Here is a 57671-nt window from a genome sequence, read left to right as displayed (position 1 = left end):
CCAATGACCGAAAAATTTTAAACTCTATTCGGCGCGAGCGAATGATTGCTTATGGATTAAATCCTGAAACAGCTTACTCAAGAATCGACCGGATTGACGAAGAACTGGCTTTCGCTAAAGAATTGTATGAAAAATTGGGTTGTCTGGTAATCAACGTTGCTACTAAATCTATTGAGGAAACAGCTGCTATTATCGTTAACACCTTAGAGATTAATCACAACAAACAGGATTTCTGATCCTTAATGCTATGCTAAAAAAAGACACCAACCCTCGTTATGAGAGCTGGTGTCTTTTGATGTTTAGTCATTGTTTCTGATATTTAAAGTTAGTATTAGAATCCTCGGCTTGAGCCGCCTCCGCCGGATCTACCTCCGCCGCCGAAGCCGCCGCCTCCTCCAAAGCCGCCACCGCCACCGAAACCACCGCGGTTGCTTCCTCCAGCGGACATGCCGATAAGGAAAGGCAAGATGCTGCTAGAACGTCGTCCACCGGGACCGCCTTTGCCGCCACCGCCACCAAAAAAACTACTTGCAAAAAAGAAAACGATTAAAATGATAATAACAGGAGAAAAACTTGTTCCGCCATCATCGTATTGTGACTCATCAACTTGATGTCCCGAAAAAATCACATCATTGTCGAATTGGTATTCTTTATTTACTTTGATAGCTGTTTCAGTAAATATATTTTTTAAAGCTGTATCGAACTGATTGTTTTTTAAGTCTTCAATATTTCGATCTAAGATAGCTCCTGTGCCACTGTCTGTTAGTGCCCCTTCTAAGCCATATCCAACTTCAAACCGAATTTCACGTTCTTGAGCAGACATTAAAACCAATACGCCATTATCTAATTTCTTTCCACCTATACCCCATTTTTCGAATAACTCTACCGCATACTCATCAATTGATACGCCTTCTAGACTATCGACTGTCGCTACTACGACTTGAGGTTGTTCAGTAGTATCCTCATAATGTTTGTTCACATCTATAATCAACTTTTCGGTCTCAGGAGAAAGAAGATCAGCTTCATCATACACATAGAATTCAGTAGAAGGATCTGGGTAATTAGGAGCTGCGTGGACGTTAAGCGGAGTGAAGTAAAGAAACATTAGGCCGCACGCAATCACAAAGCGAAAAATCAGGCTGCTTTTCCAGATTCTTTTCACACATGTTCCTCCTTTAATAAAAATATTCGTTGATTAATCAAAGTTTACTTCAGGAGCTGTCTCAGCGCCCTCTACAGCTTTAAAATAAGGTTTCTTTTCAAATCCGGTCATACTTGCGATGATTGAACCCGGGAAGCGTCTAACACGATTATTGTATCCTTGAACGGCTTCATTGTAGCGTTGTCTTTCAACGGCAACTCGGTTTTCAGTTCCAGCTAGTTCGTCCATCAAAGCTGTAACATTTTCATTAGACTTTAGTTCAGGATAATTCTCTACGACAACTAACAATCTTGATAAAGCTGAACTCATTTCGTTGTTAGCATCGATTTTTTCTTCTACAGTATCAGCCCCGCCTAACTGAGCACGTGCATCAGCAATATCTCCAAAAACAGCTTGTTCTTGATTCATTGCGCCTTTAACGGAGTTAACCAAGTTAGGAATCAAGTCGTTCCGACGCTGCAACTGAGATTCCACTTGTGACCAAGCTACGTCTACATTACTTTCTTCTTGTATCAAACCGTTATACGAACTGACAAACGGAACGACTAAAATAAGTAACGCGATGACAACACCTATGATTATTTTAACACTTTTTTTCATCTTCTATTCCTTCTTTCTGTTGACTATTTATGAGTGTATTAGCGAATAAATATCATTTTACTCTACCTCATCATAACTTAAGTTTACCTCAAAACAAATAAAAAGGTATGAGACTTAAGTAGGAAAAAAATTATTTTACTGTTTCATCGGTTTAGAAAGCTCCGCCGCCGGAACCTCCGCCGCCGCCGCCCGATGATCCGCTACTGAATCCTCCGCCAGATCCGCTGCCGCTGCTTGCATTGTTGATCGCATGACCCACAGCATGATTAAAACTACTTTCAAAACTAGTCTGAAATGCAGAGGAAGAAAAAGTTGAGCCGTAAAGATAATAATGGCCAACATTCATTGTACCGATATCTTCTTTAGGAAATTGAATTTTTAAAGCTTTGATAACTTTTTTGGAAACTCCTAAAGAAATAGCATAAACCAGAAAATGGTCCCATAAAACCAGGGAAGCTACTTCTGCCATATTCAAATTACTGACATCTTGCAACATTTTCTTAAAGGCTTTCCACTCTTTATCCGCTCGTTTTCCTGCTGTTGTTCTGAGTGGCAAGACACCAATCCATTGAAAAAGACTGATGATAAAACAACCTACGGTAATAATTAGTGGCCCACCATAAAAAGCATCAGACACGCCCATGACGATCAAGGCAGCCAGGCTTGTTGCAAACAATAATACACTTGTTAAGACGGTGATTCCTAGAGCACGTGCATTGTAAGTAGAAAGATAACCTAATTCATCTGCTTTATTTTTGACCATACCTTGCCATTTTTGATAAGCTTCGTTAAATTTCTTAGCTTTTGCAGGATTTTTTTTGCCATAGTCTTCAATTGTTTGCAAACTAACTTCTTTTCCATTTCCAATAACTTTTAAAAGCCACTTCATTGCATATCTCTCATGTGGCAGCAAAGAAAGTGTGTCGGAGTGCGGAAGACGGGTAATCAGGAAAGTTGATTCTTTTATTTCTTTTCCCTTTTTATCTTTTTTATTCATTTCTGTCAAATAAATTTGTTTTTTTCGAACCAAATCCATAATTGTTGCCGTTAAATCCACTGGACGTGGTTTCTGGTTGTTAGTTGCACTGTACATGACAGCCGGTGTGATATCTGCCGGCAATTCATAAAGATGAGTGGGCAAAAAGATGTCTTCTTGCTTTTCTTTTCTTGCTAAAATCCTTATCCAAACCATTCCACCAATCAAACTTACAACGGATAAAACACTCAAGATAATAACTACCCAAAAAATACGCATTCTTTTAGCGTTGGCTTCATTTGCCAATTGTTGTTCCTGCGCCATAATGGATGCTAAAGCTTTTTGGTCTTTTGTATTGGGGTTAAGCGGTGTTACATATGTCGGAAAGACAAGATGTGCTTCGATAAACTGATGACTTGGATTGGAGGCAACCGTTAAATGTACAGTCTGATTATTTTTAATGTCTAAAGACCCAGTCAATGTCCCATGAGCCCAAGCCTTCAGTTCTTTATCTGCTACTGCTTGCGGCAAATGGATAACGATTTCCACATTTTCCAATGTGTCGTCCCAACCTCCACCGATTACTTTATGATTAAACTCTGCTGTATCAAGATAGTTGACAATCATTTCAGGAACTTTATATTTATAATGAACTGTTTTTTCTCTATTTTTACCTGGTTGATAAACTGTGAAATTCAAGAAATCTATTCCTTCACTCAATGTAAACGTTCCAGGTGATTGGGAAGAATTCAGTTTAAATGGCTGAGATTCTCTTCCATTTTCATCTGCTACAGTCACTTCAATATCTGTGGGTTGCTGATAGCCAGCATAGTCTAGAGTGTACAAGAAACCATTAAAAGCTCCATCAAAATCGTACGTTATTGCATGGTCAAAGACTGCAGTACCATTTTCTAAAATCGAAACGTCTACTTTATAGGCTTCAATAGAATAATCTGCCGCTGCTGCTTTGACTGGCCAACAGAAAAATAACAGTAATAGAAATAGGCTGCTGCCTATCTTTCTCTTCATTTTTTTCCTCCTCCTTTCCTTTTTTTCTCTTTTTTTAAGTATGCCATAAACTTTTCTGTTTAGAAAATAAAGTGAAAAGAGTTTTTAAAAAAAGAAGACTCAAGAGAAGTTTTTTCTCTCGGGTCTTCTTTTAGAACTTTAATAACCGGTTTGATTAGCAATATCTTCTAATAAATGCGGATTAAAGGTTTGTTTTTTCAACATATTGATTTCATACCCATAAGGGGCTTTTTTATCTTTCTTATCTTCTCCTACATAAGGCGTTTCTAAAATTTTAGGGAGATTTTCTAGTTTAGAATGATGAACGACCGCATTTAATGCATCAAAGCCGATCGTCCCGAAACCGATATTGGCATGCCGGTCTTTGTGGCTTCCTTGACTGTTTTTTGAATCATTGACATGAACTACTTTTAACCGGTCTAATCCAATGATGCGATCGAATTCTTCCAAGACGCCATCAAAATCTTCTTTTACATTATATCCAGCATCATTAATGTGACAAGTATCCATCGTAATAGACAACTTTTCATTTAAAGTTACACCATCAATAATTTTTGCTAACTCATCAAATGTACGCCCTATTTCGGTTCCTTTTCCTGACATAGTTTCTAAAGCAATTTGTGCAAGTTGGTCCTTGTGGAGCACTTCGTTTAGTCCTTTGATGATTTGAGCGATAGCTGCATCTGCACCTTGCCCTACATGTGCTCCAGGATGCATTGTGATTTGTCTGGCTCCTAAAGCTTCTGCCCGAACGATCTCTGCTCTCAAAAATTCAACACCAAAAGCAAAGTTCTCAGGTTTTAAAGTATTCCCTAAATTAATAATGTAAGGAGCATGAACAACGATATTAGATAAATCTTTTTCTTTCATAAAAGCTGTTCCTGCTTCAATATTCATGTCTTCGATGGCTTTTCTTCTCGTATTTTGCGGCGCACCAGTATAAATCATAAAAGTACTGGCGTTGTAACTTGCGGCTTCTTCAGCAGAACCTAAAAGCATTTTCTTTCCATTCATTGATACATGTGATCCTAGCAATAGCATAATAAATTATCCCCAATCCTTTTACTCGTTCTTCTTTTCCATTGTAAGGTAGTTTATTAAAAAGAACAAACGGAAAAATCATTAGCTCGGCCTCTTTATGAACTAAAAGAGGTTAGCGAGGGATGAGACGAGCTAGATTGACCCCATTGTTTCGCTTGCAAAAGGTTTTCAGAGACAACAGAAGTATCGCTTAATAAATCAGCTACTTGCTGTTTTCGTTCTGTAAAAAGCACGACTAAGTACAAAATACTCATGGATTTTAAAATGTAACGTCCGAACCCTTCACGTATCAATACAGTTTGCCAGCTAAGTTTTTCTTCTTTAAAACAAACAACACGTAAACCGAAAATCATTTTCCCAATAGTTTGTCCATTGGTTAGTTTTGTCATTAAAATAAAATACAGCAAGAAAACGAAGAGTTTACTCAATGAGAAAGCTGAAAAAGCTTCAGTATAAACAGGTAAACGTGCACTTGTGAAAACAGGGTGCACTATCAAACGATTAAGACTGCCAATCACAAGTAGATCAATACTATAGGCGAATAAACGCAACCAAAAACCGGTATAAAATAAGATTGGATAATGATGGTACGGTGTTTTTTCTAACTGTTCTTGTTTTTGTTTCTCTTTCCAGTATCTTCGCCGTGCTTCCCGTAGTTCTTCAGGCGTTCGAGGCTTGCCTTCTGGAGACTCTACAGCAGCTTGAGTCGTTTTATCTGAATGAGTACTTGTATTGAATAACAGTAGGGAATCATCCTCTCTATCGATAGGAGCTGATGCTGCTTTTTCTTGCTCATTCAGCTTTCTTTCTTGTTCAAGCTGCTTTAATCGTTTGGTGCGTTTAAGCTCAGCTTCTTCTTTTGCTAGAGCTTTTTTTAATGCTGTTAAATCCAGTTCTTTAGTATCGCCTTTTTCGTTCTCAGTCGATTTAGCCATTATTACTCACCTCCGTATAAATACATCATTTTAGGCGATGCAGAGGTTCCGAATTGTGTAGCTATTTGTTCCAGAGCAGCCATTGACGTTTTTTCAGGTGCTAGCAATTGACTGGCTTTTGAATACAACAATGAACTGAACGGCATACTTCCTGCAGCATACTGAATGATTTCTGCATCTGTAAGCTGAAAGTCTTTTTGTAAAGCTGTTAAAGCATCTTCTTGGTAACCCAATTGGTCGACTAATCCCACAGCCAAAGCTTGAGCACCGTCATAAATTCGTCCGTCAGCTAATTCGCGAACTTGATTTTTTTCCATACCGCGCCCATCTGCAACAACTGTCACAAACCGCTCATAAGAGTCGTCAACCATTTTTTGTAAAATATCTTGATCTGCTTCTGTCATTGGCCGAACTGAGGAACCAATATCTTTAAATTGTCCGCTTTTGATCGTTGTATCTTCAATCCCTACTTTTTCATAAAGATCGCTTAAATTGGTACTAGACATAATAACGCCTATTGACCCGGTCAACGTTTCTTCGGAAGCAAAAATTTTGTCTGCTGGTGCAGCAATATAGTACCCGCCGCTTGCAGCAAGATTTCCCATCGAAACATATAGCGGTTTATCGGTACTCTCTTTTAATTCGAGCAGCTTATCTTTTATTTGAGCGCTTTCGTAAGTTCCGCCACCTGGAGAATTAACAGATAATAAAATAGCTTTGATCGAATCGTCTTGTTTGACCGCTTCCAATTGTTCCATAAAGAACTCATGGTTGTAACCGGCTGAATTAAATAAACTTTCTGTCTGGCCAGCTAAAATCGTGCCATCCACTGATAAAAGTGCGATCCGTTTTGTTTCATCGCCACTAGAGACGATCGTTTCCGTTAATCCAGAATCGCCAAACAACATGGTTGTTGCGTCTCCTATCAGGTTTTGTGTCTCATCGGATTGGTTCACTTTAGTCACTAATCCATCAATTAAAAAAGATAATACAAAAAGCCCTACCGCTAGCCCGATGGCTGTCCATCTTTTAGTTGTCATTGCTCTTCCTCCTCCTATCGGTTCTCTATTATTTTGGCAAAGTTTGAGTTACATTACAAGCGAAATTTTATATTTACTGATTATAAAGGCTGCATAGACAAAAAAACGTGAGAAAACTCTCACGTTTTTGGTTGTATCATTTATTTCTCAGTAGCTGTCGTATGAATAGACAACTCAGCTAGCTGAGCATCGCTGACTAAGCTAGGAGCTTTTGTCAATGGATCACTTGCTCGTCCATTTTTAGGAAAGGCAATAACCTCGCGAATATTTTCTTCACCCGCTAATAACATAGCAAAGCGGTCTAAACCTAAAGCAATTCCACCGTGTGGCGGGAAACCATATTCCAATGCATCCAATAGGAAACCAAATTGGGCTTCGGCCTCTTCTTTTGAAAAACCTAATGCAGCAAACATTTTTTCTTGTATTTCGCGATTATGGATTCGAATAGAACCGCCGCCCAACTCATACCCGTTCAAAACAATGTCATAAGCTTGTGCATAAACGTTTTGTGGTTCAGTTTCCAATAAATCAAGATCCGATTCTTTCGGCATAGTGAAAGGATGATGCGCAGCTGTAAAGCGTTCAGATTCATCATCATACTCTAGTAAAGGCCAGTCGACGATCCACAAGAAAGCATAAGAACTTTCGTCGATCAATTCTAATTCTTTTCCTAACTTAGAACGAAGCGCACCTAATGCATCAGCCACAACCGATTTTTTATCGGCTACAAATAATAACAAGTCCCCTGCTTCAGCTTCCATACGCTCAATCACAGATTCAGCATCTTCATTGAAAAACTTAGCAATTGGCCCTTTTAAGCCCTCTTCTTCAACTTTCAGCCAAGCTAGCCCCTTGGCTCCATAGATAGCTGCAAATTCGCCTAGCGCATCAATATTTTTCCGTGAATAACGGCTAGCAGCTCCTTTAACATTGATCGCTTTAACTTCACCGCCATTGGCAACAGCATCGCTAAATACTTTGAAAGAAGAATCTTTAACCAAATCGCTCATTTGAACCAATTCCAATCCAAAACGGATGTCCGGTTTGTCACTGCCAAAACGATTCATTGCTTCATCGTATCCCATTCGCGGAAATGGTCGTTTTAATTCAACGCCTTTGGTATCTTTCAGAACTTTCGCTAACAATTCTTCTGTAAAGTCCTGAATTTCTTCAGGTTCTAAGAAGCTGGTTTCAATATCGATTTGGGTGAATTCCGGCTGACGGTCGCCACGCAGATCTTCGTCTCTGAAACAACGGACAATTTGATAATAACGGTCAAACCCAGCTCCCATCAGTAATTGTTTAAATAACTGAGGCGATTGAGGCAACGCGTAGAAGTGTCCAGGTTGTACACGGGAAGGGACTAAGTAGTCACGTGCACCTTCAGGAGTAGATTTCGTTAAATAAGGCGTTTCGGTGTCAATAAATCCATTGTTATCTAAATAATGACGAATCGATTGGGTCATTTTGTGACGCAAAATAAGATTTTGTGTCATTTCTGGACGACGCAGATCTAAATAGCGGTATTCTAATCTTTTTTCATCCGCAACGGCAACTCCATCTTCAATGTAAAAAGGAGTTGTCTTAGATTTATTTAGAACTTTTATTTCAGCCACTTCTACTTCTATATCCCCCGTTGAAATATTTTTATTGATTACTTTCTGATCACGTTCAACAACGGTTCCTTTAACTTCAATGACGTATTCATTCCGGATAGTTTCAGCTATCGCTAAAGCTTCTTTTGAAAAAGTCGGATTAAAAACGATTTGGACGATGCCTTCGCGGTCGCGTAAATCAACAAAAATCAAATCACCTAAATCACGTCTTTTTTGGACCCAACCCTTTAGAGTTACTTCAAGACCTAATAAATCTTTTGACACTTTCCCGCAATATTCTGTACGTTTAGCCATTCACTACCACTCCCTATTTTATCATTCTGTTAGTCTTCTTTACTGAAAAAATCATTATACGCTGTCATATCAGCAGTTTTTAAATTGAATAATTTTTCGAAATCTTTGTAAGCTTCTTTCAAACTTACTTTAGATTCTTTTCCATTTTTCATAACTTTAAAGTTCAATTCGCCTTTTTCAAGTTCGTCTTCGCCTAACGTAATCACAACTTTAGCTTTTAATTTAGCTGCTGTTTTAAATTGAGCTTTTGCTTTGCGATTGGAATAATCGCGTTCAGCAGATAAACCAGCTGAGCGAATGGCTTGAACCAATTTTAACGTTTCGATATTTGTTGTTTCTCCTAAACCGACAACGTAAACATCAACTTCGTGCAAGTCAGGAATATCAATGTTTTCTGCTGCTAATGTCATCATCAAACGTTCCAATCCAAGAGCAAAACCAAACCCTGGAGTAGCTGGTCCTCCGATTTCTTCGACTAGACCATCGTAGCGGCCGCCAGCACAAATCGTAGTGATGGCTCCAAACCCCGGTGCATCACTCATGATTTCAAAAATGGTATGGTTGTAATAATCTAATCCCCTTACCATGTTGCTGTCAATTTTATAAGGAATATCAAGTACTTCTAACATTTCTTTAACCGATTCAAAGTGGCTCTTCGAATCATCGCTTAAATAGTCTAAAATCGAAGGAGCGTCCTTAACGATTTCTTGATCTTTTTTGTTTTTGCTGTCTAAGACACGCAGAGGGTTTTTGTGCAAACGTACTTGAGAATCTTCGCTTAAGTCAGCAAAATGAGGTTCAAGATAAGCTATCAGTGCTTCACGATAAGCAGTCCGGCTTTCTTTGTCTCCTAATGAATTAATCACTAATGTTAAATGTTCTAAACCAAATTCTTTAAATAAATCCATAGCTAAAGCCATCGACTCCACATCAATAGCAGGATTAGTACTTCCAAAAACTTCTACTCCTAGTTGATGGAATTGACGCATCCGTCCTCCTTGTGGACGTTCATAACGGAACATCGGTCCCATGTAATACACTTTATATGGTTTCGCATATTCCGGTCCAAATAATTTATTCTCAACGAAAGCGCGAACGACTGGTGCAGTTCCTTCTGGTCGAAGCGACATATGCCGATTGCCTTTGTCTTTAAAATCGTACATTTCTTTTGAAACAATATCACTGGTTTCCCCTACACCACGAGAAAACAAATCATAACTTTCAAAAATGGGTGTCCGAATTTCATGAAATTGGTAATCTCCTAAAATCATCTTTGCAGTTTCTTCTACATATTGCCATTTTGATGATTCATCTGGTAAGAGATCAGCGGTTCCTTTTGGTCTTTGAATTTGAATTGCCATTATATCAACACTCCTTCGTATCTAATTGCTTATATTTTGAATGAGGGCAAAAAAAAAGCGTCCTTATTCCATCATAGAATAAGGACGAGTTATTGTTTTCCTCGTGGTACCACCTTTATTTGAAAGCCATGGCTTTCCTCAACGATTAACGCTCGTAACGTAGCAGCTTTGCACTGCTATTCCTCCAGAGTGTCCTTCAGACTTCTTAACGGGAATCACTTTCAGCCAAGGCGATTCTTTCTTTCTGCTCGTTTATCAAAGCTTACTGTCTCTTTCAACGGATATCTTTTTTTGTTTGAATAGTATTAGATTACAAGAAAGGACTAGACTTGTCAAGCTTAGCCAAGGAAATCGTTAAAGCTGGTTTATAGATTTTTTATGTAATCGTTCACTAATTGATTGCATAACATGCCTATTCATTGCTATACTTAGAAAGTACATAAATGAACGTAATGAACTTATTTTTCAATGGGAAAGTAGTGAGTGAATCGATGGAAAAAATCCTCATGCCGAAACAACCAAAAACAATTATTTCTTTTTTGGCTGTCTTAATTTTTATAAGCTTAACAACTTTTGCAACGGTTGCATTGGCAAACCAAAGTACCATTAAAGTAGACGCTAGCGTCGTAAATATCCGAACAGGCCCTGGTTTATCGTATGATATTATGACCCAGGTCGTTGGCGGCGAAAAAGTAAATGTTATCGCTGAAGAAAATGAATGGTACAAGATCCGAATGAGCAATGACCAAATCGGCTGGGTAGCAAGTTGGCTAATCGGAAATACTGAAATAAGTGCCGCTTCAAACAAAATAGGTACAGTGACCGGAGAACCAGTGAATATCCGCAGCGAAGGCCATTCAAATGCTGAAATAATCGGAACAGTAGCGAAAGGAACGGAATTAACGGTACTCTTCCAACAAGGCGGCTGGACACAAATTCAATACAATGGACAAGTTGCTTGGATAAGTTCTGAATTGATTGAAGTAACGACGCCCACTAAAGAAACTGCTCCTAGCAGTGTGGCAACAAAAACAAATTCAGAAGCACCAATCGAGACCATCACTATCCGATCAGACGGAACCAATATCCGCAGCGGTCCTTCTGTTGATAAAAGTGTTGTAATAAAGGCTTCAAAAGGCGACAGTTTTACTTATCTGAGTACTGAAGGAGATTGGTATCAAATCCAAGCGGCTGATGGACAAACAGGTTATGTCGCCAACTGGGTAGTCGATTTATCAGCTGATAAAACTGCTGCTCCAACGGCTAATATCACCTCTTTAGCGGAAGCCACGATTGTGATCGATGCAGGTCATGGAGGAGAAGATCCCGGCGCTCCCGGCGGAACTTATAATGAAAAAGAAGCTACTTTAAAAACAGCTAAGTTACTGGCTGAACGCTTGAAAAGGGCTGGCGCGAACGTTGTCTTGACGAGAAGTTCAGATACATCAGTCAGTTTGAATCAAAGAGTCGTTACTAGCAATCAAGCAGCTGCTGATGTATTTATCAGTATTCATTATGATTCAACTGAAACGCCAAACGAGATCAGCGGGACGACGACCTATTACTATCATGAAAAAGACAAAGGTTTAGCGAATCAAATCAACGCTCAACTTGAACAAAACGGCCCATTGCCAAATAATGGTGTGCGTTTTGGCGATTATTATGTTACTCGTGAAAATACACGACCGGCTGTATTGTTAGAACTAGGCTATTTGAACCATTATATTGATCGATCAACAATCAATACCGACTCCTACCGGCAATCCGTTGTTGAGAGTATTTACCAAGCTTTGGATCATTATTTTGCTCCTTAAATTAAAAATAAACGCCTTCTCTATCCTATTAATTGATAGAGAAGGCGTTTATTTACTTATTTTTGCTGTCAATACTAATTGTGACCGGTCCGTCATTAACGAGAGAGACCTGCATATCGGCACCAAATTCTCCGGTCTCCACACGTAAACCATTAGCCGCAAGTCCTTTATTGAAAGAATCGTATAAAGGAATAGCTGCTTCCGGTTTTGCCGCTTGGGTAAAACTTGGTCGATTTCCTTTTTTTGTGTCCGCATGTAATGTGAATTGAGAAATAGATAAGATTTCTCCTCCGACATCTTGAACCGATAAATTCATTTTGTCTGCTTCATCTGAAAAAATACGCATATTGCATACTTTTCGGACTAAATAATCAACGTCTTCTTGTGTATCAGCTGCTTCAATTCCCACTAGTAAAACTAAACCGTGTGTTATTTCTCCGCTGATTTTATTATTGATGCTGACTTGAGCTTGTTTGCTTCTTTGAATAATAAGCCTCATTAGTATCCTCTTTTCAATAGGTATTAAAAAAACAGGAGATTTTAACGCATCCCCTGTTTTTATTCTTTAGTCCATTAGTTAAGATGTTATTCTACGGACGCTATAGACATCTGGAATCATTTTTATTTTATCGACAATTTTTTCTAAGTGGTTTAAATTGGGAATGCCAACGGTTAATGTGATCGTCGCCATACGGTTGTGGTCAACACGGCCATTAACGTTATTTAGATTACGTGTCATAGTATTGACGACCTGCAGGACTTCGTTGAGTAAACCAGAGCGATTGTACCCTTCAACTTGTAATTCAGCATCGTATTCTTGCCCTTGAGAAGAAGTATCTTCCCATTCAACATCAATCAAACGATTTTCTGCATCTTTAGCTGATTTTACATTCGGACAATCTGCCCGATGAATAGAAACGCCGCGCCCTTTAGTAATATACCCAACAATGGGATCTCCTGGAACAGGATTACAACAGCGGCTGATTCGCACTAACAAGTTATCGACACCCTGAATGACAATTCCACCTTCATGGCGAATTTTTATTTTTTCAGGCTCTTTTTTCGTTTTTAATTCAATTGTATCAATTTCTTGAGCACGTTTTTCATTTTCACGAGCTCGTCTTTCTTTTTCAGTTAGCCGATTTGCTACAACCAATGCGGTCACTTCGCCAAATCCAACAGCAGCATAAAGATCTTCTTCCGTAGTGAAATTAAAACGTTCTAAGAGCATTTTTATATTCTGCTTAGTCAGGAACTCTTTTGGAGGAAAATTCATTTCCTGCAGTTGTTTTTCGACCATATCTCGACCTTTAACAACATTGACTTCTCGGTCTTGTAATTTAAAGAAACGTTTGATCTTGTTCTTAGCTTTACTAGTTGAAACTAAATTGATCCAATCTCGACTAGGTCCGTATGAATTTGGCGAAGTCAATACCTCAATAATATCGCCTGTTTTGAGTTTATAATTTAAAGGAACAATTTTCCCATTAACTTTAGCGCCTATCGTCTTATTCCCGATTTCTGTATGGATATTATAGGCGAAGTCCAATGGACCGGCACCAGATGGTAATTCGCTAACGTCTCCTTTTGGTGTAAACACATAAACCTTATCCCTAAGAATATCTTCTTTTACGCTTTCCATGAAATCACTAGCATCGTTTGCTTCACTTTGTAATTCAAGGATGTCGCTAAACCACGACAGTTTTTCGCTTACGTCTGCATTTTCAAGTTTTTTAGTAATGCCTTCTTTGTAAGCCCAATGAGCAGCGACCCCGTACTCTGCTATTTGGTGCATTTCAGTTGTACGGATTTGAACTTCAACTGGACGACCGTTAGGACCAATCACTGTGGTGTGGATAGATTGATACATGTTGGCTTTTGGCATGGCAATGTAATCTTTAAACCTTCCAGGCATCGGTTTCCATCGAGTATGGACTGCACCCAGCACAGCATAGCAATCTTTGATTGAATCCACAATGACTCGAATAGCCAACAAATCGTAAATTTCGTTAAATCGTTTTTTTTGATCGCGCATTTTGCGATAAATAGAATAAATGTGTTTAGGCCGTCCGTAAATTTCTGCATCAATACTCAATTCATCAACAGACTCTTGGATTCTTGTAATGGTATTTGCAATATACGTTTCTCGTTCCTCCCGTTTGGAATTCATCAAGTGAACGATCCGATAATATTGTTGCGGGTTCAAATAACGCAAAGAAGTATCTTCAAGTTCCCATTTTACTTTATTGATTCCTAAACGATGAGCTAACGGAGCGTAAATTTCCAATGTTTCATTAGCAATGCGTCTCTGTTTATCAGGACGATGAAATTTTAATGTCCTCAGATTATGCAAACGGTCAGCTAATTTCACCATGATAACTCGGATGTCTTTAGCCATCGCTAATAACATCTTACGGTGATTTTCCGCTTGCTGTTCTTCATGAGATTTAAATTCGATTTTTCCTAATTTAGTCACGCCATCAACTAACATAGCAACCTCAGGTGTGAACTCTTTAGCAATGTCTTCAAATGTGATATCTGTATCTTCAACAACATCATGTAAAAAACCAGTTGCAACGGTAACAGGATCCATTTTTAATTCAGCTAAGATACCGGCCACTTGAATAGGGTGTATAATATAAGGCTCTCCAGATTTGCGAAGTTGGCCTTCGTGCGCCATCGTTGCAAAATCACACGCCTTTTTGACAAAAGCCACATGACTGCTGTTCATATAAGTAACTGTCAGAGCAATTACTTCTTGTGCAGTATAATTTTTATTTTTGGGCATCTTGTCACCTTCTCTTCCAAATTAATAGTGTATAGTATCGTTTTATTATTCTTCTGGTATCCCAATAGACAAACAGACTAAATGAGTACCCTTTCAAGAGCACATTCCTACTATACGCTTTCTCTACATTATACCTCTAAAACCCTATAATTTCAATGAAGACATGGAAAGCTTTTTTTGAACTAGTTATAAAAAAACTGTTTGTTTTAATTATTTTGCAGAAAAAAGACAGGCAAGAAAACAGAATAAAACCATCTGTTTTCTTGCCTGCTGATTTGCCGTTTAAATTACGTTTAACCCGCTACAATAGCAATTCCGTTTGAAGAACCTAAACGTGTTGCCCCGGCAGCAATAAAAGCTTCTGCATCTTCACGTGTTCTAACACCACCGCTAGCTTTTACGCCCATTTCTGGTCCCACTACGGTACGCATTAACGTAACGTCTTCTAATGTTGCACCGCCAGTTGAAAACCCTGTAGACGTTTTAACAAAATCGGCACCGGCTTTTTTAGCTATTTCACAAGCGCGTACTTTTTCATCATTCGTTAATAAGCTTGTTTCAATGATAACTTTAGTTAGAGCTTTGTCTTCAGCGGCTTCGACAACTCCTCTAATATCGCGTTCTACTAGCTCGTCGTCTCCCCCTTTTAATGCTCCGATATTTATCACCATATCTACTTCAGTTGCGCCATTTTGAATGGCATTTCTAGCTTCAAATGCTTTTAGTTCCGGTGTGTTTGCTCCCAACGGGAAACCAATCACAGTACAGACGCGTACGTCACTGCCAGTTAAAAAAGCCGCTGCTTTCTTGACCCATGTTGGATTGACACAAACGGACATAAAGTGATAGTCCATCGCTTCATCACATAGTGTTTTGATTTGGTTTTCGGTGGCTTCTGGTTTTAACAAAGTGTGATCAATATAGTGGTTTAATTTTTCTGCCATCTTCATTCCCTACTTTCTCTGTTTATAATGTTATTCTAAACTAGTATAGCTTATTTTTCGATAACTAACAAAAAGGCTCGATGGGTTCATTCAACTCAAAGTGGTAAGAGATAGCTGCTAAAGCATATAAAGGAGCCGTTTCTGTCCTTAAAATCCTCGGCCCCAGTGCGCAAGGTACCATTCCAACAGCCAATAAAGCTTCAATTTCTGTTGGGCTCAATCCTCCTTCAGGACCGAAAACAATTAAAAGAGAACTGCCAGGTCGAATAGACTTTAATGTTTTAGCAAAATTTTGATCTTCGCCAGCTTTGGCACTTTCTTCATATGCTACTAAACAGTAATCAAATTGAGGACTCTTTTCTAACAATTCTTTAAAAGAATACACGGATTCCACACTCGGTATTTTGGTTCGATGCGCTTGTTCTGCTGCTTCTTGAGCAATTTTTTTCAAACGATCAATTTTTTTAGCTGCTTTTTTTGTATCCCATTTTGTGATGGAATAGGTGGCTTGAAATGGAACGAAACCAGCAGCCCCTAGTTCTGTTCCTTTTTGAATCACATAGTCCAGTTTGTCCCCCTTAGGCAAACCACTGGCGATCGTAACGTGAACCGGCAGCTCTTTTTCAGCTGTTTCGTCTGCTATCCAATGCATCACAACACTTTCATTTTCGATGGCATTGATTTCAGCTATAAAAGCCTGTTGGTTAGGAAATACTAAATAAGCTTCATCGCCTATTTTCATCCGCATGACACGAATCATATGATGGTACTGTTCTCCAGTAAGTATCAGTTCAGCTGTTTGGTAGTCAGCAGTCGTTTCAGCAAGAAAATAACGTTGCATGGTTACTCCTCCTCGATAGGTCTTTGAGCAGTAACAGCAACCCAATCGCCCCTTTGAAGGATTTGAACGATTTCAAATCCTTGTTCCGTTAAATGCGTCAGAATAGATTCTTTTTTATCTTTAATAATTCCCGAAGTTAAGAACAATCCATCTGGCTTTAAAACGCGCCAAGCATCTGGAATCAATGGAACGATAACTTCTGCTAAAATATTAGCAACAACGATATCAGCCTCAATTTCAATGCCTTTTAGTAAATCATTAGCTGAAATATGGACATCTTTAGCATAGTCGTTTAACTGGATATTATCGTAAGCAGATTGAACAGCCACTTCGTCTAAATCGTAAGCATAAACTTTTCCAGCCCCTAAAGCCTTAGCTGCGATGCTCAAAACACCAGAACCAGTTCCCACATCCAAAATCGTTTCATTGCCACGAACAGAGTTTTCTAACGCTTGTAAAGATAAATGCGTTGTGGGATGAGCACCTGTACCAAACGCCAGCCCTAAATCTAAACGGATCACTCGTTCATCAAGATGTCTAGGCGTGTAGTCTTCCCACGCAGGTACAATAGTTAAGAAACGGGTTATTTTCAAAGCATGGTAATATTTTTTCCATGAAGTAGCCCAGTCTTCTTCAGCGACTTCATGGATAGTCAAGGTATTTGGTTCAATCGTTAGACCGTATGTTGTTAATTTTAAAATCCGTTCTTTAATCTCCGGCAAGATCTCTGGTAAGAAAAGTGTTTCTGGAAAATAAGCTTTGATGATCACTCCTTCTTTTGAAAAGTCTGCTTCATCTAATGCCCATATTTGCCCAAAACCATCATCTGGAACTTGTAAAAAATCCTGAATATCTTCAATTGAAACACCTTCTGAACCTGCTTCGACTAAAATGTTTGAAACGGCTTCAACGGCTTCATTTGCTGTTTGAACACTTACTTCAGTCCACTTCATTATTTAAAAATCCTCCAATAGCTTGCTTATTGTCTTTAAAATTTCGGATACTCAACGCGATCCATGTCATAACGGTTTGTATCTTTCGCTGTTTGAATAGTTGTTTCAAAGTTCAATTCGTTCCAATGCAATTCAAATGTTTCTATTTCTGGATCCGTTGCAAAATCAAGCAAATCTGATTGTCCTTCAGTTACAACTATCCGCAACATCTTAATAACTGCGTCAAGAAACCCTTTTTCGATTCCTTTTTTTAAATCAAAGGGAAGAGCTGCTAAATAGTTTTCTGGAATTATTTTTGATTTTGTTGGGTCAAAAAAACAGATAGCATCTTCAAATTGAATAATGTTTTCTTTGTTGACCGTTCCTTCTATATCTTGAATGACTAAATCAGGTTCCGTTTCAGCATAAATAGTAAAAAACACTTCAATAATGTGCTGTCTTTTATTCCATTGAGTTGACCAATCGAATTCTAAATGACTTTCTTCCATGATTGTTTCTAAATAATCAATGATATCTTTTTTTGCCATGTCGTTCGCTCCTCTGTTTTAATAATTGTTTTCAATTGTTGTTGTCCAGCCTAAATCGCTATCTTTTTTTCCTTTGGTTCTAGAAACATATGGATTTCCGATAACCGTGTACCGAAGCAAAGCATCTGTCCATTCTCCCTTATTTGGGATTCCAATTCTAGCCGAAACACCAATTTCTTTCGGGATTCTTCGGTGTGTTTTAGACAAATACAAAGGCGGCTCATCGATTGAAGCTCCATCATCGCTTTTATCAATTGCCAAGGCTTTTGTCAGTTTTCCAGGACCGTCTGTTAAAGTCACACCGTATTTCCCGCGGCGTTCCTCCATCAGTTCAATGCCTGTATAAGGTTCAATAGCCCGGATTAAAATAGCTTGCGGTATGCCTGCTTCCTGTACGACTAAATTCAGCATTTGATGAGTATGCATCGAATAAATGTAAATCGTTCCTGCTTTTTTGTACATAGAAGCCAGTCTGGGAGTTTTTTTCAAGCCATAGCTATGAGCTGCAGCATCTATTTCGCCTAAATAAGCTTCTGTTTCTACGATCCAGCCTGAGCAAATTCCTTCTTCAGTTTTTTTTATTATCAGACAACCCAACAGCTCTTGTGCGATCTCTTCGGTTGTTTTAGTTGGATCCAGCCAAAAAGTCATTAAATTACCTCACCTATCTTAAAAAATCTAAACGTTTATAAAAATGTCTTCGTTTATAAGTATACAACAAATTAGAACGTTTCGTATAGAAAAGCCCGTTTAACAAGCGATAAAATATGTTTTTGTTCCATATCATAATTTTAATTCTAGCAGAGATAAAAAAAGCGACCTTCCTCAAAAGGAAAAGGTCGCTTTTTACTATCTCTATAAACACAAAACCATTCGTTGGCTAAGCTTTCAACCACATAATGATTACAGATATATTTCCCTACTGTGTAATCGCCTTAGTTACTCGATTTTCACTGATATATTGAGTTAATTTCTCCATAGCTTCAATCAATGTTTCCATGCTGGCAGCATAGCTGATACGGACATATCCTTCGCCGCCTGGTCCAAATGAACCACCTGGAATCAATGCTAACTTATTTTTTTGAGCCAAATCTACACAAAATGCCATACTTTCTTGAATGTAGCCTTCAGGTATCTTTGCAAACAGATAAAATGCTCCGTTGGGTTTTGGACAGGTGAAGCCAAGTTCTTGTAAGATATTGTAAACGTAATCTCGGCGTTTCAAGTATTCTTTCTTCATGACTTGTGCATCGTTTTTACCATCTTTAAAAGCAGCTAAAGCAGCCTTTTGTGCCATTGTTGCAGTTGTGGTTACCATAAATTGATGGACTTTGTTGATTTCCTGAATCAATGCTGCTGGTCCGCAAAGCAAGCCGATTCTCCATCCAGTCATTGCATGAGACTTTGAGACACCATTGATTAATAGCGTTTGCTCAGGCAAGTATTTAGCGATGGAAACATGCGTTCCATTATAAGTGAGTTCACTATAAATTTCATCGCTTAAAACAAATAGATCATGTTTTTCTAGTTCCTCCGCTAAAGCTTGAACTTCAGCAGCAGTATAAGTCACACCTGTCGGATTATTAGGATAATTCAAGACGACGGCTTTTACGCTCGCCCCATGCTCTGCGATAGCTTCTTGGATCATTTTGGGTGAAAGGGCAAAATGATTACTAGACGTATCAATAAAAATAGGCGTACAGCGACTGAGAACTGTAACCGGTATATAGCCTGGGAAAATTGGCGTTGGGATCAATACTTTTTCTCCAGGATTTAAAATACCAAATAAAGCTGCATAGATAGCCTCAGAAGCGCCTGCTGTCACTAATATTTCAGATTCAGGATTATACTGAACACCATACTTTTCGTTTAGAAAAGAAGCTGCTGCTTCTCGTAAAGGCAGTTCTCCAGCGGTTGGAGCATAATGAGAATAATTTTCTTCAATGGCTTTAATACCTGCAGCCTTTACATGCTCAGGAGTATTGAAGTCTGGTTCGCCTAAAGTTAACTTCGTCATTCCTGGTATTTGAGAAACCTCTGCATCAAATTTTCGAATAGAAGAAGGCTGTAATAAAGACAGTTGTTCATTCATATGGTTAATAAGTTTATTCAAATTTACTCCTCCTTGATTCGTTCATTATAGTTAACGGTAAAAAAAGATACCCAAAATAGAAAAATAAAAATTCTATAGGTATCCATCTGCAAAAGCAATAAATAAAAAGAAAACCACATAGAATTTCTAATGTCTATGTGGTCCGCATATAACTGACGTCATAACAAAACGGATTAGCCTCATAGATACAAACGTTGTGAGTTTGCATCATGAAAAAATCCATGCTACAAACTCTCTCTAAAATAGCTAAACCAATATTGGCTATTATTTAATTGGGATATAGTTCGTTTTTGTCTGGTCATTTTGCTCACACACATTTCTTTTTATAGTCAGTTAAGGTATTCTTGTGCTAAGGATACCTTTTTTTATCATGGTTTGTCAATGAAATTCTAATCGTATGTTCATTAACTTTTTAAAGTAGTGTTTAATTTTCTTTTAATTGTTTGAAAATAGAGCCCAATGAATCTTGAATAATCAAATCAAACAGAGCCGGGTGTTGAACCGGTGTCCGATTCAACAGAATCGATGCTTCTCCTTTAAAGTAGTGGATCAAACTATTAGCAGGATAAACAGATAAAGATGTTCCAGCGACGATCAATAAGTCCGCTTTTTCAACGGCAGCCATACTCATTGATAAAGCCGTTTGATCTAGCATTTCACCATAAAGAACGACATCTGGACGAACGATGCCATTGTCGTGCGGGCATCTTGGTATCCCTTTATCATCTTGTCTTAAAGCACGTAAAGGATAGTTCTCTCCACAAGTTAAGCAAGTATTCCGCAATGTACTTCCATGGAGTTCTAAAACTTTTTCGCTCCCAGCGGCTTGATGCAAGCCATCAATATTTTGTGTGATGATCGTGATATCTTTCTCTTTTGCTTCAAGTTCAGCCAAATAAAGATGAGTCGCATTAGGAACCGCTTCTGGATAGACTAAATGCTCAAAATAGTAATTGAAAAACAATTCCGGCTGCTCTTTTAAAAACCAATCGCTAACAATATCCTCTGGTTGGTAAGTTTGACCTGAATCTTGATTAAATAAGCCGTCTGCAGATCGAAAATCCGGTATACCGCTTTCTGTTGATACGCCTGCACCTCCAAAAAAGACAATGCTGTTAGATTGTTCTATTAATTTTTTTAGTTTTATGATTTTATTTTGCACGCTATTCCTCTTTTCATATTTATTTGTTTGAAAACAGCTAAATAAGCAATAAAAGAACGGTATACCCAATAACCCCTGCCAGAAAACTGCTTAAGCTGCTTTTTTGTTCTTCAGGCAGTTCTTCTTTCATCACATTTAAAATAACTCCTCCCGCTATGAAAGCCTGCAAAATGGACAGGACGAATTCGTTTAGTTCAGTCAATATGCCTATTAGCCATCCTAAAACGGGTGCTGCTGTTAAAATAATTCGGCCATATTTATCATAAGCTCCTTTATGGTCTCTTCTAAGGCTCAATCGTTCGTTATAAAGTGTACTCCTAAAGCCAAAAAGTAAAAGAATATTCCTAAGGGACTTTTGTATTCTTCTCTAACTAAAAGATATCCTATAACGGTATTATAAATAAAAAACGAACCCATATGAATCCAAAATATAACTGAATCAGCTTGTTCCGGATTTTTTAACACCTTGCTTTTCCGAGATATTTTGACTAACCGTTCCATAGCATAAAACAAAACCAGTCCTGCTAAGGCTATGATATAAATGTGGTTTTCAATATGCCGCCAGCTGCTCTGTTGCAAATTTTTTACAACGACTTGTTGATAGGTATTTAATTGCGGCAATAAATGTACAAAGACGTAGGAAACAGCTACTCCAGCAGAAAGAGACAAAAACCTGCTGCGAGGCACTTTATTAGCAAATTGCATGTATTTAGAAGAAAAATGAATAAATGCAAATCCTAGCGCACAAATAAAGGTAATCACGATATACAATGAAACCATCCTCTCCGCTTTTTCAGTAAAGCTTTGTTCTTATGATAGAGCTCTTATCCAGGATAAGCTTTAATGCTGTCAAAATCAAAAAAAATACACGGAGTTTTATTAAAATCAGTAGTTGACCCTTTTTATACGATACTTTAGTTTTGTGATTGTTTACTCCTACCAGAAATAAACAGATGATCCTTGTTCCGTCTAAATATAAAAAATCGAGTAGGAGGAGCCTTACGGCTCCGACCTCTCACACCACCGTACGTACCGTTCGGTATACGGCGGTTCAATAACTTAAGTATCTCTGCTGGAAAAGTTGGTTTAGGTCTTTTAGACCCCAATTTACCAGCTTTTTCTTCGTAATCGCTCGGTGAAGTGTGTGGGTACGGGTCATACGCCAATACCCTTTTCTCGTATTAGCCACCTTCCATGCTTCTTCTTTCTCTATTCCATACTTTCTTAACATACGAAATTTAGTCGATACTTTGTTCCATCGTTTCCAACATATTTGTCTCAATCGATGATTTAGCCAATGAGCTACGCTCTTGATAAAGCTTTTCATATCTCCAATTCCATAATAATTAATCCAGCCTTGTGTATAGAGGTTAATTTCTTTTATAATTTGTTTGAATGTACCAGGACGTTTTCGGCTCGTTAGTTTTCTGAGTCGGTTACGGAACTTGAGTTTAGCCGCCTTAGATGGGCGGCTTCTGACTTTCCCTGTGTTTTCCAGATAGTGAAACCTAGAAACTTAGCTTTAGCTGGAGTAGTCACTTTACTTTTTTCCGTATTAATCTCCAACCGGAGGTTTCCCCCTATAAAGGTCGTCACGCTTTTTAAAACTCGTTCTCCTGCTCTAGGTGTTTTCACATAGATACAAAAGTCGTCCGCATAACGTACAAACCGGTGTCCTCGCTTCTCTAATTCTCTATCTAGTTGATTTAAATAGACATTAGCGAGTAGTGGAGAGATAACTCCACCTTGAGGGGTTCCTTTATAATTCTCAATAAAGACATTGCCGTCCATAATTCCAGCTTTAAGAAAATTCCATATTAACCGCAACACTATTTTATCTTGGATATAGTAGTTGAGGTAATTCATCAACTTCTGATGATGAACTGTATCAAAATAGTTACGCAAATCACAGTCGACAATCGTTTTGTATCCTTCGGATACATATTGTTCTGCCTGTTTAATCGCTTGATGAGCGTTCCTGCCTTTCCTAAAACCATAACTGTATGTCGAAAAGGAAGGGTCATTGATGGGTTCAATCACTTGTAGAATAGCTTGTTGCACCACTCGATCTCGCACCACAGGAATTCCCAAGTTTCTTATACCACCGTTATCCTTAGGGATAGAAACCAGCTTAACAGGTTGTGGTTGGTAAGTTCCTGCTCTCATCTTCTCTATCATTTGCTGACCATATTTTATTAAGTGAGCGTCCAATTCATGAACGGTCACTCCATCGATACCGGCAGCTCCTTTATTTTGATACACTTTCTTGCTGGCTGACTTTAAATTATCTGAATTAGCGATTTGATTGATTAATGAGATACTATCTTGTTTCATCATATCGTTACTGTAGCTCTCTACACTCTCTTGTACTCTTTCGTTTCCAACTTATCCCTCCAAGAGTAGCCATCTTTCGGTCTATACCACGATGTTTTCTGTAGTCGTGAGCTACATCCACCTCCTTGTTTATTCCAAGATTATTATTGTTCTGCCCTTCAGAGAACTGTGTTCTCCTACTATGGCGTCTGCTGACTTCTCACTATTCGTTGTTACTACGGTATTTACCGCTAGTGAGACCTCCCCGGGTAAGAGTTATAACCTTCCACTCATGTCACTGCCTCATTTACTGTAGGAGACTCGTGCAGTATCGGACTTCGCTTTGTTTGGCAAGCTTGTCCATCTCCATCCAGCCTTGTATGAGATTTCTGTTCGTCAGTGCGAGTGTTTGCGTCCAGCTTCTTTCGGATTCTTTCTCGCGAAAGACACCCTTGCTATTCGCTAACAGTTCCTACTGCCAAGCCTGTAGTGGACTTTCACCACCAAGTTATCACCCATGCCGGGCGCACCAAAAAAACCTGCCAAAGATTTTTGGCAGGCAAATACTGTTATTGAGTTATTTACTTTTTCTCGTCGTCCATCTTAAGAACGGACATAAACGCTTCTTGCGGTATCTCGACAGATCCTACTTGTTTCATCCGTTTTTTACCAGCTTTTTGCTTTTTCAATAATTTTTGACGACGTGTGACATCCCCGCCGTACAGCTTAGCTGTTACATCTTTACGCAATGCTTTGATTGTTGAACGAGAAAGAATCTTACTGCCAATGGCAGCTTGAATCGGAATCTCGAACTGTTGACGCGGAATAATGCTTCTTAATTTTTCAACAATCGCTTTCCCACGATCATAAGAAAAGTCGTTATGCACAATAAAGCTCAAAGCATCTACGGTTTCTCCATTCAAAAGAATATCCATCTTAGCTAAACGACTTACTTTATAACCAATCATCTCATAATCCAAAGAAGCATATCCTTTAGTACTGGATTTTAATTTATCAAAGAAGTCATACACGATTTCTGATAATGGAATTTCATACACAACGTTGACACGCTTGTCATCTAAATAGTCTAAAGCAATAAAATTGCCGCGTTTCCGTTGAGAAATTTCCATAACTGTACCAACATAATCATTTGGCACCATGATATTAGCTTTTACATAAGGCTCTTCAATTGATTCAATTACGCCAGGTTCCGGCATGTCAGCTGGGTTTGAAACAATGATTTGAGTCTGGTTTGTCAAGTTCACATGGTAAATAACCGATGGAGCAGTAGTGATCAATTCTAAATTAAATTCGCGTTCAAGTCGTTCTTGGATAACATCCATGTGTAGCAGTCCTAAGAAACCGCAACGGAATCCAAACCCTAAAGCTTGCGAGGTTTCCGCTTCAAATTGCAAAGCAGCATCATTTAACTCTAATTTCTCTAGCGCTTCACGTAAATCTGTAAAGCGAGAAGAGTCGATTGGATACATCCCGCAGTAAACCATTGGATTCATTTTACGATACCCTGGCAAAGCTTCTTTTGCTGGGTTATTCGCTAATGTGACAGTGTCTCCCACCCGTGCGTCTTGAACGGTCTTAATGTTTGCAGTAACATAACCAACGTCTCCAACCATCAAGAAATCACGTTTGATGGGCTTAGGTGAAAAGATACCTACTTCAGCTACTTCAAAGGTTTTTTCAGTGTTCATTAACTTCATTGTATCGCCAGGTTTGATCATTCCATCCATCACTCTAATATTTAAAACAACTCCACGATAAGAATCATAAGCGGAATCAAAAATAAGAGCTTTTAAAGGTGCATCTAAGTCTCCATCAGGCGCAGGAACTTTTTCAACAATTTGTTCTAAAATGTCTTCTACTCCTAATCCGATTTTAGCGCTCGCTAAGACTGCTTCGCTAGCATCGATTCCAATAACATCTTCTACTTCTGCACGAACCCGTTCAGGATCCGCTGCTGGTAAATCAATTTTATTGATGACTGGAAGGATTTCTAAATCATTGTCTAAAGCTAAATAAACGTTCGCTAACGTTTGTGCTTCAATTCCTTGAGCAGCATCGACTACTAAAATTGCCCCTTCGCAAGCTGCTAAGCTTCGTGAAACTTCATAAGTAAAATCGACGTGTCCAGGTGTATCAATTAAATGGAAGGTATAGTCTTCGCCATTTTTTGCCGTATAGTTCAGTTCTACCGTATTCAATTTGATAGTAATTCCACGCTCACGTTCTAAGTCCATGGAATCCAATAGTTGCTCGTGCATGTCTCGATCGGCAACTGTGCGGGTCATTTGTAAAATCCGGTCAGCTAAAGTCGATTTCCCATGATCGATATGGGCGATAATCGAAAAGTTCCGAATTCGTTTTTGACGTTCAATTAAATCATTTTTATTCATTCAATTAATGCCTACTTTCATGTTTTATTCCAAAAAGTGTCATTACAAATTATAACAGTGAAACCACTGAATTACAATGTTTTACAAAGGTTAGTCTTATTCCTAAAAGAAAAACCTAAGCATTTTGCCTAGGTTTTTCTTTAGTCGGTTTATTTTCTGTCTTTTTTAAAAGCATCTTTTACTTTTCCGAAAAGACTTTCCTCTTGTTCGGTTACCTCGATGCCGCTAGCTTTTGCAAATTCGCGCAGAATGTCGACTTGTTTGCTGGATAAATCTTTTGGAGTGATCAATTTAATTGTAACGTGTTGATCTCCATTGCCAGTTCCTCTAAGACGCGGTGCGCCTTTCCCTCTTAAACGGAAATTTGTTCCTGTTTGTGTTCCAGCTGGAACTTTCAGTTTAACTTTTCCGTGAACGGTCGGTACTTCTACTTCATCGCCTAAAGCTGCTTGGATGAAACTGATTGGTAATTCGTAATAAATTTCTGAACCTTCCCGATCGTATAAATCACTCGGTTTAACATGGAAAACGACATATAAATCTCCATAAGGACCGCCATTTACCCCAGCTTCACCTTGTCCATTCAAACGCATTTGATTTCCATCTTCTACACCTGCAGGTACGGTTACTTTAACAGAGTGTCTATCTTTTACATGTCCTGAACCATGACAAGTTGGGCATTTCTCTTTGATCTCTTTACCAGTACCGTGACACACATCACATGTTTGACGTGTCATTACACGGCCAAGCGGAGTATTCCGTTCCACATTAAGAGTTCCTGAACCATGACATTTCGAACAAGTAACAGGATGAGTTCCTGGTTTTGCACCGTCTCCATGACAAGTAGCACATTCAGATTCGCGATTGTATTGAATCGTTGTTTCTTTTCCAAAGATAGCTTCTTCAAATTCTAAATCCATTCGATATTGCAAATCTTCACCTTGACGTGGAGCATTCGGATTATACGAACGGCCGCCGCCACCGAAGAAAGATTCAAATATATCTTCGAAGCCGCCACCGCCGAAACCACCACCACCAAAGCCGCCTGATCCAGCACCAAAGTTAGGATCTGTACTTGCATGACCATATTGATCATAAGCTGCACGTTTATTTGCATCGCTTAACACTTCATAAGCTTCAGTGATTTCTTTAAACTTTTCATCCGCATCAGCTTCTTTGTTAATATCCGGATGGAATTGTTTTGAAAGTTTACGGTAGGCTTTTTTTATTTCAGCGTCCGTAGCGCTTTTTGAAACGCCTAATATTTCATAATAATCTCTTTTTGCCATGATTTCCCTCCATCGTTCCAATGATAACGTTTATCTCTAGACTGCCCTTCATTTTACCTTTACGAGCATAGCATATCTAGAAGAAAAAGCCAAAAGCATTTTGCCTTGGCTTTTTACTTCGTCACCTATTCACTGATTATTTGTTGTCGTCTACTTCTTCAAAATCAGCATCAACCACATTATCGTCTCCACCTTGATCAGCTTGTACGTCTTCAGGGTTCGCTTCTGCTTGAGCTTGTGCTGCTTGTTCATAGAGCTTAACAGTCAATGCTTGAACGATTTCATTCAATTCATCACGTTTTGTTTTCATTGTTTCTAAATCATCTGCTTCTACAGCAGCTTTCAACTCATCACGAGCATCTTCAGCTTTTTTAACTTCAGCTTCATCAACTTTACCTTCTAATTCTCCTAAAGTTTTGTCCACTTGGAACAATAGTTGTTCTACTTCGTTGCGTAATTCAACTTCTTCTTTACGAGTTTTGTCAGCTTCAGCATTGGCTTCAGCGTCTTTAACCATACGTTCGATTTCTTCGTCGGTTAAACCAGATGAAGATTTGATTGTGATCGTTTGTTCTTTTTGTGTTCCTAAGTCTTTTGCACGTACATTAACGATTCCGTTTTTATCAATATCAAACGATACTTCAATTTGCGGAATGCCACGAGGAGCTGCAGGAATATCTGTTAATTGGAAGCGGCCTAAAGTTTTGTTGTCCGCTGCCATTGGACGTTCACCTTGTAATACGTGTACATCTACAGCTGGTTGGTTGTCAGCAGCTGTTGAGAAGACTTGTGATTTACTTGTCGGAATAGTTGTGTTGCGGTCGATCAACTTAGTAAATACGCCACCCATTGTTTCGATTCCTAATGATAATGGAGTTACGTCTAATAGGACGATGTCTTTTACATCACCAGTAAGAACTCCTGCTTGAATAGCAGCTCCCATCGCTACAACTTCATCTGGGTTTACTGATTTGTTTGGTTCTTTGCCAGTTTCTTTACGAACAGCTTCTACAACTGCTGGGATACGTGTAGATCCACCAACTAAGATAATTTCGTCTACTTCAGAAGCGGATAAACCAGCATCTTTCAAAGCTTGACGAACAGGTTTTTTAGTACGTTCAACTAAATCATACGTTAACTCTTCAAATTTCGCGCGAGTTAAGTTGATTTCCAAGTGCAATGGTCCTGCTTCACCAGCAGTAATAAATGGTAAACTGATTTGAGTAGATGTTACACCAGATAAATCTTTTTTAGCTTTTTCTGCTGCATCTTTCAAACGTTGAACAGCCATTTTATCTTTAGATAAGTCAATGCCGTTTTCTTTTTTAAATTCTGCTACTAGGAATTCAATGATTTTTTCATCAAAATCATCTCCACCTAAATGATTGTCTCCAGCTGTAGAAAGAACATCAAAGACACCATCGCCTAATTCAAGAATAGAAACGTCAAATGTTCCGCCGCCAAGGTCAAATACTAAAACTTTTTCTTCTGTTTCTGTTTTGTCTAAACCATAAGCTAAAGCTGCAGCAGTTGGTTCGTTAATGATTCGTTCAACTTCTAGTCCAGCAATTTTACCTGCATCTTTTGTCGCTTGACGTTGTGCATCATTAAAGTAAGCTGGAACTGTAATAACAGCTTTGTCTACTTTTTCTCCTAAATAACTTTCAGCATATCCTTTTAGATATTGTAAAATCGTTGCTGAGATTTCTTGTGGCGTGTGTTTTTTGCCTTCAACATCAACTGTATATCCAGCTTCACCAATATGGCGTTTAATTGAACTGATTGTGTGAGGGTTTGTTACTGCTTGACGTTTAGCAACTTCCCCAACTTGCATTTCACCATTTTTAAAAGCAACAACAGATGGCGTCGTACGGTTTCCTTCAGGATTCGCAATGATTTTTGCTTCTCCGCCTTCTAAAACTGCTACTGCTGAGTTTGTTGTACCTAAGTCAATACCGATTATTTTACTCATAATTAATTACCTCTTTTACTTTTTTTTAGTTTATTTTTTAGAACACTTGCTTTATTGAGCAACGATAACCATTGCCGGACGTAAAATACGTTCATTTAAAGAATAACCTTTTTGGAAAACATTTACAACTGTATCAGCTTCTTGTCCCTCTTCCACTGGCGTTGTTTGTATTGCCTGATGGAAATTAGGATCAAAAGGTTGATGCAATGGATCAATGACTTTGATTCCTTCGTTGTCCAAAGCAACTTTAAATGAATCCATCACCATTTCTAAACCTTTTTTCAAGTTTTTCCCTTGTTCATCAGTCACGTCAATGGCCAATGCACGTTCCAGGTTATCGATCACTGGCAATAATTCTGTTGCTAATGATTGAGAGCGATATTTTGCAGCATCTTCTTTTTCTTTTTGATTGCGTTTGCGCATATTCGCTAGCTCAGCTTGTAAACGCAAATAACGGTCTTCCATCTCGCTCAAAGCCGTTTTAGCTTCTGTTAATTCGTCCACTTGAACCTCTTCTTCAACCGCTTCTTCCGTTTGTGGTTGTTCGTTGTTCTCATTTGTTTCATCAACCACTTCTTCAGTTAGCGGATCTTTTTGATTCTCAGTCATAAATACATAGCTCCTTCTTGATTAGTCTTCCATCGAACGATAGTAATCTACTATTTTTTTTGAAAGCTCATTTCTAAATACATCCACTAAACTAATCATTTTTGAATAAGGCATGCTGGTCGGTCCTAATAGGGCAATCAAGCCCGTCCCATAACCCATGACATTGTAGCTTGCCGTTATCAAACTGAATTCGTCAAATAACTCGTCATCCAATTCTTGTCCGATTCGTACTTCAATTCCGCTATGGTAAGGCGTCAATAAATGAGCCAAATCGTGCTGGTCTTCCATCAAAGAATAAATCGACTTAAATTTTTCTACATCTAGACCGATAGAATAATCAAGCATATTCATTCTGCCGCCTACGTGAATTTGATCACGTCCAGCTTGCAAAATAACATCATCAAGAATGGTTAGCATTCCTTCTGCTGATTTAGCATATTTGTTAATTAAAATAGGCATTTCAGTTTTCAGTTTTTGAAATACTTCCATTAATGTATGACCAACTAATCGTTCATTAAAGATTTTCACCATTTTTTCCAAGTCGCTCGGTTGAATTGTTTTCGGCAAAGAGAATACTTGGTTTTCTACGTGGCCTTTATCTGTGACCAAAATGACCATCACCCGATGTTCATTTAAAGGAACCAATCGAAAACCTGTTAGCTTGCTGTCTTTTAATTCAGGTCCTAAAGAAATAGCGGTATAACTTGTCAATTGCGAAAGCACTTCAGCAGATTGTACAACGATTTCATCTAACTGATGAAAGGTATTGCTAAAAGATTGTTTGATTGTAACAATATCTTTTTTCTGAATTTCAGTTGGATGTACTAGATGATCTACATAAAACCGATACCCTTTGATAGAAGGGATACGTCCAGATGAAGAATGTGTCTTTTCAATAAAACCTAACTCTTCTAACCTAACCATTTCATTACGAATAGTTGCAGAGCTGAACTTCATTCCTGCTTCATTCATCAATGTTTTAGAACCAATTGGATTTCCATAGCTTGTATAGAGAAGAATGATGGATTTCAGTATTAGAACTTGTCTTTCTGTTAACATGTTGCATCACCTCTTTTTTAGCACTTGGGACTAAAGAGTGCTAACACAAGTATTAATTTACCAAATATATACTAACTTGTCAACGATAATCCTCTACTTTTTGTTTAAATTTATTTTTTAAACAAAACTTACGGCAAGTGGCTTCTATTGAGCAAAATCAGCTCAAAAAGAAGCCGCATAGAATACGATCACACCTTCATTCTAAGCGGCTTCTTTTTTATTTTTCACCAGATAATAAAATCCTGTTTTTAAATCAACGGCTAATCGATTCACGAAAAAACCGATCATACTTTTTTCATATCTACTAATGTTTTATTTGCACTCGCTAGTTCTTTTTTTACTTGTTCAAAGCCTGTCCCACCCAAAGAGTTGCGTCGTTCTACAGCAGTTTTTGAATCTAGTACAGTGTAAACATCTTCTTCGATTAATTCAGAAACTGCTTGGTAATCAGATAAGGAAATATCTTGCAGATAAATCCCTTTTTTGATGCCTTCCAGTACAAGCTTTCCTACGATCTCATGTGCTTTTCTAAAGGGAATCCCTTTGCTTGCTAGGTAATCTGCTAATTCTGTCGCATTTGAATAATCCTTAGTCGTAGCTGAATACATCGTTGCTTCGTTAACTTTCATCGTCTCAAGCATCCCAGAAAATACCGTTAGACAATCTTTAACCGTTTTAACTGTGTCAAACATACCCTCTTTATCTTCTTGCAGATCTTTGTTGTACGCTAAGGGCAAACCTTTCATTGTTGTCAATAGACCTAATAGGTTTCCATAAACACGTCCAGTTTTTCCGCGAATCAATTCGGCCATATCTGGATTTTTCTTTTGAGGCATAATCGAGCTGCCTGTTGAAAAAGCATCAGTCAATGTTACAAACTGGTATTCGTGACTAGTCCATAAAATGATTTCTTCACAAAAACGTGATAGGTGCATCATCAAAAGACTGCTGTTGCTCAAAAATTCTAAAATAAAATCCCGATCACTAACGGCGTCTATGCTGTTCGTATAACTTTCTTTGAAACCGAGCAACGTTTTTGTGTATTCTCGATCGATGGGAAATGTTGTTCCAGCTAAAGCAGCAGCACCCAATGGCGATAGGTCGATTCTTTTCAAACTATCTTGATTACGTTCAAAATCACGTTTAAACATATTGTAATAAGCCAATAGATGGTGAGCAAAAGAAATGGGCTGCGCATGTTGCAAATGAGTATATCCTGGCAAGATAGTTTCCACGTTTTCTTCAGCTTTGCTAATCAAAATTTCCATAAATAAACGAATCCGTTGATTGATTTCAATTACTTCCTTTTTCAGGTACAAATGCATATCTGTTGCAACTTGGTCATTTCTACTACGAGCCGTATGCAGTTTGCCTGCGACTGGACCGATAATACCATGAAGCAACTTTTCCAAATTCAAATGAATATCTTCGTTTTCAGCAGTAAATACTAAACATCCCTTTTTATTGTCTTCGAGTAATTTTTCTAAACCTTGGATAATTTCATTTGCTTCTTCAGCTGATAGTATATTGGTTTTAGCTAGCATTTGTACATGAGCTAGACTGCCAATTAAATCTTCTTCTGCTAATTGCTGGTCGACAGCGATTGAAGCTCCGAAAGCATCAACCCATGCCTGGCTCTCACCTTCAAATCTTCCACTCCATAATTTTTTCATTCTATTCATCCTAACATTGCTTAATAGAGACTCTTTTCTTTTATTAATGTTTCATCAAACTGAGCGGTTGAATTGTGAACTTCTGCATGTACTTTGGTAGATAGTCCCCATAATTTAATAAAACCAACCGAAGCTTCTTGATCAAATGTGTCAGCTGAAGTATAAGTAGCTAAATTTTCATCATATAAAGAATTAGGCGACTTTCTTCCTTCCACGATTGAATGGCCCTTAAACAATTTCAAACGAATGGTACCGTTCACGTACTGTTGTGTAGATTTTAAGAAAGCAATCAAGCTATCTGTTAAAGGATTAAACCATAAACCGTTGTAAATCATCTCGGTTAATTTTTGTTCAATGGCTGGCTTAAAATGTCCAATTTCTTTTACGAAAGTCAGGTCTTCCAAAGCTTTATGGGCCGTCATCAGAACAATAGCCCCTGGTGCTTCATAAACTTCGCGGGATTTGATTCCAACTAAACGGTTTTCAATGTGATCGATTCTTCCGATACCATGTTTTCCCGCTATTTTATTGAGACATTCAATCAATTCTACTAACGAATATGGTTTACCATTTAGCGCAATAGGTTTTCCAGCCAAAAAGTCGATTTCTAAAATTTCTGGACTATCTGGAGTATTTTCCAAACTAGCGGTTAACTCATAAGCTGCTTCTGGCGGCGCCATCCATGGATTTTCTAAAATGCCACATTCGTTTGATCTTCCCCATAAATTTTGATCAATGGAAAAAGGATTGTCCAAATCGATTGGCACAGGTATGTCATGTTCAATGGCGTAATTGATTTCTTCTTCTCTTGACCATTGCCATTCACGCACTGGCGCAAGAACTTTCAAGTTTGGCGCTAAAGAATGAATCGCTACTTCAAAGCGCACTTGATCGTTGCCTTTTCCGGTGCAACCATGAGCGACCGCGGCGGCGCCTTCTTTGAGAGCTACTTCCACCAATTTTTTCGCAATTAACGGACGGGATAAAGCAGAAATCAATGGATAAATGCCTTCATAAAAAGTATGAGCTTGTAGAGCAATTAAAGCATACTCTTCTGCAAATTCTTTTTTTGCATCAATCGTATATGAAGAAACGGCCCCAATGCTCAGAGCTTTTTCTTTAATAAAAGCCAAATCCTTCCCTTCCCCTACATCTAAACAACAAGCAATCACATCATACCCTTCTTCATTCAACCATTTAATGGCAACAGAAGTATCTAACCCACCTGAATACGCTAAAACTACTTTTTCTTTTTCCATTTGAACACCTCTTTGTTTTAATTAACTTTCGATAAGCATTATAATAGCATGCCATAATGATTAAAACAACATTAAAGTGTTTAATTATTCCGAAACGTGTATTTTAGTCTCTAAAATCTTCTTTTTGTTGAATATTAGTTAATTTTATACATTACACATGCATTATTCGGCTGTTTTCATTAGATAATGTGCTCAAAAAAAATAAACCCCTTATTGTCTTTTTAAAAAAAGGCGAAAGGGTTTATATTGTGACTGTTTTTATGAGTCTATTTTCTATTTTCTTCTAGGAAATAATCACGCGTATCTACTTCATCTTGCTCCAATTGAGCAATCAAACCTGTTAAATCATCAAATTTCAATTCATCTCTTAAGTAATGATGCCATAAAACCGTAACTTTTTCTCCATAAATATCTTGCTCAAAATCCAAAATATAGACTTCAACAGTTAATGGCCGATTAGCTTCAAACGTAATATTATGACCGATGGATGCCATACCTAAATGCCATTGCTTGCCTACCAATATTTGAACGGCATATACGCCCACACGCGGCAGACGAACAGCCCTTGTTACTTCGATATTGGCTGTTGGAAATCCAAGTAAACGCCCGCGTGCATCTCCATGGACTACGCGTCCAGTAGTTTCATAAATGTACCCTAACAAGTCATTCGCTTCTTCTATCTTTCCATTATCTAAACAGTGTCTAATTCGAGTAGAACTGATTTTTGATTCTTCACTAGTTTGTTTTTCAACGATAACAATTTCAAAACGGTTATGAGCATAATCGGGCAAATGCTTCATCGAAGCGACTTCTTTTTTTCCATAAGTATAGTCAAAACCCGCTACTACTACTTTTGCATGCAGTCCTACGATGTACTGATCTACAAATGATTGTGGTTTTAAAGCTGCAAATGCAGAAGTGAAATCAACTTCATATAAAATGTCTACCCCTAGTTTGGCCATCATGGCTTCTTTTTTTTCAACAGTAGACAAATACTGCATGTCTTCCGACGCAATTTTTTTGAAGACAATTGAGGGGTGTTGATTAAAAGTCATAACAGCCAGTTTATACTTTTTTTTTGCAGCTAATTGTTTCGCTCTGCTGATGACTTCTTGATGACCTTTGTGCACGCCGTCAAAAAAGCCAAGAGCCAAGACAACCTCTTCTGTTGGAATTTGATTTTGTGTATAGGGATGGTGCAATTTTATAATTTCCATGATTGAAAAACTCCTCTATTGAAATGTACGTAAACCTTTGACCGGTTTTAAAAGATTTTCCTTAGTTGGGTGTTTATCATAAATGCTCCATGCTTGATTTTGGTACATAACAGCCACTGGAAAATCGATTTGTTCTCCAAAAGCATCTAAAGGCAGCACAGCTCCATTTTTAACTTTATCCCACAAGGGTTGATCGATGTTGACCGAAGCAAGTTCTTTCAGTCCATACTCTAATGGAAATAAGGCTTGTTGAATGGTTTGATCATCCATTTTTTCAGCAACTTGATTTAACGTCAAACAATCGCTGGCTTTAAAAGTGCCGCTTAAGACACGGGTTAAATCAGACATATGTGCTGGGTAACCGAGAGCCAAGCCCAAGTCGACGGCTAAGGTGCGAACATAAGTCCCTTTCCCGCAATCCACCTCAAATCGCCAAGAAACTGTATGCTCTATTTCGTTTAATACAGGTTCAGTGGTTCGAACAAAACGGTTGATTGTGGCTTTTCTGCTTGGTCGATCAACGGTTTCACCAGCCCGTGCATATTCATACAACCGTTTCCCGTTCACTTTAACTGCAGAAAACATAGGTGGAATTTGAGTAATAGAACCTTCCATGGCGGCCATTGCTTGATCAATTGCTGTTGTCAAAGGCATTTCATTCACCTGAACACGTTCTACAATATCGCCGCTGCTGTCTTCAGTTGTCGTTGAAAATCCTAAAGTAATTTCACCGATGTAGCCCTTACCAGTCTCCATCATGTATTCCACAACTTTTGTAGCATTTCCGATACAGATGGGTAAGACACCGTCTACATCTGGGTCTAAGGTTCCGGTATGACCGATTTTTTTTGTTTTTAATATTTTTCGTAGTTTAAATACGCAATCGTGACTCGTCATGCCACGTTCTTTCCATAATGGGAGAATGCCTTCCATGTAAAATCCCTACTTTCCATTTTTAACTTTACCAGTATACCATATTTTAAAGTACCGCGAAAACTCCTAAGAGAATCTTGTGCAAAACGATGTTTCCTCCTTTATAATAAGAGGTATAAAATAATACCTAATTTATTCTAATGAATTAAGAGTAAAAGCCCTAAACCAAGAAGGTATGGAGGAATGAGGAGGAGTCAAAATGAAACCAATAAAAATTGTTACGGATTCAACCGTTCAATTATCAAAAGAAGAACAAGACAAATACAATATTACGATCGTGCCGCTTACTGCAATGGTAGAAAATGTCGTTTATTACGATAATTTAACGGTAACAAAACCAGAATTTTTGCAGAAAATGTTAAACAGCCCTGAATTGCCAAAAACATCTCAACCGGCTGTCGGAAAATTTACTGAATTGTTTAATGAACTTGGCGCGGATGGAAGTGAAGTTCTTTCAATCCACGTGGCGGGTTACTTAAGTGGAAGGTATATGTCAGCCGTACAAGGTGCTAGTCTATCGACGGCCAAGGTCACAGTTATCGAGAGTGGTTTTCTCGATCGGGCAATGGCCTTTCAAGTTTTGGCGGCAGCTGAGATGGCTAAAACCGGTGCCGCAATGTCCGAAATAGTATCTACTTTAGAAGAGGTAAAATCAAAAACTACTTTATATGTCGGAATCGTTCATTTAGAAAACTTGATCAAAGGTGGCCGAATGAGTCAAACACTGGGACGTATTTCTAATTTTTTAAACATGAAACTGATTTTAAGCCTCACACCAGAAGAGATTACTCTTTATACAAAAAGCCGTGGAATGAAATCTTTACGCGGCAAAGTAGATGCAATTATTGGAAAAATGAAAAGTTACCCCGAAATTAAACAAATTGGCATCAGTCATGTGGGAATGTCCAGTTTTACTGAAGCCACCATCAAAGAGCTTAAAGAACAATTTCCGGATGCTGTTTTTTATGTAGCTTATGCAAGTCCAACTCTTATGACACATGCAGGAAATGAAGCTTTTGCTATTTCCTACCTAACGGATTAATTTTTTTGTAAAAAACGGCTGCCTTTCGAAATAGAAAGGCAACCGTTTTTATTTTTATTACCTTACTTTTCAATCACAATAAACTCTTTTTCGCGCATTTCTAATAATAAAGGATTCTTTTTAACAGCTTCCCAGTTAACCGTTCGTCTAAATTGTTCGCGTTCTGCTTCTTCGCCATCCCAACAACTATAAAGCTCTACTTTATTCGTATCTTCAAAACAATTGTTTAGGATATACATCAACCCTTGTTGTTGCGTAGCATTCACTTCACGTGCATCGTCCATCATTTTAAGGTATTCCATCACATTTTCTGTTGTAAAACCATCTGGCACTTCCGAATCATTTTCAATCGGTTCCCAAACAGGAAAATCGGATGTCTGGTAAACAAATGAAGAACCAAAATGTTTCAAAATAGGTCCTGTTTGCACTTGCTCAAGAATTTCAAAAGTCCCCACAATTTCTGCTTCTTTGTCATAAAATTCAATTTGATCCATTGTAATAGTCTCATCTTGCGTTTGGTTTTGAATGTATTTCAATACCATTTCATCTGTTACTCCTGGATCTAGAGTATCACGTGCAATTAGTGCTACGGTATTTGTATTTTCTGGAGCGTGTGTTGGTAACACTTTTTCCACACCAATATAAGAATATAAAGTCAATTCGATTGCCTCCTAGTCATTAATGAACCCCTAAAGTATAGCAGATTTTCTGATTTCTACCTAGTAACCTTAACAAAAAAAGACAAAGTGAGTAAAATCACTTTGTCTTTTTAAGTCTAATCTTTATTTAAATCACGTAATAACTCATCGATACGGCTACCGTATAAAACAGATTCATCACGTTCAAATTTTAATTCTGGGGTCTTATAAAGCGTTAAGCGTTGACCTAATTCTCTTCTAATCAAACCAGAAGCTTTGTCCAGACCTAATTGAACATTTTCAAGGTCGCTTTCTTTTTCAGATAAAATACTGTAATAAATCGTCGCTTGTTGCAAATCACCCGTGACTTTAACTTCAGTAATCGTCACATTTTCCACACGCGGGTCTTTCACACGTTTAGTCAAAATGTCATTTACTTCTTTTTGGATTTCTTGTGCAACTCGACCAACTCTAAAATTTGCCATGATTGCCCCTCACTTTCTTTATTAAGCCCAGTTTTGCTTCTTTTTTATCAGCTATTTTGGGCACTCGTTTTTGGGAAACCTAGTGGTTATTTATGTTTGATTTCAACCATTTCATAAGCTTCAACGACATCGTCTACTTCAATCTCGTTATAGTCCTTAATCATAAAGCCACATTCAAAGCCTTTTTTAACTTCTTTAGCATCATCTTTAAAGCGTTTCAAGCTAGCTAATTCACCTTCAAAAATAACGATGTTATCGCGAATCAAGCGAACACTGCTGTTACGTGTGATGTGACCATCGGTTACGAACCCACCAGCAATTGTACCAACTTTTGACACTTTAAAGGTTTCACGAACAACAACTTGACCTGTAATTTGTTCTTCATATTCTGGATCCAACATACCTTTCATTGCGGTTTCAATTTCATCAATCGCATTGTAGATGATACGGTGGAGACGAATATCAATTTTTTCTTGAGCCGCTTGGTCCTTAGCTTGAGGTGTTGGACGGACATTGAATCCAATGATAATAGCATTACTTGCGGCAGCTAGAGTAATATCACTTTCATTGATTGCCCCAACAGCTGTATGGATAATCTTAACGCGCACACCTTCAACTTCAATTTTTTGTAAACTTGAAGCTAAGGCTTCAGCTGATCCTTGTACATCTGCTTTGATAATAACATTAACTTCTTTCAATTCTCCTTCTTCTAAACTAGAGAAGAGGTTATCTAATGTTACACGATTTGTTGTAGAGCGTTGATCAGCCATTGCTTTTTGAGCACGGGATTCGCCTGCTGCACGTGCAGTTTTTTCGTCTTCAAATACCACGAATTGATCGCCTGCTTGTGGGGCGTTGTTCAAACCAGTAATTTCTACTGGAGCAGAAGGTCCAGCCGTCTTCACACGACGGCCAATTTCATTGACCATTACACGAACACGTCCGTAAGTGTTTCCGACAACGATCGGATCTCCGATACGTAAAGTCCCTTCTTGAACAAGCAATGTAGCAATAGGCCCTTTGCTTTTATCTAAACGAGCTTCGATTACTGATCCGATAGCTAATCTTGTAGGATCAGCTTTTAAATCTTCAACTTCCGCAACTAATAAAATCATTTCTAAAAGCTCATCCAAGTTTTGACCAAATTTCGCTGAAATTTCAACAAAAATCGTGTCTCCACCCCATGATTCAGGAACTAAACCGTACTCCGTTAGTTCTTGCATGACGCGTTCTGGATTAGCTGTTGGTTTATCAACTTTATTAACAGCGACAATAATTGGAACTTCTGCTGCTTTAGCATGGTTGATTGCTTCAACAGTTTGTGGCATCACACCATCATCTGCAGCTACAACAATAATAGTGATGTCCGTTACATCCGCACCACGTGCACGCATCGTTGTAAACGCGGCATGTCCTGGTGTATCTAAGAACGTAATCGTTTTTCCATTAGATTCAACTTGATAAGCACCGATATGTTGTGTGATTCCGCCTGCTTCTCCTAAACTAACTTTCGTGTTTCGCAATGAGTCTAGAAGTGTTGTTTTACCATGGTCAACGTGCCCCATAATCGTTACAACAGGAGGACGTGTTACTAGATTTTCTTCGATTGGTTCTTGTTCAAAGTAAACATCCAAATCAGAAACATCCACTGCAACTTTTTCTTCAGCTTCTATGCCGTATTCAGCTGCAAGCAATTCAATTGCTTCTTTGCTCAAGCTTTGGTTCAACGTAGCTACAACGCCTAAAAGGAACAGCTTTTTAATGATCTCTGCCGGTTCACGGAAAATACGTTTAGAGATGTCTGCTACAGTCATGCCATCTGAGTAAACCAGTACATCTGGTAATTCTTTGAACTTACGTGGTACTGGTGGAGCAACTGGTTTCGTTTCGCCTTTTCTGCCTTTTCTTTTACGCTTGTTAAAACCACCGTGAGTTCCTTGTGAACCACGATAAGGTCCACGTCTGTTTCCGCCGGGGCCTGCTGCTGTCGTGCGTTGTTCTGCAGGGTTAGTCGTGCGTTTTACAACCGGTTGTTTAGCAGTTTTATCTGTGGCTGTACTTGCTGGACGACTAGTTGTTGATGCAGCTTTTTTGTTGCCAGCCGGTTTAGCGCTTTGTGTTGGCTTAGCACTGTGTGTTGGTTTAGCTGCTGGTTTAGATTTTGACGCTGGTGTTGCTTGGTTATTGGATTGATTCTTTTGATTTACTATACCCTTACCGCCTTTTTGTGTTGTATTTTTTTGTGTTTCTTCTTGTTTTTTCATAGCACTCGTATTCCTTTTCGTGTTTGCAGCAAATATATCATTTAGCTTCGCAACTTGTTTGTCTTCCATTGAAGACATGTGACTATTGTAAAGTATTCCTAATTCTTTAGCTTTTTCGATAACTTTTTTAGTAGGAACATCGTGTTCTTTTGCATACTCGTACACACGCAAATTAGCCATGTTATCACCCTTCCGTTAATTTAATAATAATTCCCGGAGTTTTTTTCCAAAGCCATTATCGGTCGTAGTACATATCGTGCGTTCTTTCCCAACAGCCTGACTTAATTCAGATTTTGTAAAGTGAATAGCTATCGGAATTTGATAATGACGACATTTATCCGAGATTTTCTTTATCGTTTTTTCACTAGCATCAGAAGCAACAATGACCATCTTCGCTTGTTCTTTTCTGATTTCTTTCAAAGTTAAATCTTCTCCAGTTACTAGTTTACCAGCTTTCGTTGCCATACCCAAAAGGTTTAATGTTTTTTGGTCATTATTCATAAACTCATCCGCGCTTTCTGATGGGTTACGTAATCCATCAATTCTTGATAAAACGCATCAGTTAAAGTTGTTTCAAAAGTCCGATCAAGAACATGTTTGTCCCATGCAAGTTGAACAACGACGGGGTCGATAGACACATAAGCTCCGCGGCCGGGTTTTTTACCACTTGGATCAATGCTGATTTCGCCTTCTTTGTTTTTCACAATACGAATCATTTCTTTTTTAGGTTTCATTTCATTTGAAACAACACATTTGCGCATTGGCACTTTACGTTTTTGCATCTAACTCACCTCTTGTTATTCTTCGACATGATTTTCATCTTCTGCTAGTTCAATCATTTCTTCGGCTTCTTCCGAATCTAAGTTGCCTTCTTCTACATCATCATCAATTCTAAGGTCAGATTCTAAATCTTCTTGATCTTCAATTGATTCGATAACATTTTCAACATCGATTGCTTCTTCAGCACTCATTGTTTCTTCAAGACTCTCTGCATAATCTTCTGTACGTTCTAGCCCAGTTTCTTCTAAAGCTTCAAGCGAAGCTTCCATATCAGATTCTGATTTGATATCGATTTTAAATCCTGTTAATTTTGCAGCCAAACGAGCATTTTGTCCACGTTTACCAATTGCTAAAGAGAGTTGGTAATCAGGAACTACTACTACACAGCTGCCTTCTTTTTCATTGAATGTCACGTTCACAACTTGAGCAGGGTTCAAAGCATTCGCGATAAAAGTTGCTGGATCGGCGCTCCATTCAACAATATCCATGTTTTCACCTTTTAACTCACTTACGATTGCTTGCACACGTTGCCCTTTCGGTCCAACACACGTTCCAACTGGATCAATATTCTCATCTCTTGACATCACAGCTATTTTAGCTCGGTCACCAGCTTCACGTGCAACGGATTTGATTTCAACGATTCCATCATAAATTTCTGGAACTTCTTGTTCAAACAAACGTTTCAATAAATCAGGGTGGCTTCGGCTTACAAAAATTTGCGGGCCTTTAGATGTATTTTCAACTTTCGTGACATACACTTTGATTCGATCATGCGGTTTGTATACTTCATTTGGTATTTGTTCTTGTTTCGATAAGACTGCTTCTATTTTACCTAAATTTACATAAATATAGCGATGGTCTTGGCGTTCAACAATCCCTTGCATAATGTCATTTTCGTATGTGATAAACTCATTGTAAATGATGTTTCGTTCAGCTTCACGAACGCGTTGCATAATAACTTGTTTTGCTGTTTGTGCAGCGATTCTACCAAAGTCTTTAGGAGTTACTTCGAAACGAATCGTATCGCCTAATTCGTAAGCCTTATTAATATCCAAAGCTTCTTCCATGCTGACTTCTAAACGAGAATCAAATACCACGTCTACCACTTCTTTGACTGAATAAACGTGCATGTTCCCTTTTTTCATATCAAATTCGACTTCAACGTTTTGGGCTTGACCATAATTTCGTTTATATGCTGAAACTAACGCAGCTTCTAATGCATCGATTACGATTTCTTTTGCAATCCCTTTTTCTTGTTCTAAGGTGTCAAGAGCATTCAACATTTCTTTGCCCATTTCATTTTCTCTCCTGTCCGCTTACCATTTAATTTAAAATTGAATCGCTAACCTAGCTTTTGCAATTTTTGCACGATCAAATTCAATATCTTTTACACGTGTTTTGATACGTACTGTCAAAGTCAGTGTTTCGTCAGATACTTGTTTTAAGGTACCTTCATATATCTTTTCGCCATCAACGGGCTCATACAACGAAATATGAATATATTCCCCAATGGCTTGAACAAAATCTTCTTCTTTTTTCAGAGGCCTTTCAGCTCCCGGCGAAGATACTTCAAGGAAGTAAGCTTGCGGAATCGGATCTGGATTTAGTGCATCCATTTTTTCGCTGATCTTTTCACTAACTAAAGCACAATCTTCTAAATCGATTCCTGATGGTTTATCAATATACACCCGTAAAAACCAATTTTTTCCTTCTTTAACAAATTCTACGTCAACTAATTCAAATTGAAATTCGTTGACGATGGGTTGGACAATTTCAGTAACCGTTTCAACCACACTACTCAATTTCATCGCCTCCTTTTAGATACACACATACCTGACTGCCGAAAAAGAGTGAGCGTCGCCGCTCACTCTTTACAGGATATCTAAATACATTAGTAGAATAACATAAAAACCTAAGTTAAGCAACAAATCCGCTTAATTTCAAACTTTTTATCTAACCAGAAGAAGCTTTAAGGAAGCTCTTTTCGCTCATTAATTCATCTGTTATTTAACGGTTAGAATAAATCAAATAACGAAAGCTGGTTTTCGTCTGGCATACCTTGTAAAACATTGTTCTCATTCATATATTCAATAACGGTTTTAGATACTTTTCCTCGTTTGCTTAAATCTTCTTTTGAGAGAAACGGCTTGTCTTGTCTGGCTTCAACGATCTGCTTAGCCACGTTAGCTCCCAGACTTGGCACCGCTCTGAAGGGAGCAATCAATGAATTGCCTTCGATCACAAAATTTGTCGCATCTGATTTGTCTAAATCAATCATTTTAAATGTGAATCCTCGTTCAACCATTTCGTTAGCCAACTCTAAGACAGTTAAAACATTTTTCTCTTTCGTAGAAGCATCTAATCCTTTGTCCGTAATTTCCTTCATCTTAACTTTAATAGCTTCTTTTCCTTGGCACATCGCAACCAAATCAAAATCAGCAGCACGCACTGAAAAGTAAGCTGCATAGTACAAGATAGGAAAATGGACTTTATAATACGCTACCCGCAGAGCCATTAATACATAGGCTGCCGCATGGGCCTTAGGAAACATATACTTGATTTTTAAACAAGAATCAATGTACCATGCCGGAACGTTTTCTGCACGCATGGCTTTTTGCCAATCTTCCGGAATGCCTTTTCCTTTACGAACAGACTCCATGATTTTAAAAGCTAAACCGTCTTCAACGCCATTGTGCATGAGGTAAACCATGATATCATCACGACAGCCAATCACTTCTGATAGGGGAATGTTTTTTTCACGAATCAGTTCTTCGGCATTTCCTAACCAAACATCCGTCCCATGTGACAAACCCGATATTTGAAGCAGTTCTGCAAATGTATCAGGTTTGGTTTGTTCCAACATTCCACGTACAAATCGAGTTCCAAATTCTGGAATCCCTAATGTACCGGTTTTAGACTGGATTTGTTCGGGAGTTACACCCAATACTTCAGTTCCTCCAAAGATACGCATCACTTCCGGATCGTCTGTTGGAATCGTCAAAGGATCAATACCTGATAAATCTTGCAACATTCGAATAACAGTAGGATCATCATGACCTAGTATATCTAATTTCAAAACATTATCGTGAATCGAGTGGAAATCAAAGTGAGTCGTCTTCCACTCAGAATCTTGTGCATCGGCTGGAAATTGGATAGGCGTAAAATCATATACGTCCATGTAATCTGGAATAACAATAATACCGCCGGGGTGTTGTCCGGTTGTTCGTTTAACGCCTGTTGACCCTTTAGCCAATCGGTCGATTTCTGCAGCTCGGTAACTTAAATTTTTATCTCGCTCATAAGCTTTTACATAACCGAAAGCAGTTCGATCTGCTACGGTACCAATCGTTCCAGCACGGTAGACATATTCATCCCCAAAAAGAACCTTGGTGTAATCATGCGCCTTAGCTTGGTAATCCCCTGAAAAGTTTAAATCAATATCCGGTACTTTGTCTCCATTAAACCCTAAGAACGTTTCAAAAGGAATATCGTGACCGTCTTTATGCAAGCGAACACCACAATGAGGACAAGCTTTTTCTGGCAAATCGTATCCTGAACCTACTGAACCATCTGTAAAGAATTCTGAATATTTGCATTCAGGGCAGCGATAATGAGGCGGCATTGGATTAACTTCGGTAATTCCAGTCATAGTAGCAACAAAACTGGAACCCACTGATCCACGGGAACCTACTAAATAACCGTCAGAAACGCTTTTATGCACTAGTTTCTGTGAAATCAAATAGATAACGGAGAAACCATTGCCAATAATACTGGTTAATTCTTTTTCTAATCGTTGTTCGATAATTTCTGGTAAGGGATTTCCGTATAACCGATGTGCCTCATTGTAGCTTAATTGGCGAATTTCTTCTTCAGAACCTTCAATTTTCGGCGTATATAAATCGGTTTTAACAGGCGTCATTTCCTCAACCTGATCAGCGATCATTTGTGTGTTTTCAACGACGATTTTATGTGCCGCAGCTTTCCCTAAAAAGTTAAATGCTTCCAGCATTTCATTAGTGGTTCTAAAATGTACCTGAGGCAGTTCTGCACGGTTCAACGGATTTGCTCCGCCTTGTGAATTGATTAAAATTTTCCGGTAAATATAGTCTTCTGGATTCAAGTAGTGCACGTTTCCAGTGGCTACTACCGGGACAGCTAATTCATCGCCTATTTTCACCATATTTTGAATGATTTCTTCTAAATCCGCTTCAGTCGTTACTAATTCTTGTTCAATCAAAGGTGCATAAACTTCTTTCGGCATGACTTCAATAAAATCATAAAACTTTGCTTTGCTCTTCGCTTCCTCATACCCTTTTTGCATCATTGCTCCAAAAACTTCTCCTTGACTACAAGCAGAACCAACGATTAGCCCTTCACGTAATTTTGTTAATTCAGAACGTGGAATACGAGCATTGCGGTAAAAATATTGAGTCATGGATAAAGATACCAATTTAAATAAATTTTTCAACCCGGCTTGGGTAGTCGCGATGATCGTTGCATGGAAAGGACGAGCACGCTTGTAAGCATCCCCTTCGCCGATATGATCATTTAACTGATCATGGTATAACATTTGATGTTCTTCATGCGCTTCTTTTAAAAACAACCAGCATAAATACCCAGTTGTTTCAGAGTCGAAAATAGCTCGGTGATGTTGCTCTAAGCTGACACCATATCTCTTAGCCAATGTATTTAACCGGTGGCTTTTTAATTGAGGATGCAAGAATCTGGAAAGTTCTAATGTATCAATGACCGGATTAACAGCTTCTGGAATGCCGTAACGCGCATTACTGGTGTTTAAGAATCCCATATCGAAACTGGCGTTGTGAGCAACTAGAATGTGTCCATCAGCGAATTCTTTAAACAACTTCAAAACTTCTTCTTCTGATTTCGATCCTCGTACCATTTCATCGGTAATACCTGTCAGGTTGATCGTAGTTTGAGATAAAGGATGCCCTGGATCTATAAAGTGTTCAAATTTTTCAATAATATTCCCTTTGTACATTTTAACAGCTGCTAGCTCAATGATTTTGTTATAGACAGCTGACAAACCAGTGGTCTCTACATCAAAAACCACATAAGTAGCTTCGGCCAATTCAATGTGTTCGGCGTTATAAGCAATTGGGACACCGTCATCCACAATATTTGCTTCAATACCGTATAAAATTTTTATCCCATGTTTTTTCCCAGCATGAAAAGCATCTGGAAAAGATTGTGCCCCTGCATGATCAGTGATAGCTACAGCTGGATGTCCCCACTTAGCTGCTTGAGTTACTAAATCAGTGACGTTATTCGTAGCGTCCATTTGACTCATGTTGCTATGCAAATGCATCTCAACACGCTTGTCTCCTTCAGGCGCAGTATCTTGACGGTCTTCATGAAAACATTCAGTAATGTCTTGCGCATTCAAAACTAAATCACGCATAAAGTTGTCTTCTTGAACACTGCCGCGAGCTCTGATCCACATGCCTTTTTTTATGGCAGCAAAAGCCGCTTCATCTTCTGGAGAATTTGAAAACTTTTTCACAGAAAAAGAAGACGTGTAGTCAGTGATTTTGACGATCATAATTTGACGCTCAGATCGCAAGACACGGATATCCACATCAAAAACATACCCTTCAATGGTAACGCGTCTTTCTTCTTCCACAATTTGGTCCATTTGTTTGATTTCTTCTTTGTCCGAAATTTTTCGTCCTAACACAACAGGACCGTTAGCAATGGTTTCTAAGCCTAACTCTTTGTTGCGTTTCTTTTCTTCTTCCGCTTTCATCAAGTTTTCTCCGGCACGTACGCCTAAAAGTGCATCGGCTTCTTCTTTTTTCGCTTTAAATTCAGCCAATTTTTGGTCATGTGCCGCTTCGTCGATAATAGGTTCTATTTTAAAAACAGGAAAACCAAACGTTTGGTACACTGCTTCAACAGGCGGTAAGTATTGGTTGATTAAATGACCTTTGACGACTTCATTTTCAACTAAAAACAAGATTTTTTTCCCTTCCAACATTGGAAATTGTTCTTGGAAAGGACGGTTGCAAATCGGTGAAGAAACGCCGCTTTTTTTAACAGCCATAGGCCAATAATGTTCTAACTTTTCAATAGTTATGTTCGGTTGGTTCGTTTCAATAGAAATAATAATGGAAGCAATTGAACTAAACGCCAACTGGATTTTTTCCGTTAAACTTTGATAAACTTCGAAAGGTAAAATATCTTCAAATTGGAACTGAAAATGCCACGTTTTAGATAATTTATGCACAGTCACTTTTTGTATTTTTCCTTTTTCAAAATAAGGTTGGTAACTCATTTCTTGGTGTAAGCCTATTTGCTCCAGTAATTTTTGAAACAGTTCTTCTTGATTTAAACTCATGAGGTACTCCTTTCGATTGCAGATAAGCACGGTTTCTTAAAAAATTCTATTCCTTTGTAAAAAGAAAGCAAAGGAAGCACAGACAAGACAAAACAAAAATTGTCTTTGTATGAACTCCCTTTTCCTTTTAAACCTAGTTGTTCTCAGAATTTAATAAAATACTCATTGTGGCAATCATTTCATCTTTACGAACTTCAAGCATTTCGCCTGTTTTATGAATTTTCACTTCAACAATATCTTCAGCTGCCTTTTTCCCAACTGTAATTCGGATAGGCAAGCCCATTAAATCAGAATCCGCAAATTTTACGCCGACGCGTTCTGTACGGTCATCCATCAGAACTGAAAAACCAGCTTCTTGTAAAGACTCGTATAAGTCTTCTGCTAAGTTAACTTGGTCTTCAGACTTCATGTTAACAGGTACCAAATGCAATTCGTATGGCGCTAACTGGCGAGGCCAGTTCAAGCCGTTTTCATTTCCTCGTTGTTCTGCAATCGCTGAGAGTAAACGGCTGACACCGATACCGTAAGAACCCATAATGACTGGGGTAGAACGCCCATTTTCGTCCAACACTGTCGCTTTCATGGCTTCACTGTAACGAGTACCTAGTTTGAAGATATGCCCGATTTCAATTCCTCTAGAGAATTTCAAAACACCATGTCCGTCAGGCGATAATTCGCCTTCTTGAACAAGACGCAAATCTAGATACGTTTCAATCGTTGTATCGCGTTCAGGGTTAACATTTGTATAGTGGTACCCTTCTTCATTTGCACCCGCCACTGCATTTGTCATGTCTTGGACATATAAATCGCCTAACACTCGGATGTCTTTATCTACTCCTACTGGTCCAATGGAACCAAAATTTACCCCTAGGTATTGAATGGATTCTTCATCTGTTGCCATTTCTAGAAAATCAGCATCTAAGAAATTCTTTAATTTCACCTCATTGACTTCATGATCCCCACGTATAACAACTAATACTGGTTTCTCATCAGCAATGAACAATAAGCTTTTCATAACGTCGCTAGTTTCTGCTTTTAAGAAAGCTGCAACTTCTTCGACTGTTTTACTGTCAGGAGTGGCTACTTTTTCTAATTCTTTTTCAACATCATGTGATTTTTTACGTATGAAAAAGCTTGTAGCCATTTCTAAGTTTGCTGAATAGTCACTAGCATCCGAATAAACGATTGTATCTTCGCCAGCATCTGAAATCGCCATAAACTCTTTTGAGTCGCTTCCGCCCATAGCTCCTGCGTCTCCAATAATGTCTCTAAATTCTAAACCGCACCGTTCAAAAATTCGCTTGTATGCTGCTTCAAAATCTAAATATGTTTTATCTAAACTCTCATAGCTATCATGGAATGAATAAGCATCTTTCATAATAAATTCGCGCGTTCTCAATAATCCAGAACGCGGACGCTTTTCATCTCGAAACTTTGTTTGAATTTGATACAGCGATAAAGGCAAGCGTTTATATGAATTGATTTCATCGCGTATCAATGTTGTAAAGGCTTCTTCATGCGTTGGTCCTAAAAGAAACTCACGACCATGGCGATCTTTCAGCTTTATCAAATCTTCGCCATAGGTCTCATATCGGCCGGATTCTTCCCAAAGTTCCCGTGGCAAGAGCGAAGGCATCAACATTTCCACCGCATCAATTTTTTCAAACTCTTCTCGAATGATGGTTTTTATTTTTTCTAACACACGATTTGCTAATGGCAAGTAACTATATACTCCACTAGAAATTTGTCTGATGTAACCGGCTCTCAATAATAACTGATGGCTTAATACTTCAGCATCATTAGGCACCTCTCGTAACGTTGGCACAAATAATTTGGATTGTTTCATAACTAACCTGTCTCCTTTATTTATCTTCAAATGAATCCGACTTTCTTCTAATTCATTTGGTTCTATTTATCTATTTAAAAAAATACGTTTGAATATCGTTCCAAGTTACTAATACCATAAGCACCAACAGCAACCCTACACCAATCAGTGTAATAATGCCTTCTTTTTCTTGGCTAAGCGGTTTGCCTCTTATACCTTCGATTAGGTTTAAAAGAAGTTTACCGCCATCTAACGCTGGAACGGGCAATAAGTTGACTATTCCTAAGTTGACACTCAAAACAGCTAACCAATTTAAAACACCCAAAAATCCCATTTTTACAACAGCTTCGGTTGTTGCATAGATAGCAACCGGCCCGCCGAACATATCAACAGAAAAACCTTTGGTGAACATCGATCCAAAAACACTGATAATTTGTATGATCAGTGACCAAGTCGCTGTGAAACCGAAAGCTAATTTAGCGCCTATCGAAGTATCCAATGAAGCTTGAACTCCAATCAGTCCAATTTCTGTGCCGTCGCTTTGTTTGCTGCTCTCTGGAGTTACAACAACTTGTTTAGCTGGTTCCGTTCCAGATTCCACGGTAAACGTTAAGGGTTTCTCAGGATTTTTTTGGATTATTTGCACCATTTCATTCCAATTGGCCACTTTTTGATCATCAATTTGAGTTACTCGGTCGCCTTCGATCAAGCCCGCTTGTTCAGCAACACTGTCTGGAGTAACCGGACCTAATTGATTTTCTTGGCTGACTACGCCCCCTTGCAAAAAGGCCATAACAATAAAAGCTACAATGGCTAAAAGTATATTATTCATTGGTCCGGCAAAATTAGTCATCATGCGTTGTGGCAAACTGGCTGATTGAAATTGGACATCTATCGGAGCAATTTGAACTTCAGTACCGTCTTCTTCAATCAACATGGCATCGCGTTTTACGCTGTACCGGACTGTTTCAGTTTCATTACCAGCTAAATATCCTTCAATGTACAGTTCTTTTTCTAAATCAATTGCACTAACTTCCAACGGAACTGCTTCTAGAAGTTGTTTTTTCTTATAGGTATTGATGGTTGTGACTTCATCTTGCTGATTCAATATGATTCCAATCGGCATACCCGGTTTAATTTCAGTTTCTTCCTCATAACCTGCCATCCGTACATAACCACCGATCGGTAAAATACGAATGGTAAAAGTTGTTTCGTCTTTACGGTAAGAAAATATTTTTGGCCCAAAACCAATAGCAAATTCTCTTACTAAAATCCCTGCTTTTTTAGCAAAATAGTAATGCCCAAATTCATGGAATATAACTAAGACACTAAACACGAGTATAAAGGTAATAATTGTAGTGACCATTAAATCTCTCCTTTAAATCCAACTGGATACTCTTTTTCTTGTTTCTTCGTCAACCGCTAAAAGGGTCTGTAAATTTGGGTTCTTGATCGTCTTTTCATGATAAACTGCTTGGCTGACCAGCTCTTCGATTTTCAGAAAAGAAATTTTCTCTTGTAAAAAAGCCGCTACCGCTACTTCATTAGCGGCATTCATCGCAGTGGGAGCAGTTCCTCCCATTTTGCCAGTTTCAAAAGCAAGTTGCAACAACGGAAATCGTTTAAAGTCCATCTTCTCAAAATTCAACTGGCCAATAGCTGATAAATCAAATGGTTTAGGATTTTTAATGGGCATCCGTTCAGGGTAGCCCAACGCGTACTGAATGGGTTCACGCATATCACTTGCACCCATTTGAGCCTTTACTGTGCCGTCGACAAATTGAACCATAGAATGAACAATGCTTTCCCGATGTAAAACAACCTTAATATTATCATAATTCACATTGAATAACCACTGAGCTTCGATAACTTCCAGCCCTTTGTTCATCATTGTTGCTGAATCGATCGTAATTTTTTTCCCCATTGACCAATTTGGATGACGTAACGCCTCTGTCACTGTTACATTTTTCAGCTCTGCACGTGTATAATCTCTAAAACTGCCTCCAGAAGCTGTAATAAACAGCTGGCTCACTTTATTTGCATCTTCTCCCTGCAAACATTGAAAAATTGCTGAATGTTCACTATCTACTGGAAAAATACGAACCTTTTTTTTCTTAGCCAATCCCATTACTAATTCCCCTGCCATGACTAAAGTTTCTTTATTAGCCAAGGCAATTTCTTTACCTGCTTCGATAGCCGTTAAGGTCGGAACGACGCCAACGCTACCCATAATAGCAGTAACAACAGTATCGACTTCTTCTAATGCGGCCAGTTCTGACAATCCTTCCACACCATATGTAAACGTAATAGCGGGATAGTCAGAACGCAGCTGCAATGCCATAGCCCTTGTTCCAACAGCTACCATTTTTGGTTTTAGCAACTCAATCAAAGCTCGGCCTTTTTGACTATTTTGATAGAATGAGAAAGCCACAATTTTAAATCGATCCGGATAAGCTCGCACGACTTCTATCGTATTCATTCCTACTGAGCCTGTCGCACCTAATAAACAAAGTTTTTTCATGACAATAAAAGCAGTCATCATTAACTGACAACTACTTCCCCACTTCCTTTCATGAATTAAATCAGTGTCAGTAAATGCAACACTGGTAAAGCAAATAAAATACTGTCAAAACGATCAAGAATGCCTCCGTGACCTGGCAATAATTTACCAGAATCTTTTACTTGATAATGACGTTTAAAAGCAGACTCCACTAAGTCTCCTAATTGTCCAGCAACAGATATTACAGCTGCCAACAACATACACCAACCTAATGAAAAATCTAACGGATAAATCATGAAAAACAACCCCGCGACTACGATCGCACTAACTATACCACCAACTGAACCTTCAATGGTTTTATTTGGGCTGATACTAGGAGCCAATTTGTGTTTTCCGAATTGCCGGCCAAATAAGTACGCTCCGATATCGGTTGCCCAGACGATAAATAATGCTAATAATAATAATGGCAAACCTTCTGATCGTATCAATAAAAAATATTTAAAACCATAACCAATATAAATCGAACCTAAAATAGCAACAGCAGCATCATCGAAAGTAAAATGATTTTTTGAAAAAACTGTAGCAACCATCAAAATCAATCCGCAAATGTAAAACCATGTTTCTATAGAATAAATTGAAGTGAGCATGGACCAGCGCTCAACAGGCAGCAAAATGAGCAGTAACGCTATACTAGCAACTAGACCTTGAATGGAAAAAATCGTGTGTCCTTTCATTCTAATTAATTCATATAACCCAATTAACCCCAGTAATGCGACAACAATTTCTAAAGGCCATGCCCCCAAGTAAACGATGGGTACAAAAACGATTAGAGCGAGTACCGCTGTAATAACTCTTTGTTTCAAAAAAACTTCCTCCTAATCTATAATCCACCAAAACGTCTATGACGTTTTTGGTAAATTCCAATCGCTTCTTCTAAAGCTGTTTCATCAAAATCAGGCCATAATGTTTTTGTAAAATAAAATTCACTATAAGCATTCTGCCAAAGCAAAAAATTGCTGATTCTTTCTTCTCCGCTCGTCCGAATCATATAGTCAACATTTTGATAGTCTCCTAATTCAGCGGTCATCAATTGTGATTCAAAAGTAGAATCATCAATTTCTTCTATCTCTAATTGGCCATTTTGAACTTGTGCCGCAATTCTTTTTGTTGCTTCCAACATTTCGCTACGGCTGCCATAATTTAAAGCAAAATTTAGGATCATGCCTGTATTGTTTTTAGTGTCTTCAATTGCTTGATTAACTGCTTTACGTGTATGTACTGGCAATTGATCCGTAAATCCAATAACTTGGACTTTAACATTTTCTTTAATGAGGTCTGGTACAAAAGCATCAAAAAAATCAACAGGCAATTGCATCAAAAAATTCACTTCCGGATCTGGACGTTTCCAATTTTCAGTTGAAAAGGCATATAGAGTCAATACCTTTACACCTAATTGACTTGCACGCTTAGTTATTTTTTTGACTGTATTCATTCCCTCACGGTGACCAGCTATTCGTGGCATAATTTTTTTTTGCGCCCAACGGCCATTGCCATCCATGATGATCGCGATATGTTGAGGAATCTCTTCATTCTCTTTGAATAACGATTCGGTTTGTTTCTTTTTCCTTTTTCCAAAAAAACTCTTCAAGTAAAATCCTCCAGTTCATTGCTCAACTTACATTATTATAACACGAAAGGTATTATGGTTTTCAATAGCTTTCTACTCTTACTAGATAAGCTTTCGTGAACACCATACTTGTAATAGTTTATACTATGGCTAACATAAAGTATAGTACTTCTATCTTCTTTTAATAGAAAAATAACTTATAGACTCTCAAGGAATTTGCCTTATTTTCCTTTCTAAGCTCTAACAAGCAATACACTGATTTCGTCTAACAAATAAAAACTAATGAACTTTTTTTGCAGTCTGTTGCCGATATCTCTTTTTTAAGTGCAATATATTTAAAAGCGTGTCTTATGTATATGTAGTAACCAAAGAACAAGCGAAAGTAAAGGCTGCTTTACTTTCGCTTGTTCTTATATTCTTATAAAATGATTATTTGCTCAGTCATTTTTCAATTTACATTTTCTCTTCATTATGTCCTCTTACAAAGTTTGAGCCCCATAAACCGGATAGAGATGTTACGATCATGCCTAACAGCAAAGCGACAAATCCCCAGATAGAAGCTTTGGCAGTAGCATCAGATGCTTCTTCTGCTTTTACTCTAGCTTCTTCGATGGTTTGATCGATTTTTTGTTGAGCTTCTTCTATGCTTTGAGAAGCTTGGTTTATTTTTGTTTCTGCCTCTTTAGAAGCGGATTGTGCAGCATTGTAAATATTGTCGGTAGCTTCTTGAGCTTCTTCTTCATTTAAATCTGTATTTGATTCTACAGCATTAGCTATCGCGTCTTTATCAACAGAATCTGTAATTTTTTGTGCGCGGTTTTTTAGAGAGTCCGTTGTAGAAGAAATAATCTCATCAGAATTTTCAGGATTCACTGCCAACTCTTTTCCTGCTTCAACGATTTCATCTGTAGCTGCACTTAATTCGTTATTGATGTAATCTGGTTGTAATTCTGGAATATCTGTATCTTTCAATACATCATTTACTTGAGTTTCCATTTCGTTAGTATCAACTTCGCCTACATTATCAATGATTTTGTCAAAACTGTCTGAAACAACATCGCTGGCGCTAGAAGCAACAGTAGCGGCCCCTTTGCCGGTTACTGAAAATACACTGCCTAAAGCTGAGCCAACAGCCGAGAATACGCCTGCAGTCAAATAAGAAAGCATGACTAATAATACCAGTACACTTGTGGCCCAAGTCAGAAATCCATGTACCATCCCCACTCGACGTGAAGTAACCCCTGCTATAAACCCAGCTGCCATCAAAGAAAGAACAAAAGTGACAATCGTCCAAATAATCAAACCAGTACCCACTCCATCGAATGGATGATTAGACGTAGGTTCTACTGTTCCAAAGCCAATGGCTGATCCAATCAAAGAGAGTGTAAACAAGCTCGCCAAAAACGTCACCACTCCTGCAAAAACAGCAGACCAAGAGATATTAAAACCAGCTTCACCATCCTCCACTAAATACCTTCTGAAACCTTTAGATCTTTTTTGTTCCATCTTTATTCAGCTCCCCATTCTAGAATTTATGACTCTATTTGTTGTTTAAAATAAGCATAAAGCCTTTGGAATGTAACAGCAATCTTTTTGCTCCTCCTTACTTATTTTCCTGAAAGAATTGAATCAGAAATAAAAGAGCGTAAAACAAACCTTAAGTTTTTTGCTTTGAATTAAAAAATGGTATACTTTATTCAGGCAGCAAACTTGTCTTAAGATTCATGGGGAGGGCTCAAAATGAAAAAACAGTTAAAAAGAATTATTGTGAGTTTTATCGTTTCGGCTATAGCCGCAAAGGTAACTTCTTATTTCTTAAAAGAAGATGAACCTGAAACAAAAAAATAATGCAAAAAACACCTCACGACCCTTCAAACAGGTTGTGAGGTGTTTTCCTTCTCTCAAAAAGAAGAAAAATTAAACGTCTAACAGTTCTTTTTCTTTTTCTGCAGCAATTGCATCAATATTCTTAATGCTTGCATCCGTTAATTTTTGAACATCTTCTTCATAGCCATGTACATCGTCCGACGTTAATTCTTTATTTTTTTCAGCTTTTTTCAATGCATCAATCGCTTCACGACGAACATTTCGAACCGAAACTTTTGTATTTTCAGATTCTTTGCCTACTTGTTTCGCTAGCTCTTTCCGTCTATCTTCTGTTAGTTGCGGAATCACTAAGCGAATAATATTACCGTCATTATTAGGGCTGATTCCGATATCGCTTTGCAACAAAGCTTTTTCAATATCTTGAAGCGCTGTTTTATCAAAAGGCGTAATCATTAATACCCGTGGTTCTGGTATCGAAATTTGAGCGATTTGATTCAATGGAGTTGGAATCCCATAATAAAGAACTTGGATACGGTCCAATAGACCTGCATTGGCACGTCCTGCGCGGATCGTTCCCAATTCGCGTTGGAAAGCTTGTTCTATTTTAGTCATTTTTTCTTTAGTTTCAGTTAATAACTGTGTACTCATACTCTTTTCCCCCTGACTGTAGTTCCGATCGTTTCGCCTAAAGCGACCCGTTTAATATTGCCTGACTCATTTAAATTAAAAACAACCAATGGAATATCGTTGTCCATACTTAGCGAGCTAGCTGTGGTGTCCATCACTTGAAGACCTTTATTGATAATCTCTAAATGAGTCAGTTCCTCATATTTAACTGCTGAACCATCTAATTTAGGATCAGCTGAGTAAACTCCATCAACGTTGTTTTTAGCCATTAAAATAACATCAGCACCAATTTCTGCTGCGCGTAAAGCTGCTGTGGTATCTGTTGAGAAGTAAGGATTTCCTGTACCTCCTGCAAAAATAACGACACGGCCTTTTTCAAGGTGGCGTTCAGCTTTCCGTCGAATATACGGTTCAGCGATTTGTCGCATTTCAATTGAAGTTTGGACTCTTGTTGGCACCCCTTCGTTTTCAAGACAGTCTTGTAATGCTAAAGCATTCATGACCGTAGCAAGCATCCCCATATAGTCTGCTTGAGCGCGTTCCATTCCCATTTCAGAACCGACTTGCCCGCGCCAAATGTTTCCACCGCCGACTACAATAGCAATTTCCACGCCTAAATCATGTACTTCTTTAATTTCTTGACATATTTTTTGAATCGTCGGTGGTTGAATCCCAAAACCTGAATCTCCAGCTAAAGCTTCTCCACTGAGTTTTAAGACGATACGTTTATATTTTGGTTCGATCATACTTTTTTCCCTCCATTGGCTCTTACACTCTTTTTAGTTTACCATATCTCGCTAAAAACTTCATTTATAATTCCTAAGAATAAGCGTGTTTTTGACTTTTTTTCAAAACAGCAAGAAGTTTTTTCAACAAAAGGAATAAATGGCATAAAAAAAGGAAACGCAGGCAAATGCGTCTCCCCTTTTTACAACATTAAATAATATTACTTTTTAACTTGGTTCATTACTTCTTCAGCAAAGTTTTCTTCACGTTTTTCAATACCTTCGCCCACTTCAAAGCGAACAAATGATTTAACAGTTGCTCCTTTAGAAGCAACGTATTTGCCAACAGTCATATCTGGATCTTTAACAAACGGTTGGTCAAGCAAGCTGATTTCAGCCAAGTATTTGTTCAAGCGTCCAACAATCATTTTTTCAACGATATTAGCTGGTTTTCCTTCGTTCAAAGCTTGTTCTGTTAAGATTTTTGTTTCATGATCAATTTCTTCTTGAGAAACTTGGTCGCGAGAAACATATTTAGGGTTGATTGCAGCGATGTGCATAGCAACATCACGTGCAACAGATTCGTCAGTTGTTCCTTCAAGAACAGTCAACACAGCGATACGTCCGCCCATATGAGTGTAAGCGCCAAAAGCATCAGCATCTGTTTTTTCTACACGTGCAAAACGACGTAAACCAATTTTTTCTCCAATTTTAGTCGTTGCTGAAAGAACTTCAGATTCAACAGTACCGTCTCCTGCTTTTAATGCTTGAGCTTCTTCCACTGTTGCTGGATTGCCTTCAGCAATTGCAGTCGTTACGTCTTTAACTAATTTTTGGAATTGTTCGTTTTTAGAAACAAAGTCTGTTTCTGAATTGATTTCTGTAATTGCGCCGACATTGCCTTCAACGTCTACGCCTGCTAAACCTTCAGCAGCAATACGGTCTGCTTTTTTAGCAGCTTTTGCCATACCCGTTTCTCTTAAGTGGTCTACTGCAGCATCAATATCGCCGTCAACGGCTACCAATGCTTTTTTAGCGTCCA

The 57671-nt window shown here is 38.4% G+C and carries 49 protein-coding genes and 1 other annotated feature (2 of these 50 running past the window's edge); of the genes, 3 read left to right on the top strand and 46 right to left on the bottom strand.

Features of this window, described 5'->3' with window-relative positions; translation table 11 throughout:
• On the top strand, nt 1-236 hold the final stretch of the coding sequence (locus JHE06_RS06050; protein WP_058918549.1) for a pyruvate, water dikinase regulatory protein. The gene continues 595 nt to the left of window position 1, outside the view; 236 of the gene's 831 nt are visible here — the last part of the coding sequence; the start codon falls outside the window, past its left edge; its stop codon occupies nt 234-236.
• A gap of 95 nt (nt 237-331) precedes the next feature.
• Here the strand turns inward: JHE06_RS06050 and JHE06_RS12315 are convergent, their stop codons facing one another.
• The 8 genes from JHE06_RS12315 to hisS all read right to left on the bottom strand — a co-directional run bounded on the left by JHE06_RS12315 (nt 332) and on the right by hisS (nt 10048).
• Nucleotides 332-1162, bottom strand: coding sequence for a TPM domain-containing protein (locus JHE06_RS12315; protein ID WP_257721137.1), 831 nt, complete (start codon nt 1160-1162; stop codon nt 332-334).
• 33 nt (nt 1163-1195) lie between these two features.
• A complete protein-coding gene (locus JHE06_RS06040; RefSeq protein WP_058918548.1) occupies nt 1196-1762 on the bottom strand; it encodes a LemA family protein in 567 nt (188 codons plus the stop codon).
• A 151-nt stretch (nt 1763-1913) separates the two neighbouring features.
• Entirely contained in the window at nt 1914-3767 is a 1854-nt protein-coding gene (locus JHE06_RS06035) for a DUF2207 domain-containing protein (protein ID WP_058918547.1), read from the bottom strand.
• A 138-nt stretch (nt 3768-3905) separates the two neighbouring features.
• On the bottom strand, nt 3906-4808 hold the full coding sequence (locus JHE06_RS06030; protein ID WP_058918546.1) for a deoxyribonuclease IV: 903 nt from the start codon (nt 4806-4808) through the stop codon (nt 3906-3908).
• 95 nt (nt 4809-4903) lie between these two features.
• On the bottom strand, nt 4904-5743 hold the full coding sequence (locus JHE06_RS06025; protein WP_058918545.1) for an RDD family protein: 840 nt from the start codon (nt 5741-5743) through the stop codon (nt 4904-4906).
• A gap of 2 nt (nt 5744-5745) precedes the next feature.
• A complete protein-coding gene (gene sppA, locus JHE06_RS06020) occupies nt 5746-6783 on the bottom strand; it encodes a signal peptide peptidase SppA (RefSeq protein ID WP_058918544.1) in 1038 nt (345 codons plus the stop codon).
• 140 nt (nt 6784-6923) lie between these two features.
• A complete protein-coding gene (gene aspS / locus JHE06_RS06015; protein WP_058918543.1) occupies nt 6924-8693 on the bottom strand; it encodes an aspartate--tRNA ligase in 1770 nt (589 codons plus the stop codon).
• Between the two features lie 29 nt (nt 8694-8722).
• Entirely contained in the window at nt 8723-10048 is a 1326-nt protein-coding gene (gene hisS, locus JHE06_RS06010) for a histidine--tRNA ligase (protein ID WP_058920211.1), read from the bottom strand.
• An 83-nt stretch (nt 10049-10131) separates the two neighbouring features.
• Nucleotides 10132-10341, bottom strand: a binding site (T-box leader).
• A 156-nt stretch (nt 10342-10497) separates the two neighbouring features.
• Between hisS and JHE06_RS06005 the strand changes: the two genes are divergently transcribed.
• Nucleotides 10498-11868 (top strand): N-acetylmuramoyl-L-alanine amidase, encoded by a 1371-nt coding sequence (locus JHE06_RS06005; protein WP_231726760.1) that lies wholly within the window; start codon nt 10498-10500, stop codon nt 11866-11868.
• Between the two features lie 52 nt (nt 11869-11920).
• Here JHE06_RS06005 and dtd read toward each other — a convergent pair whose 3' ends face one another.
• The 21 genes from dtd to truB all read right to left on the bottom strand — a co-directional run bounded on the left by dtd (nt 11921) and on the right by truB (nt 35931).
• Nucleotides 11921-12367, bottom strand: coding sequence for a D-aminoacyl-tRNA deacylase (dtd, locus tag JHE06_RS06000; protein ID WP_058918542.1), 447 nt, complete (start codon nt 12365-12367; stop codon nt 11921-11923).
• A gap of 78 nt (nt 12368-12445) precedes the next feature.
• Entirely contained in the window at nt 12446-14656 is a 2211-nt protein-coding gene (locus tag JHE06_RS05995; RefSeq protein ID WP_058918541.1) for a RelA/SpoT family protein, read from the bottom strand.
• A gap of 293 nt (nt 14657-14949) precedes the next feature.
• Nucleotides 14950-15600, bottom strand: a complete 651-nt coding sequence (deoC, locus tag JHE06_RS05990; RefSeq protein WP_058918540.1) for a deoxyribose-phosphate aldolase — start codon at nt 15598-15600, stop codon at nt 14950-14952.
• A gap of 64 nt (nt 15601-15664) precedes the next feature.
• Complete coding sequence (locus tag JHE06_RS05985) at nt 15665-16441, bottom strand: 16S rRNA (uracil(1498)-N(3))-methyltransferase (protein ID WP_058918539.1); 777 nt, start codon at nt 16439-16441, stop codon at nt 15665-15667.
• A gap of 2 nt (nt 16442-16443) precedes the next feature.
• Entirely contained in the window at nt 16444-17394 is a 951-nt protein-coding gene (gene prmA, locus JHE06_RS05980) for a 50S ribosomal protein L11 methyltransferase (RefSeq protein WP_201089862.1), read from the bottom strand.
• 35 nt (nt 17395-17429) lie between these two features.
• Nucleotides 17430-17921: a DUF3013 family protein gene (locus JHE06_RS05975; RefSeq protein ID WP_058918537.1), complete on the bottom strand. Its 492-nt coding sequence runs from the start codon at nt 17919-17921 to the stop codon at nt 17430-17432.
• An 18-nt stretch (nt 17922-17939) separates the two neighbouring features.
• Nucleotides 17940-18572, bottom strand: a complete 633-nt coding sequence (locus JHE06_RS05970) for a DNA-3-methyladenine glycosylase (protein WP_058918536.1) — start codon at nt 18570-18572, stop codon at nt 17940-17942.
• A 268-nt stretch (nt 18573-18840) separates the two neighbouring features.
• Nucleotides 18841-20034, bottom strand: coding sequence for a pyridoxal phosphate-dependent aminotransferase (locus tag JHE06_RS05965; RefSeq protein ID WP_236253554.1), 1194 nt, complete (start codon nt 20032-20034; stop codon nt 18841-18843).
• A 424-nt stretch (nt 20035-20458) separates the two neighbouring features.
• Nucleotides 20459-21196 carry an NAD-dependent protein deacylase gene (locus JHE06_RS05960; protein WP_201089860.1) on the bottom strand — a complete coding sequence of 246 codons (738 nt, stop codon included), beginning with the start codon at nt 21194-21196 and terminating at the stop codon, nt 20459-20461.
• Nucleotides 21197-21487: 291 nt separating this feature from the next.
• Entirely contained in the window at nt 21488-21967 is a 480-nt protein-coding gene (locus JHE06_RS05955) for a hypothetical protein (RefSeq protein ID WP_201089858.1), read from the bottom strand.
• Nucleotides 21968-22247: 280 nt separating this feature from the next.
• Nucleotides 22248-22583 carry a group II intron maturase-specific domain-containing protein gene (locus JHE06_RS12170; protein WP_236253565.1) on the bottom strand — a complete coding sequence of 112 codons (336 nt, stop codon included), beginning with the start codon at nt 22581-22583 and terminating at the stop codon, nt 22248-22250.
• A 32-nt stretch (nt 22584-22615) separates the two neighbouring features.
• Entirely contained in the window at nt 22616-23533 is a 918-nt protein-coding gene (gene ltrA, locus JHE06_RS05950; RefSeq protein WP_236253553.1) for a group II intron reverse transcriptase/maturase, read from the bottom strand.
• 557 nt (nt 23534-24090) lie between these two features.
• Complete coding sequence (gene lepA, locus JHE06_RS05945) at nt 24091-25920, bottom strand: translation elongation factor 4 (protein ID WP_058918533.1); 1830 nt, start codon at nt 25918-25920, stop codon at nt 24091-24093.
• Between the two features lie 149 nt (nt 25921-26069).
• Nucleotides 26070-27212, bottom strand: a complete 1143-nt coding sequence (gene dnaJ, locus JHE06_RS05940; protein WP_328706715.1) for a molecular chaperone DnaJ — start codon at nt 27210-27212, stop codon at nt 26070-26072.
• Nucleotides 27213-27345: 133 nt separating this feature from the next.
• A complete protein-coding gene (gene dnaK / locus JHE06_RS05935) occupies nt 27346-29181 on the bottom strand; it encodes a molecular chaperone DnaK (protein ID WP_201089853.1) in 1836 nt (611 codons plus the stop codon).
• 51 nt (nt 29182-29232) lie between these two features.
• Nucleotides 29233-29790, bottom strand: a complete 558-nt coding sequence (gene grpE, locus JHE06_RS05930; RefSeq protein WP_201089851.1) for a nucleotide exchange factor GrpE — start codon at nt 29788-29790, stop codon at nt 29233-29235.
• A gap of 21 nt (nt 29791-29811) precedes the next feature.
• The gene (gene hrcA, locus JHE06_RS05925) at nt 29812-30849 is read right to left on the bottom strand and encodes a heat-inducible transcriptional repressor HrcA (protein ID WP_058918529.1); all 1038 of its coding nucleotides are present in this window, start codon (nt 30847-30849) and stop codon (nt 29812-29814) included.
• Between the two features lie 284 nt (nt 30850-31133).
• On the bottom strand, nt 31134-32522 hold the full coding sequence (gene argH / locus JHE06_RS05920) for an argininosuccinate lyase (RefSeq protein ID WP_201089849.1): 1389 nt from the start codon (nt 32520-32522) through the stop codon (nt 31134-31136).
• A 20-nt stretch (nt 32523-32542) separates the two neighbouring features.
• Complete coding sequence (locus JHE06_RS05915; protein WP_201089847.1) at nt 32543-33781, bottom strand: argininosuccinate synthase; 1239 nt, start codon at nt 33779-33781, stop codon at nt 32543-32545.
• 266 nt (nt 33782-34047) lie between these two features.
• Nucleotides 34048-34998, bottom strand: a complete 951-nt coding sequence (ribF, locus tag JHE06_RS05910; RefSeq protein ID WP_058918526.1) for a riboflavin biosynthesis protein RibF — start codon at nt 34996-34998, stop codon at nt 34048-34050.
• 15 nt (nt 34999-35013) lie between these two features.
• The gene (truB, locus tag JHE06_RS05905; protein WP_201089845.1) at nt 35014-35931 is read right to left on the bottom strand and encodes a tRNA pseudouridine(55) synthase TruB; all 918 of its coding nucleotides are present in this window, start codon (nt 35929-35931) and stop codon (nt 35014-35016) included.
• 199 nt (nt 35932-36130) lie between these two features.
• On the opposite strand from truB, the gene JHE06_RS05900 reads away from it, so the two are divergent.
• A complete protein-coding gene (locus JHE06_RS05900; RefSeq protein ID WP_201089843.1) occupies nt 36131-36973 on the top strand; it encodes a DegV family protein in 843 nt (280 codons plus the stop codon).
• A 62-nt stretch (nt 36974-37035) separates the two neighbouring features.
• Here JHE06_RS05900 and JHE06_RS05895 read toward each other — a convergent pair whose 3' ends face one another.
• From JHE06_RS05895 to tsf, 17 genes are all read right to left on the bottom strand, one after another.
• Nucleotides 37036-37632 (bottom strand): hypothetical protein, encoded by a 597-nt coding sequence (locus tag JHE06_RS05895; protein WP_201089841.1) that lies wholly within the window; start codon nt 37630-37632, stop codon nt 37036-37038.
• Nucleotides 37633-37748: 116 nt separating this feature from the next.
• Complete coding sequence (gene rbfA / locus JHE06_RS05890; protein WP_058918522.1) at nt 37749-38096, bottom strand: 30S ribosome-binding factor RbfA; 348 nt, start codon at nt 38094-38096, stop codon at nt 37749-37751.
• An 86-nt stretch (nt 38097-38182) separates the two neighbouring features.
• Nucleotides 38183-40540, bottom strand: coding sequence for a translation initiation factor IF-2 (gene infB / locus JHE06_RS05885; RefSeq protein ID WP_058918521.1), 2358 nt, complete (start codon nt 40538-40540; stop codon nt 38183-38185).
• 15 nt (nt 40541-40555) lie between these two features.
• Entirely contained in the window at nt 40556-40861 is a 306-nt protein-coding gene (locus JHE06_RS05880; RefSeq protein WP_058918520.1) for a L7Ae/L30e/S12e/Gadd45 family ribosomal protein, read from the bottom strand.
• Nucleotides 40858-41142: an RNase P modulator RnpM gene (gene rnpM, locus JHE06_RS05875; RefSeq protein WP_058918519.1), complete on the bottom strand. Its 285-nt coding sequence runs from the start codon at nt 41140-41142 to the stop codon at nt 40858-40860. Before rnpM ends, JHE06_RS05880 begins: the two co-directional genes overlap by 4 nt.
• A 15-nt stretch (nt 41143-41157) precedes the next feature.
• Nucleotides 41158-42435: a transcription termination factor NusA gene (gene nusA / locus JHE06_RS05870; protein ID WP_058918518.1), complete on the bottom strand. Its 1278-nt coding sequence runs from the start codon at nt 42433-42435 to the stop codon at nt 41158-41160.
• 33 nt (nt 42436-42468) lie between these two features.
• Nucleotides 42469-42942, bottom strand: a complete 474-nt coding sequence (gene rimP, locus JHE06_RS05865) for a ribosome maturation factor RimP (RefSeq protein WP_058918517.1) — start codon at nt 42940-42942, stop codon at nt 42469-42471.
• A 212-nt stretch (nt 42943-43154) separates the two neighbouring features.
• Entirely contained in the window at nt 43155-47498 is a 4344-nt protein-coding gene (locus JHE06_RS05860) for a PolC-type DNA polymerase III (RefSeq protein ID WP_201089839.1), read from the bottom strand.
• Between the two features lie 133 nt (nt 47499-47631).
• Nucleotides 47632-49344, bottom strand: a complete 1713-nt coding sequence (locus tag JHE06_RS05855; protein WP_201089837.1) for a proline--tRNA ligase — start codon at nt 49342-49344, stop codon at nt 47632-47634.
• 70 nt (nt 49345-49414) lie between these two features.
• Entirely contained in the window at nt 49415-50689 is a 1275-nt protein-coding gene (gene rseP, locus JHE06_RS05850) for an RIP metalloprotease RseP (protein ID WP_058918514.1), read from the bottom strand.
• 12 nt (nt 50690-50701) lie between these two features.
• Nucleotides 50702-51865 carry a 1-deoxy-D-xylulose-5-phosphate reductoisomerase gene (dxr, locus tag JHE06_RS05845; RefSeq protein ID WP_236253552.1) on the bottom strand — a complete coding sequence of 388 codons (1164 nt, stop codon included), beginning with the start codon at nt 51863-51865 and terminating at the stop codon, nt 50702-50704.
• A gap of 35 nt (nt 51866-51900) precedes the next feature.
• Complete coding sequence (locus JHE06_RS05840) at nt 51901-52686, bottom strand: phosphatidate cytidylyltransferase (protein WP_058918513.1); 786 nt, start codon at nt 52684-52686, stop codon at nt 51901-51903.
• 17 nt (nt 52687-52703) lie between these two features.
• Complete coding sequence (locus JHE06_RS05835; RefSeq protein WP_058918512.1) at nt 52704-53471, bottom strand: isoprenyl transferase; 768 nt, start codon at nt 53469-53471, stop codon at nt 52704-52706.
• 432 nt (nt 53472-53903) lie between these two features.
• The gene (locus tag JHE06_RS05830; protein WP_058918511.1) at nt 53904-54956 is read right to left on the bottom strand and encodes a hypothetical protein; all 1053 of its coding nucleotides are present in this window, start codon (nt 54954-54956) and stop codon (nt 53904-53906) included.
• Nucleotides 54957-55367: 411 nt separating this feature from the next.
• Nucleotides 55368-55925: a ribosome recycling factor gene (gene frr / locus JHE06_RS05825; RefSeq protein WP_058918510.1), complete on the bottom strand. Its 558-nt coding sequence runs from the start codon at nt 55923-55925 to the stop codon at nt 55368-55370.
• Nucleotides 55922-56650 carry a UMP kinase gene (pyrH, locus tag JHE06_RS05820; RefSeq protein ID WP_058918509.1) on the bottom strand — a complete coding sequence of 243 codons (729 nt, stop codon included), beginning with the start codon at nt 56648-56650 and terminating at the stop codon, nt 55922-55924. Before pyrH ends, frr begins: the two co-directional genes overlap by 4 nt.
• Before the next feature lie 200 nt (nt 56651-56850).
• Nucleotides 56851-57671: the 3' portion of a translation elongation factor Ts gene (gene tsf, locus JHE06_RS05815; RefSeq protein ID WP_058918508.1), read on the bottom strand. The gene runs 61 nt beyond the window's last position; only the last 821 of its 882 coding nucleotides appear in the window; its start codon lies off the right edge, out of view — the gene reads right to left on this strand; it ends in the stop codon at nt 56851-56853.

The sequence above is a fragment of the Carnobacterium sp. CS13 genome (assembly GCF_016653495.1).
Lineage (GTDB): Bacteria > Bacillota > Bacilli > Lactobacillales > Carnobacteriaceae > Carnobacterium_A > Carnobacterium_A antarcticum.
The sequence above is the reverse complement of the archived record's forward strand: the minus strand, read 5'-3'. Positions and strand labels throughout refer to the sequence as shown.

What these genes read in the sequence shown, in the direction of transcription:
- JHE06_RS06040 (WP_058918548.1), bottom strand. Translation starts at nt 1,762, where the DNA reads ATGAAAAAAAGTGTTAAAATAATCATAGGTGTTGTCATCGCGTTACTT.
- JHE06_RS06035 (WP_058918547.1), bottom strand. Translation starts at nt 3,767, where the DNA reads ATGAAGAGAAAGATAGGCAGCAGCCTATTTCTATTACTGTTATTTTTC.
- JHE06_RS06030 (WP_058918546.1), bottom strand. Translation starts at nt 4,808, where the DNA reads ATGCTATTGCTAGGATCACATGTATCAATGAATGGAAAGAAAATGCTT.
- JHE06_RS06025 (WP_058918545.1), bottom strand. Translation starts at nt 5,743, where the DNA reads ATGGCTAAATCGACTGAGAACGAAAAAGGCGATACTAAAGAACTGGAT.
- sppA (WP_058918544.1), bottom strand. Translation starts at nt 6,783, where the DNA reads ATGACAACTAAAAGATGGACAGCCATCGGGCTAGCGGTAGGGCTTTTT.
- aspS (WP_058918543.1), bottom strand. Translation starts at nt 8,693, where the DNA reads ATGGCTAAACGTACAGAATATTGCGGGAAAGTGTCAAAAGATTTATTA.
- JHE06_RS06005 (WP_231726760.1), top strand. Translation starts at nt 10,498, where the DNA reads ATGAACGTAATGAACTTATTTTTCAATGGGAAAGTAGTGAGTGAATCG.
- dtd (WP_058918542.1), bottom strand. Translation starts at nt 12,367, where the DNA reads ATGAGGCTTATTATTCAAAGAAGCAAACAAGCTCAAGTCAGCATCAAT.
- JHE06_RS05995 (WP_058918541.1), bottom strand. Translation starts at nt 14,656, where the DNA reads ATGCCCAAAAATAAAAATTATACTGCACAAGAAGTAATTGCTCTGACA.
- deoC (WP_058918540.1), bottom strand. Translation starts at nt 15,600, where the DNA reads ATGGCAGAAAAATTAAACCACTATATTGATCACACTTTGTTAAAACCA.
- JHE06_RS05985 (WP_058918539.1), bottom strand. Translation starts at nt 16,441, where the DNA reads ATGCAACGTTATTTTCTTGCTGAAACGACTGCTGACTACCAAACAGCT.
- prmA (WP_201089862.1), bottom strand. Translation starts at nt 17,394, where the DNA reads ATGAAGTGGACTGAAGTAAGTGTTCAAACAGCAAATGAAGCCGTTGAA.
- JHE06_RS05975 (WP_058918537.1), bottom strand. Translation starts at nt 17,921, where the DNA reads ATGGCAAAAAAAGATATCATTGATTATTTAGAAACAATCATGGAAGAA.
- JHE06_RS05970 (WP_058918536.1), bottom strand. Translation starts at nt 18,572, where the DNA reads ATGACTTTTTGGCTGGATCCAACTAAAACAACCGAAGAGATCGCACAA.
- ltrA (WP_236253553.1), bottom strand. Translation starts at nt 23,533, where the DNA reads ATGATGAAACAAGATAGTATCTCATTAATCAATCAAATCGCTAATTCA.
- lepA (WP_058918533.1), bottom strand. Translation starts at nt 25,920, where the DNA reads ATGAATAAAAATGATTTAATTGAACGTCAAAAACGAATTCGGAACTTT.
- dnaK (WP_201089853.1), bottom strand. Translation starts at nt 29,181, where the DNA reads ATGAGTAAAATAATCGGTATTGACTTAGGTACAACAAACTCAGCAGTA.
- grpE (WP_201089851.1), bottom strand. Translation starts at nt 29,790, where the DNA reads ATGACTGAGAATCAAAAAGATCCGCTAACTGAAGAAGTGGTTGATGAA.
- hrcA (WP_058918529.1), bottom strand. Translation starts at nt 30,849, where the DNA reads ATGTTAACAGAAAGACAAGTTCTAATACTGAAATCCATCATTCTTCTC.
- argH (WP_201089849.1), bottom strand. Translation starts at nt 32,522, where the DNA reads ATGAAAAAATTATGGAGTGGAAGATTTGAAGGTGAGAGCCAGGCATGG.
- JHE06_RS05915 (WP_201089847.1), bottom strand. Translation starts at nt 33,781, where the DNA reads ATGGAAAAAGAAAAAGTAGTTTTAGCGTATTCAGGTGGGTTAGATACT.
- ribF (WP_058918526.1), bottom strand. Translation starts at nt 34,998, where the DNA reads ATGGAAATTATAAAATTGCACCATCCCTATACACAAAATCAAATTCCA.
- truB (WP_201089845.1), bottom strand. Translation starts at nt 35,931, where the DNA reads ATGGAAGGCATTCTCCCATTATGGAAAGAACGTGGCATGACGAGTCAC.
- JHE06_RS05900 (WP_201089843.1), top strand. Translation starts at nt 36,131, where the DNA reads ATGAAACCAATAAAAATTGTTACGGATTCAACCGTTCAATTATCAAAA.
- rbfA (WP_058918522.1), bottom strand. Translation starts at nt 38,096, where the DNA reads ATGGCAAATTTTAGAGTTGGTCGAGTTGCACAAGAAATCCAAAAAGAA.
- infB (WP_058918521.1), bottom strand. Translation starts at nt 40,540, where the DNA reads ATGGCTAATTTGCGTGTGTACGAGTATGCAAAAGAACACGATGTTCCT.
- JHE06_RS05880 (WP_058918520.1), bottom strand. Translation starts at nt 40,861, where the DNA reads ATGAATAATGACCAAAAAACATTAAACCTTTTGGGTATGGCAACGAAA.
- rnpM (WP_058918519.1), bottom strand. Translation starts at nt 41,142, where the DNA reads ATGCAAAAACGTAAAGTGCCAATGCGCAAATGTGTTGTTTCAAATGAA.
- nusA (WP_058918518.1), bottom strand. Translation starts at nt 42,435, where the DNA reads ATGGGCAAAGAAATGTTGAATGCTCTTGACACCTTAGAACAAGAAAAA.
- JHE06_RS05860 (WP_201089839.1), bottom strand. Translation starts at nt 47,498, where the DNA reads ATGAGTTTAAATCAAGAAGAACTGTTTCAAAAATTACTGGAGCAAATA.
- JHE06_RS05855 (WP_201089837.1), bottom strand. Translation starts at nt 49,344, where the DNA reads ATGAAACAATCCAAATTATTTGTGCCAACGTTACGAGAGGTGCCTAAT.
- rseP (WP_058918514.1), bottom strand. Translation starts at nt 50,689, where the DNA reads ATGGTCACTACAATTATTACCTTTATACTCGTGTTTAGTGTCTTAGTT.
- dxr (WP_236253552.1), bottom strand. Translation starts at nt 51,865, where the DNA reads ATGATGACTGCTTTTATTGTCATGAAAAAACTTTGTTTATTAGGTGCG.
- JHE06_RS05830 (WP_058918511.1), bottom strand. Translation starts at nt 54,956, where the DNA reads ATGGAACAAAAAAGATCTAAAGGTTTCAGAAGGTATTTAGTGGAGGAT.
- frr (WP_058918510.1), bottom strand. Translation starts at nt 55,925, where the DNA reads ATGAGTACACAGTTATTAACTGAAACTAAAGAAAAAATGACTAAAATA.
- pyrH (WP_058918509.1), bottom strand. Translation starts at nt 56,650, where the DNA reads ATGATCGAACCAAAATATAAACGTATCGTCTTAAAACTCAGTGGAGAA.